Below are 55820 nucleotides of genomic sequence, written 5' to 3'. Positions count from 1 at the left end.
TTCGCCGCCCGCGACCAGCCGCTGAACTTTGCCGCCCTCGACCACGCCTGGTACGCCCGCTTCCGCGAGTTCTTCTACGAGGGCAAATGGGGCCACTCGGCCAACACCTTCGGCAAGCACGTGCGCCACCTCAAGTCCTTCCTGGCCTGGGCCGAGGACCGGGAGCTGCCCGTCAACCGCAAGTACCGCAAGTTCGAGGCCCCCGACGAGTACATCGGCGCCGACGCCCTCACCCAAGATGAGCCGCTGCGCCTGGCCGCCGTGGACTTTGCCACCGCCGAGGCCCGCGCCTACGTGCAGCAGCAGTTCGAGGCCCTCGACCCCGCCCTGCAGGCCCAGGCACCTGCCAAGGAGGGCATGCGCGTGAGCCAGGCCGACCCGCTGCGCGTGGCCGAGCGCCTGCGCCTGCTCGAGCGCGCCCGCGACAGCGCGCCCGCGACAAGGTGCTGCTCTGCTGCTACTTGGGCCTGCGCATCTCCGACGCCGACACGCTCAGCCCCCGCCAGATTCACGGCCAGCTCATCCGGCTCAAGGCCACCAAAACCCGCAAGGACTGCTTCATCCCCTTTTTCGACGACGATGTATTTCGCCCGGTGGCCCTCGTGGAGAAGTATGCCCCGCTGCACCTGCCCACCTGCCTGCCCGTCGTCTTCGGCCTGAGCGACTACCTGCCCCACGTGCAGCACCTGGCCGGCCTCACCCGCTTCAAGCTCACGAGCAAGGTGGGCCGCAAAACCTTCGTTACGCTCAAAATTGCCCAGGGCGTGCCCCGGGCCCAGGTCATGCAGGCCACCGGCCACCAGACCGAGGCCAGCTTCAACCGCTACCTGGGCGTGGTCGAGGAGGAGCCACTGGCCTCCTTCCGCAAAACGGCCCGCACGGTGGGGAAGCAAGCGCCGGGGGCAGTGTCGGATGCTGCTTGAGGCTGGCCGTTTTGGCACTTAATTGCGGCTCTACTTATCCCCCTTGATTCCATGTTCACCACACACGCTCCCAAACTCCTCGTCCTGCTCCTGGCCCTGCTCATCACTGGCGGCATCCTCGCAGCCAAAGCGCCGGCTGAGCCCAAGCAATACGAATACGTGTCTATTATTTACCAGGACGGCCAGTTGTACGTTACAACGGGGGCGGAGAAGTTTGAAATAAGTGAAGCCAAGCCCAACGGCAAGACCAGCGTTCGTAACCTGACGCCCGTCCTGGGCAAAATAGCCAGCCTTGAAGCCCAGGGCTACGAATTGGTTGAGAATACCCTAGCCTATCCCGCCTATTCCTATACACTGCTGAGAAAGCTCAAATAAGCCCGTTCTGTGGCAAAAACCTGTGGCACGGGCGTGCGCAATCTCGCCTACCGCTGCCACAGCTCACCACGCAAACCGGCGATTCCAGCCAATCAGGCCCGTTTTATCAAGCGTGAACAAGCCACGTTATGCGACTAGACGTCCCGTCCAGACCGCTAACATTTGCTAAAAAGGCCATTTCCAAGGAGGAAATGGCCTTTTTTATTGCTCAAACAAAAAGTGACATTTTAGTCTCGCTGTTTTCTGCACGCACAGAATGGTCGACATTCTTTTTACACAGTTACCTGTGCCACTGCACGATGCCCAAATGGCAGGTTTTGACTAAACTGCCATTAGGAAAAGACCTGCTTCAGCAAGTAGGGACAACTTCCTAGCCTTACTCCCCCGCCGACCCGGGTTGCTGATAATTTTCCCTACCCAATGCGGCGGCCTGTTGTACCAGCGCGCGGAATTCAGCACGGCCCCCATCCACATCCGGCCCGCCGGTGGTGCGCGCCAGCTCGTTGGTGCTGGCCCAGGTGGCCGCGCCGGCGTAGCGAGAGCCCCGTAACAGCAGCCCAAACTGTGCCACTGCGGCAGCCCAGCGCAGGTTTTCGGAAGCCTGCGCTATTGGTTCGCCCAGCCGGACGCCGCGCACGGGCAGCGTGAGCAGTTGGCTGGCGCTGCCTTGCGGCTCCTGGTAGCGCAGCTTCACGGTGAGCAGTTCGGGGCTGGCAGACGCGGCACGGGCGGGGACCTGGTATTTTAGGGCGTCAACGGAAGAGGTACCGGTGGCAGGCGCGCCCACGGGCACCACTTCGTAGAGGGCCGTCACCTGTTGGCCGGTGCCCAGTTCGCCGGCGTCTTTGCGGTCGTCGTTGAAGTCCTCGGCGGCCAGGAGGCGGTTTTCGTAGCCCAGCAGTCGGTATTCGCGCACCAGGGCGGGGTTGAATTCGACCTGAACTTTCACGTCTTTGGCCAGGGTGAAAAGCGTGCCGCCGAACTGCTGCACCAGCACGCGCCGGGCCTCGCTGAGTTGGTCGATGTAGGCGTAGTTGCCGTTGCCCTTGTCGGCCAGCAGCTCCATTTTACTGTCCTGCAGGTTGCCGGCCCCGAAGCCCAGCACCGACAGAAACACGCCCGATTCCCGCTCCTTCGTGATGAGCCGCTCCATGTCGGCATCGCTCTGCTCGCCCACGTTAAAATCGCCATCGGTGGCCAGAATAATGCGGTTGTTGCCGCCAGGGCGCTGATGCTGCCGGGCCAGCTGGTAGGCCAGGCGCAGGCCTTCACCGCCGGCCGTAGAGCCCCCCGCCTCCAGTCCATCGAGGGCGCGCAGGATGGTTTCGGGCTCGGCGCCTGAGGTCGGCGGCAGTACCACGCCGGCGGCCCCGGCATACACCACAAGGGCCACGTAGTCCTGGGGCCGTAGCGACTCGCGCACCAGCAGCCGCAACGATTCCTTCAGGAGCGGCAGCTTGTCCGGGTCGTTCATAGAGCCCGACACGTCGAGCAGAAACACCATATTGGCCGGCGGCAGGTTTTCGGTGGCGACTTGCTTGCCCTGCACGCCTACCAACACCAGCTGGTGGGCGGGGTTCCAGGGGCAGGCGGCCACTTCGGCGTTCAACGAGGCGGGGCCGGTGCGCGGCTGGGGGTAGTTGTAGGGGAAATAGTTGATAAGTTCCTCCAGCCGTACGGCGTCGGGCGGGGGCAGCTGGCGGTTTTGGGTCAGAAAGCGGCGCACATTGGCGTAGGAAGCCCGGTCGACATCGATGGCAAAGGTGCTGAGCGGGTTGCGCGCGGCAGCCAGAAAAGGATTTTCGTGGAGCACCGCGTAGTTCTCTCGGTTTCCGAAGGTTGAGTCGGCAGCCCTGGGGTCGGGGGTTGCGGGCGCTTCCGCGAGGTCCGCATCCGGGGCAGGTGGTACGGCGGCGCGTCTGGTGACGTCGGTTGCCTCCATCTTTTCGGTTGAATATTGCTGGCAGGCGGGCAATAGGCACGCGCCCCCCAGCAGCCCCCACAGGGGCAGCAAGCGGTTGAGCTTCATGAGGAAAGAAAATAAGGGGGATGAAAGGGCCCTCCGACGGGCGGGGCCTGTGCTGCGCCCCGCCGCAAGTCGCGACTTTGCAGGGGGGCGGGCTGGGGCGCACGTTTCTTCGCGACGAAACGCAGCGGCAGTCCGACAGGCCCGGCCGGCCGCAATAGGCCGGGTCCGGAGGAGGAAAACCCAGGCAGCGCTGCCTGTACCCTATATACCAGCACCTGGACCAAGGTAACCCATCGAATAACTAGCCGGGCCCAGCGCGTGAACAGCGCCGCCGCCTGAGGTCTGGCTCCGCTCTCTATTCCTTCTGTCTTCCAACTCATTTCAATCGATGGAATCTAACCATCCGGCTCAAACTCCAACGCCAAAACACGACAACAAATCTATCTTTCCCGTATATAGAAGCTCTACATTAACTATTCCAGACTATGCGCTACTCCCCTCTCCTTCCGCTGGCTTTTTTGCTGGGCTGCGCCACCGCCGACCAGCCGGCGACCGAAACGCCGGCCACCACGAGCACCACCACCGTGAACCGAGCCTTCGATGTGCCGGCCCTGCTGGGGCTGAACGCCAATGAAATTGCCCGACCCCTGGCCGGCCAGGGCATTCGGCCCGACCAGAATACCATGTCGCAAAACGGTACTTCCGGCACTTCCGAAACCGTGAATACTTATTGGCACGACTCCACGGGGCTGGATGTGAGCTACGACCCCGCGACGCTACGGGTCAACAGCTTTTTTGTGAAGCCCAAATCCGGTCACACGTCGAACTACGAAACGCTGCTGAAGCTGGCCAACGTGAGCCGCTACGACAAGCGCTGGAGCATCGAACCCATTGCTACCGTCGACAACCCGCAGCTTTACACCGGGGTAAAGCTGACCCCGCAAACGGCCCCCGCCGCCGCTCAATAAGCACAAAAAAAGGCCGCTTCGAACGAAGCGGCCTTTTTTTTGTAGGAGAGCCAACAGGTTAGGCGGCGATGTGCAGCCACTCTTTCTTCTCAAGCAGGCGCTCGCGGGTTTCGCGCATGTCGGGGTCATCCACGCAGCAGTCGACGGGGCACACGGCGGCGCACTGCGGCTCCTCGTGGAAGCCCACGCACTCGGTGCATTTGTCCGACACAATGTAGTAGTACTCATCCGAAACCGGCGTTTGGGGAGCGGTGCCCGATACCGTGGCGCCGTCGGCGGTGGTCACTTCTTTTAGCGTGGTGCCATCGGCCCAGCGCCACTGGGCGCCGCCTTCGTAAATCGCGTTGTTGGGGCATTCCGGCTCGCAGGCACCACAGTTGATGCACTCGTCGGTTATCATGATGGCCATGGGGCGTCGGGGGGTCTGGAAGTGATGGGGAAACCAAAGCGGTTCGGGCAGGCTTTACGTAAAATGGGCGGCCCGCGCCGGTCTTTGGCCCAACAAAATTAACCAACGACGGCGGGCTTTGCACGGTTTCGCCCAATTTTGCGGTCAATTCCTGCCTTTCGGCCCCAATGCGCCGCCGGGTTGCCATTTCTTCTTCATGAATCATTCCGAACGACTGGCCGCTTTTGTGGCCCTGGGCCACCACCTCGCTTCCATCTCCGCCGACGAGCTTACGTCGCTGGCGGCCCGCGCCCGCAACCAAAACGCCTGGTTCGACCGGCCCAACGTGACGGCCGCCGTGGCCGGCATCGCGCACCTGCTGGCCGAAGAACCTTTGCGCCGCTGGGCCGGCCGCTACCCCTCGGAGCCCACCACCGTGCACAAAATCGGGGTGGTGATGGCCGGCAATATCCCCATGGTGGGCTTCCACGATGTGCTGTGTGTGCTCCTCAGCGGCCACGTGCTGCTGGCCAAGCTCAGCGCCGATGATACCGTGCTGATGCTCTGGCTGCTGGAGGAGCTGACGAAGCTGGAACCACGCTTTCGCGAGTTCATTCAGGTGTTGCCGCGCCTTAATGCGGCCGACGCTTTCATCGCCACCGGCTCCGATAATACGGCCCGCTACTTTGAATATTACTTTGGCAAAAAGCCCCACCTCATCCGCCGCAACCGTACCAGCGTGGCCGTGCTCACGGGCCAGGAAAGCGCCGAGGAACTGGCCCGGCTGGGGCCCGATATTTTCCAGTACTATGGCCTGGGCTGCCGCAATGTAAGCAAGCTGTACGTGCCCACCGGCTATGATTTTGTGCCGCTTATGGATGCCCTGCAGCCCTTCGAAAACGTGCTGCACCACCACAAATACAACAACAACTACGACTACAACAAGAGCATCCTGCTGGTGAACCGGGAGCCGCATTTCGACAACGGCTTCTTCCTAATTCGGCCCAGCGAGGGATTGGTTTCGCCCATTTCGGTGGTGTTTTACGCCGCGTACAGCAGCGAAATCGACCTCGTCGACCAGCTCACCGACATCGCCGCCCAAACGCAGTGCGTGGTGTCGGCCGGGGCGCGGTTTGCGGGCAGTTTGCCATTTGGGCAGGCCCAGCAGCCCGGCGTGAGCGAATACGCTGACCGCGTGGACACCATGGAATTTCTGGCTGAATTGCCTTAGAATTTTCCGCCAAAAAATTAGACGGTTGCGGTTAAAACAACGTTTAGGTGGGTATTCGAAAGCACCCGATTTCGAATACCCACCTTTTTTTGCTCTTACCATGTCGTTTATCCCCACTGCCCCCACCGTTGAGCTTGTTGAGAAAGAAATTATCGGCACCCTGCACTTCGCCCCTGAAGACGTACTCTCCGACGAAGCCGCCCGCCAGCGCCGACGCGCTGATGCTGACCGCGCCGTAACCCTCGGCAATGCCTACCACGGCAAGCTCGACATCTACTTCCAAACTGCCGACGGCGAAACCAAGCGCGTAGCCACCACCGTGTGGGCCGCCGACGCCGACCACCTTACGCTGAAATCGGGGGCCTCGCTCCCATTGCGAGCGGTGTTGGGGTTTGATTTTTATTAGGTATAAAGCCCTCTAATGAAAAACCTCATGCTGAGCTTGTCGAAGCATCTCTACCGCGCGAGTTAATAATTGCGTTGTGCGGTAGAGATGCTTCGACAAGCTCAGCATGAGGTTCTTTTTTCCCCTAGGAACCAGCCTCAACCTACAGCCGCTGCAGTGTCTGCTCAATCATGGCATCGACCACGGCGCCGGCATTCTCCGCGAATTCGCCGGTAGCGCGGTTGGCCACGATGGCGTTCAGCGAAAGCACCTCGTGGCCCAGCAGACGGCCCAGCGAGTAGTAGCCGGCCGTTTCCATTTCGAAGTTGCTGAGGCGGAATTCGCCCTCGGCGCTCTGGTGGCGGAAATTTTGGAGGCGCGAAATGTAGTCGGGCGTGCGCAGGTCGAGGCGCAGGCGGCGGCCTTGCGGGCCGTAGAAACCGGGACAGGTGAGCGTATTGCCCATCACCATGCCAGCACCGAACTGCTCACGCAGGATATCGGAGCCGCGCACCACGTAGGGCGCGAAGGGCAGGCCCAGGGTGCGCTGCAGTTCGGTGGCAATTTCGGTTTCGAGGCCGGTTTCCATCAGCGGGTAGAACTGCATCAGGCTGTCGAGGCCCACGGCGTGCTCGGTGGCCAGCATCGCGCCAATCGGCACGTCGGCCTGCAGGCTGCCGCTGGTGCCCAGCCGGATGATGCGCAGGCTCATGCGCTCCTCAACGGGGCGCACGGTGCGGGCCATGAAGTCGATGTTCACCAGCGCATCCAGCTCGTTCATCACGATGTCGATGTTGTCGGTGCCCATGCCGGTGCTGAGCACCGTGATGCGTTTGCCGCGGTAGTAGCCCACGTGCGTCACGAATTCGCGATGCGTGGTTTCAAACTCCACCGAGTCGAAATGCCGGCTCACCTGGGCCACCCGGCCGGGGTCGCCCACGGTGAGGATGGTGTCGGAAATGTGGTCGGGCAGCAGGTTGAGGTGATAAATGCTGCCGTCGGGGTTCAGGATGAGCTCGGAGTTGGGAATCATAGTGGAGTAGGAAGCCTGCGCTTGCCGGGAAGAATTGGTGGTGGGAATCGGGGGCTCAAAGAACGGCAAGCGGATGCTTACTTCACGCTTTGTAGGAGGCCAAGCCCTGCGCCGGGTTGTAGTGGTTGCTGAGCTTGGGGTAGGCGCCGGTGCCGTCGTAGACGCGCTTGTCGGGGTGGACGGCGCAGGCGTCGGAGCAGGCGCCCTGCAGCTTTTCGCCGCAGGCCTCGCACAGCGGCAGATGGGCATTGCAGTGCGGGTTGGCGCAGTTGATGAGGCGGTTGCTGGGCGCCTGGCAGTGCTGGCAGCGCGAAATGACAGTCGGATTCACGCGGTTCACGTCCACGGCCACGCGGTTGTCGAACACGTAGCACTGGCCGTCGAAATCCTCGCCCCCGGCCTCAATGCCGTACTTTATGATGCCGCCGTGCAGCTGGTACACGTTTTCGAAACCCTGCTCCAGCAGAAAGGCGCTGGCTTTCTCGCACTTCACGCCGCCGGTGCAGTAAGTCAGGATTTTTTTGTCCTTGAATTCTTTCAGCCGCTCCACCCGCTCCGGGAAGTCGCGGAAGTTCTCAATGTCCAGCGTCACGGCGTTTTTGAAGCGGCCGAGGTTATACTCGTAGTCCGAACGCACGTCGACCACCACCACGTCGTCGCGGTCCTTCAACGCCTTAAACTCTTCGGGCGAAAGGTGCTGGCCGGTTTTTTCGTGGGGCCGCACGTGGCGCAGGCTGCTGTGCACAATTTCGGGCTTCACCCGCACGTGCAGCTTCTGGAAAGTGTGCGCGGCCACCTCGTCCACCTTAAACTCCAACGCATCGAAGCGCGGGTCGGCTTTCACGGCGGCCATGTAAGCGGCACAGCTTTCCACGGTGCCCGATACCGTGCCATTCAGCCCCTCGGCCGCTACAATGATGCGCCCGCGTAAGTCAAGCTCCAGGCACAGGCGATGGTGCTCGTCGCGGAATTGCTCGGGGTTTTCGAGGGGCGTATAGCAGTAATAAAGAAGAACTTGGTAGCTCATAGTTGTCAGTTGTTCGTTGTCAGTTGTCTGTCAGTTGAAGCGTATCCTAATCGAAATACTAACAACTGACAACGAGCAACTGACAACTAAAAGTTAAACTTTCACAGCCGGGTTGCCAAATACAGTTTGGCCGTTGGGTACATCGGCCACTACCACCGAGCCCGCGCCAACCCGGGCCTTGTCGCCGATTTTCACGCCGGCCACCACCACGGCGCCCGCGCCAATGAAGGCCAGCTCGCCCACCTGCACATCGGCCCCCAGCAGGGCGCCGCTGCCCAATTGGGCAAAGCTGCCCACCGAAGCGCGGGATTCCACCACGGCGTTGGCGCCCACCAGGCAACCGTCGCCAAGCGTAGCGGTAGCGGCTACCACGGCGTTGGGGCCCACGTAGTTGCCGTGGCCCAGGGTGGCGTGGTTTGAGACGCTGGCGCGCTCGTGAATGGCATTCACGGGCACTGCTTCGTACTCGTTGCGTAGCATTTCGGTGAGGCTGCGGCGGCTGGCGGTGTCCTCGGTGGCCACAAATACTTCGCACTTTTTGCCCAGCAGCTTCAGCAACTCGCCGTCGTCAGTGTTGCCCATCACGGGCACATCGAGCAGTTCGGTGCCCTGCAGTTTTTTATCGTCGTCGAGCAGGCAGTACACTACCACGTCGTTGGATAGAAAGGCATCGAGGGCGGCAGTGCCCACGGTTTGGGCACCAAGAATGATAACGGGATTTTCCATTTAGGGAGAGGCAGGCGTGGCACGGGGCGGGGAAAAATGTCCGGCCGCGGCAACGCCATGGTGCAAAGTTACGCGTTTGGCGTGCGTCCGGGCCGGGTCTGGATTAGCGAACCAACGCGCGCAAGCAAGCGGCGCAGGCCCTTGGCCGCGTAGTCGTTTTGCAGCAGCAGCAGCAACAAAAAGGGCAACAGGGTACTCCGGTAGCGGTGCAACGAGCCCAGATTGGGCGTGGTGATGCCAATAAGAAAGGCCAGCAACAAGCAAAACACGCTCAGCGCGAACACCACACCGAAGGGCAGGTGCCCCCCGCGCCCGCGCACCAGTGCCCACACCGCCAGCGCCAGCAGGAGTAGCAGCACCGCGTTTTCCAGCCCCGCCGCCAAATACAGCGGCTGGCGCGACTGCCCCGGCCACGGCTGGGTGAGGACGTTGGCCACTGCCTGCGGGGCGTGAGCCGCAATGCTGCTGGCCGTCGGCCGCAAATTGGGGTACTCAAAATGCGGACGGTCGGCCGACTGCACCACATCGAAGCTGTATACCTTAATAACCTGATAGACAAACTTATTGAGCCGAAACGCCACGCTGATTTCCGGCCCTATCCAGACTCCGGCGCCAAACACCGCCACTACTCCCAGCACCGCCGCCCACCGCCGCGGCAGCAGGCCCTCCAGCCCCCGCCCTACCGCCAGCCCTGCCAACACGGCCAGCAGCGGCAAGGCAAAAAAATAGCGCATCGCCACGTGCAAAACCGCCAGCGCGGCCGTGCCGGCCCACCAGCCGCCGCCCCGTGCCGAGCCGGCCGCCTTGCCGGCGTACAGCCAGGCCAGCACCCGAGCCGTGAGCCACGCGCCCGACCCCAACAGCACGGCTTCCTTGCTGATGCCCGTGGCCCAGAACCACACCGAGGGCCATACCAACAAAGCCACCACCCCGGCTCCGGCGGGCGTGCCCGGAAAGCAGGTGGCCAGGGCCCGTACCAACACCCAGCACCCAACGAATGCGAATACACTCAGGTACAGCGCGTTTACCTGAGCACAACCCAAAGAACCTAAGTTCAAAAGGGACAATATCTTAGCCATGTTCCAGGTATTGGAACTGCTTTGGTAAACGAATAAATACTTACCTGTCACGTTCGGCAATACCGTGACCGATTGGGTCAGCATTTGCACGAAATTCCACGGGTCCAGCCACAGCTGCTCCGTCACCACATCGCCCACCGAACTCATGTAGTTGGCATCCAGCTTCAGGTGCCAGTGTTTTGCCAGCCCGGTGCCCAGCCGCAGGCCCATGCCCAGCGCGAAAGCGCCACGCCACCAACCGGTGGCTTCGCCCCATTGCCGGGCCACCCACGGCAGCAGCCACAGCAGGAAAAGCGCATTCACCCCGACGGCTACCGCTAGTTTTATCAGCAGAAGGGCTAGTTCGTTTATCATCGAGCAATGCGGGGTTGCTGCACCAGCCGGCCGCCAATGGCGCAGTGCAGGCAACGACGCGGGACGCAGTACGTTTTGTGCAAGGCCAGCAAGCCCTGCGAGTCGGCCGCCGAGCGGTGCGTGAAGCCCAGGGCCTCGTATACATCCGTGAACTGGTTGTGCTCAGCGGGCAATTGGCCGAGCAGGGCCACGCTGCTTTCCACTACTTCGGGCTTATCCACGTAGCGGGCGTAGGCCACGCGCAGCGGCACCACCACGTTGGTAACGAGCAGGTCGATGCTGCTTTTGCCCAGGGCCGGCACCTTGCCCGGCCGCCCGGGCCGGAAGTGCGTGCGCCAATAGGCGGGCGCGGGCGCCTGAAAAAAGTCGGTGAGCGCCGCTACGCTTTGGGCCGTGAGCAGCGCATCGAACAGCGCGGGCCGGGCGTGTAGCAAGCCGGCCAGCTGGCCCAGCCGCACGGGCGGGAAGTTGGCCGGCCGCAGGCGCAGGTAATTCCACTCGTGCACCCGCAGCGCGGCCTCGCCTAAGCTGTATTTGTGCCGCAAAAACTCGTGTTCCTGCCTCAAGTCCCGAATGTAGTCGTCGCCGTTTGTCTCCTCATTTTCAACCAGAAACCCAGCCTGGCCAAACAGCAGCGCTTCGAGCTGGCGCTGGTCGTGCCGGTGCCGGCGGAGCACGGCCAGCGGCAGGGCCTTGGCCAGCCGGGCTAGCGGCTCACTGTTTTTCTGGAAGCCAAAAGCAGCCATCAGCGCGTGGTAGGCGGTGGCTTCCCAGTCCTGCCCCAGCGCCTGGTGCAGCTCCATAATGGTGTCGGCCTTGCGCTCCACGCGCTCGAGCAGGGCGCGCTCGGTCATCATCGTTTTCGTGATTTCGGGCACCAAGTCGAGCAGCGGAGCGCAGGGCAATGGCGCGGCGGCGGGAACTTCTACCAGGGCGGTATAGCGGGCCAGCAGCTCGGGCGCCAGCCGGGCCTGCAGGGGCAGCGCGGGGATGAGGCTGCCGTTGGTGCGGCGCACGTCGGCATCGGCGCTGCCTACCACGTGCAGTATTACCTGGTCGTACTTGAGGTCGGTTTGGTGGTTGTGGCGGGCCCAGTCGGAAGCGCGCAGGTGAATTTCCACGGCCCCGTTCCACTCCACCTCGCCAATGCGCAGGCGGGCGTTCAGGAAGTCGGGGCCGGCATCGGCGTTGCGGTGGCCGGGCCGCAGCACCTGGATTTCTTCTCCATCAGTGGTGCGCAAATCCAGCTTGTCGAAATACTGGTGCTGCCAAACGTAATGGAGAAAGTCTTCGCGCATGGGACAAATGTAAAACGGCCCGCCTCTTTCGAAGCGGGCCGTTTCTTAAATCAAGTTATTTGCGGAGCTTAACGTAGGTCCACCACTTTCACGCCTTTGTACTTGGCTTTGTCGAAGGCAAAGGTGCCAGCGTCGGTGGGGGGGTTGGGCTTGAAGTTTTTGATGAGGAAGGTGTACTGGTTGCCGTTCTTTTTGAACATCTGCCAGCTTTTCACCGACGCATCCTTCTTGCGCACCTTCAGGCGCACTTTAAACACGTCATTCTGGCGGTTTTCGGGCGCCAGCTCAATCACATCGAGGGGCTCGCCGCCTTCGGTCACCTGCTGCACGTAGGTGTACTTGTAGCCCTTTTTATACATCGTATAAATCTGGGAGGGCGACATATCCTGCGAGTCCGGGTCCGAATCCGAGATGTTCACCTCGTTCTCGTTCTTCAGATACGTCCAGGTGGTTTTGCCGTCGTTAATGACTTCCTGGCCGCTGATTTTGAGGCGGAATTTCTGGCCGCTCACCACAATGTCGCCGTTGATGTTTTGCTTCACCTTGGCACCGGGGTTTTCCAGTGTCTGGGTAAAAGTAGCCTGGAAAGCCTTCAATGCCTGATACTTGGCGCTCATCTGGTCGAGGATTTTGCCAGCTTTGGGGTCTTGCTGAGCCGCAGCGGGCAAAGCCAGCGAAACGGCGAGCAGCAAGAAGGAAATTGATTTTTTCATTAGAAGAGGAATGTTCAAAAGGCGCTGTGCGGGGTTTGAAAACCCTGATACGGATTCTGCTTAACAAACGTCCGGCCAAAAGGCGCGGGTGCCGCAAAATTTCGTTTTGCGGCACCCGCTCTACTTCATCGAATTGAGCAGTTGCTCCAACTGATATTCATCCGGAATGAGCACGTCGCGGGCCTTGCTGCCCTCGAACGGCCCCACGATGCCGGCGTGCTGAAGCTGGTCGATGAGGCGGCCGGCGCGGTTGTAGCCCAGCTTGAGCTTGCGCTGCAGCAGCGAGGTGCTGCCCTGCTGGTGCAGCACAATGCAGCGGGCGGCTTCCTCAAACATGGTGTCGCGCTCCGAAGGGTCCATTTCTTCGTTGCCGCTGCCCGCGTCGCCGTCGGCCCCGGCCACTTCGGGCAGTAGGTAGGCATCGGAGTAGCCCTGCTGCTCGCCAATGAAGTCGCAGACGCGGTCCACCTCGGGCGTGTCGATGAAGGCGCACTGCACGCGAATCAGGTCTGAGCCGGCCGAGAACAGCATGTCGCCCTGGCCGATGAGTTGGTCGGCCCCGCCGGTGTCGAGAATGGTGCGCGAGTCGATTTTGCTGGTCACCTTAAAGGAGATGCGGCAGGGGAAGTTGGCCTTGATGATGCCGGTAATTACGTTTACCGAGGGGCGCTGGGTAGCCACGATGAGGTGAATGCCGATGGCGCGGGCCAGCTGGGCCAAGCGGGCAATGGGCGTTTCCACTTCCTTACCGGCCGTCATCATCAGGTCGGCCAGCTCGTCAATCACCAGCACGATGAAAGGCAGGAAGCGGTGGCCCTTTTTGGGGTTCAGCCGGCGCTCGATGAACTTGGCGTTGTACTCCTTCAGGTTGCGGCAGCCGGCTTCCTTGAGGAGGTCGTAGCGCCGGTCCATCTCCATGCAGAGCGAGTTGAGCGTGTTCACCACCTTCTTGGTATCGGTGATGATGGCCTCGTCGGTGTCGGGCAGCTTGGCCAGGTAGTGGCGCTCAATCTTGTTGAAGATGCTCAGTTCTACCTTTTTGGGGTCGACGAGCACGAATTTTAGCGTGGCCGGGTGGCGCTTGTAGAGCAGCGAGGCCAGAATCACGTTCAGGCCTACCGACTTGCCCTGGCCCGTGGCGCCGGCCATGAGCAGGTGGGGCATCTTGGCCAAATCGGCCACGAACACCTCGTTGGTGATGGTGCGGCCGAAGGCGATGGGCAGGTCCATTTCGGTCTTGGCAAACTTCTCCGAGCCCAGCACCGAACGGATGCTCACCATTTCCTTCTTCGTGTTCGGCACCTCGATGCCGATGGTGCCTTTGCCCGGAATGGGCGCGATAATGCGGATGCCCAACGCGGCCAAACTCAAGGCAATATCATCTTCCAGGCTCTTGATTTTGGAGATGCGCACGCCCACTTCGGGCACAATCTCATAGAGCGTGACCGTGGGCCCGATGGTGGCCTTGATGCTAGCGATGCCGATGCCGTAGTGCCCCAGCGTCTCCACAATGCGGTCCTTGTTGGCTTCGAGTTCCTCCTTGGTTACCTGGGCTTTGGGGATGCCATAGTCGTTGAGCAGCTCCAGGGTGGGGAACTGGAAGCGCGCGAGGTCCAGCGTGGGGTCGTAGTTGCCGGGCGGCATGGCGTCCTCGTCCTCGTCGGCCACGGCGGCGATATCGGCCCCGGCGTTGGGGTCCAGGTCGTCGCGGCCCGGCACGGTGATTTCGAGCGGGCGCGGGGCGGCCGGCACTACGGGCAGCAATGGCGCCACGGCGGGCATGTCGCCATCGGCCAGGTCGGCCAGCGACAGCGGCGTGGGAATGGTGGATGCCGGCACGGCAGGAGCCACGGCGGGCTCCGGTTCGGCCACGGGCAATTCGAAGGAGAATGACGGGCCGCTCACGGCCAGCGGCAGGGCGGCCCCGGCAGTGGCTGACGTGGCAGTCGTAGCGGCCGAGGCCGCAGAAACACCCGCCGAAACGGCCGGCGCCACCACGGCGCCAGCCACGCTCAGCGGCAGGCCGGCGCCTATGCGGGGGGCCGGCTCGAACTCCTGCGGAACTGGGGTTTCTTCCGGCTCGTCGTCGTGGAGCTGCAGGGCCGGGCCGGCGGCCTGGGCACCACCGGCAGATACCGAGGCCGCCGAAGTGACCATGATTTCGGGGGCGGCGGGGCGCGTTTTCAGCGTCATTTGCGGCGCGGCTGGCGCGGCCACGGGGGCGGCAGCGGCGGCCTGTTCGGCGGCAATTTCAGCTTCCAGCTCGGCGTCCTCCTCGGCGTCGTCTTCGGTGCTGAGGCTTCGGAAACGGCCCAGGTTGAGGCTGGTGACGTTGAAGAAGAACACCACAAACGAAATCAGCGCGAAGGCCAGCAGCAGCACCGTGCCCCAGCCGATGAGGCTGTCGAGCCAGGAGGCGGCCTCAAAGCCCACGCCGCCGCACAGGAAATCGAGGCGGTGGGCCAGCACCGGGTCGGCACCGGGCGTGGCCAGCGTCACCACCACATAGCCCAGTAGCACGCTCAGCCAGGCCATCGTGAACAGGCCCAGCGCCATCACATAACTCACCGAAACCTTGGCGGTGCGAAACACAATCTTCGCCCCCAGAAAAAACACGATGGGAATGAGGGCATACGCCGCCACGCCAAACAGCTTGTAAATGAACAACTGCGCCGCCCAGGCTCCGAGCAGGCCCAGCCAGTTGCCCGATTCCTGCCCGGCTTCCTTCGTCGGAATGGTGCCCATGGCGGCCACCACGCTCTGGTCGGCGTGGCCGGTGAAGAGGAAGGAGGTGAAGGCAATGGTGAGGTACAAACTGCCCAGCAGCAGGCCAAAACCCACAAACAGGTGGAAACGGCGGTCGCGCAGCACGTCGAGCACCTTGCCCACGCCGGGCAGGGGGCCGCGCGGCTCGCGGGGTGGGCGGGCGGGCTTGGCGGGCGGCGCTTGGCGGGCGGCTTTGGGCACGTTGGCGGCAGCGGGCCGGGGCTCGGCGGCGCTGGCCGGGGCGGGCTCGGGGGCCGGGCCGTTGGCGCGCGCCTCGTTGCGCCGCGTGGGCCGGGGCTCGGCGGGGCGGTTAGCCGAGGGGCCGGCGGGGGTATTTTTATAGCGGTTATCGGCCATTCGGAAGAGGCATAAAGGCCAAATTTACACACGGCGGGCGGGATGCGGGCCGAACGTTTGCGGAATATAAAGCCTGTCCGTCATCCTGCGCGCCGCGAAGAGCCTTATCACCAATGAACGACGACGGGCAACCCCGAACAGGCATGCGTGACAAGGTTCTTCGCGGCACTCAGCACGACAGCCCAAACACCATCACCAACTCCTCCCCCACCCTAGCTGCGCGGGTGAAACTCGGTAATCACCTGCCGCAGGAAATCGCGGTCCAGGTGGGTGTAGATTTCGGTGGTGGTGATGCTGGCGTGGCCCAGCATTTCCTGCACAGCGCGCAGGTCGGCCCCGCCCTCAATCAAATGCGTGGCGAAGGAATGGCGCAGCGTGTGCGGGCTGATGGTTTTGCGCAAGCCCGCCTGCTCGGCCACTTTCTTGAGCGTGGTGAAGACGGTGATGCGCGAGAGCGGGCGGCCACGCTGGCTCAGGAAGGCAAAATCTTCGGCGCCGGGCTTGATGTCGAGGTGGCCGCGCACGCCGCTGAGGTAGAAGTTGAGGTGCTTGAGGGCTTCGCGGCCCACGGGCACGAGGCGCTCTTTATTGCCCTTGCCCACCACTTTCATGAAGCCTTCGTCGGTGTAAATGTTGCTCAGGCGCAGGTCGCACAGCTCGCTCACGCGCAGGCCCGACGAGTAGAGCACCTCCAGCAGGGCGCGGGTGCGCAGGCCCTCGTCGGTGCTCAGGTCGATGGCGGCCAGCAGCTGCTCCACCTCGGGGTAGCTGAGCGTGTCGGGCAGGTGGCGGCCGGTTTTGGGGGCTTCCAGCGTGTCGGTGGGGTCAAGCTTCAGCAGGTCTTCCATGATGAGGAAGTTGAAAAACGCCTTGAGGCCGGACAACGTGCGGGCCTGCGAGGTAGCGCCCAGCCCGAGCCCCTGCAACGTGCTCAGAAACTCGCGCAATACCTCGGTGCTGACTTGCAGCGGGCCGATGGGCAGCTTCTGGAACACGAGAAACTGCTGCAGCTTGGCGGCGTCGCGTACGTAGGCTTCCACCGAATTGGGCGAGAGGGATTTTTCGAGGCGCAGGTAGCCGTCGAACTGTTTGAGGGCCTGGGGCCAGGTCATGGGCTTGGACGTTTGAATCGGCAAAGAACGGAGGTAGAGACGCGACACTTCGCGTCTTTGCATGTGCGCTGTTCGAGCGTCGCTGGAAAATTTCCTGACGACATCGTTCAACGACGAGACGCGAAGTGTCGCATTGCTACCTCCGTTCTTTGGCCTTCAAAACCTCCAACATGGACATCTTAATTCTCAACGGCCCCAACCTCAACCTGCTCGGCCGCCGCGAGCCCGGCATCTACGGCAACCGCTCTTTTGAAGACTTTTTCCCCGAGCTCGAAGAAGCCTTCCCGCAACTAACGCTCACGCAGTTTCAGTCTAACCACGAGGGTGTGCTCATTGATAAGCTGCACGAGGTGGGCTTCTCGCACCACGGCATCGTGCTCAACGCCGGCGGCTACACCCACACCAGCGTGGCCCTGGCCGATGCCGTGGCTGCCATCAACACGCCCGTGGTGGAGGTGCACCTGAGCAACCTGCACGCCCGCGAAGACTTCCGCCAGAAGAGCCTGCTGGGCCGCCACTGCGCCGGCAGCATCAGCGGCTTCGGGCTGGAAAGCTACCGGCTGGCCGTGCAGTGGTTCGTGAACCAGCAGCCCAAGCGCGTCGGGTTTCGGGTGTAGCCGGCACCACAGCGGGCCGCGGATTTTTCGGATTTCCCGGATTTTGTCGGCGGAAGTCTGCGACCTTTGTGCCCAACAACTTTTCGGCTCGCTACACGCTTTCCCAAGCGCCCTCGTTAGAGCCGGGCAGGTGGCGGCTGGCAATACGCCGCCCTCAAAATCCGTGAAATCCGAAAAATCCGCGGCCCGCCGTGGTTCCGACAATGTATACTTTCAATCCCGGGCCTTCGGCCGTATATCCGGCCGTGCGCCAGTACCTTACCGATGCTTTTGACGAGAACTGGCTCTCGGCCGGGCACCGGTCCGAAAAAGTAATCGGCTTGGTGCGCCAAACCGTCACCGACCTCAAAACCAAGCTCAACGTGCCGCAGGACTACACCGTCCTGTTCACCGGCTCGGCCACCGAGTGCTGGGAAATTCTGGCCCAGAGCCTGACGCCGCGCCGCTCGTTTCACCTTTACAACGGCGATTTTGGCGAGAAGTGGTACAAGTACGCCAAAGCCCTGCGCCCGGCCAGCACGGGCATGAGCTTCGGGCTCGATGAGCTGCCCGACATTGCCAGCCTGCCCTTCGCCGCCGACGACACCGACTTGGTGTGCATCACGCAGAATGAAACCAGCACCGCCACCCAGCTGCGCGAAGGTTTCATTCTCAACCTCTACAACCGCCTCGGCGGCGCCCTGCTGGCCGTGGACGCCACCAGCTCGCTGGCCGGCCTGAACCTGAAGTACATCAAGGCCGACGTGTGGTTTGGCTCGGTGCAGAAGTGCTTCGGCCTGCCCGCCGGCCTGGGCGTGATGATTTTGTCGCCAAGAGCGGTGGCCCTGGCCAAAACCGTGAACGACCGGGCTCACTACAACGCCCTGCCCGCCATGCTCAGCCAGATGCTGAACTACCAGACCAACTACACGCCCAACGTGCTGGACATCTACCTGTTGAGCCGCGTGCTGGCCGACCGCGAGCCCATCAAAGCCGTGCACCAACACCTTGTGGACCGCGCCGAGAAGCTCTACGCCTTTTTCGAGCAGGCCACGCCGCTTTCGCCCCTCGTCCACAACTACGAAACTCGCTCCACTACCGTCATTGGCCTGCGTGGCGATGCGGCCCTCATCGAAGAAATCAAGAACAAAGCCAAGGAGGCCGGCCTGCAGCTCGGCAGCGGCTACGGCCCGCTGAAAAACACCACCATCCGCATCGCCAACTTCCCTGCCGTGCCCGATGCGGCGATGGAAGCCCTGGTGCAGTTTTTCGTGAAGGAATATCCGGGGTGATGGGGGCTTAAAACAGAAAAAGAACGTCATGCTGCGCGCAGCCGACGCATCTCGCTCGCTTCGTTGCAATAGCATTGAATTACTGCCGCACGCGAGATGCGTCGACTGCGCGCAGCATGACGTTCAAAAAGCACCATTACGCCCATGTTCAATTTCCAGCACATCCTTTCCGTTACGCTCACGCTGTTTGCGGTGATTGATATCATCGGCTCCATCCCGATTATCATCCAGATTCGGCAGCGCGAAGGGCAGATTAAAGCCGAGCTGGCCACCTGCGTGGCGGGCTGCCTCATGGTGGCCTTCCTCTTTTTGGGTCAGAGCATTCTGAGCTTGCTGGGCGTTGACAACGAAAGCTTTGCGCTGGCCGGGGCGGTCATCATCTTCCTCATCGGGCTCGAAATGATACTCGGCATCCAGCTTTTTCATTCCGACCTCACGGCCAGCACCGGCTCCATTGTGCCACTGGCGTTTCCACTCATCACCGGGGCGGGCACCATGACCACGCTGCTCTCGCTGCGCGCCGCTTATAGCCTGCCCAACATTCTAGTGGGCATTTTGCTCAACCTCGTGTTTGTGTACGCGGTGCTCAAAACCAGCCCCTGGATTGAGCGCAAGCTCGGCAAAGCCGGCGAGGACGTGCTGCGCCGCGTGTTCGGCGTGATACTGCTGGCCATCGCCATCAAGCTTTTCAAAGCAAATTTTTAATTAATTGCCAGATTGCTGAATGGCTGCGTTGTTGAACTGTTTCGATTAATTCGCACCAATTCAACCATTTAACAGTCCAGCAATTCAGCCATACCATCAATGATTCACCTGTTCACCGACGGCTCGGCCCGCGGCAACCCCGGTCCCGGCGGCTACGGCGCCATTCTGCGCTATGGCCCCCACGAGAAGGAGCTCACCCAGGGCTTCCGCCTCACCACCAACAACCGCATGGAGCTGCTGGCCGTGATTGTAGGCCTCGAAGCCGTGACGCGGCCCGAGCTGCCCATCCGCGTGGTATCCGATTCGAAGTACGTGGTCGATGCCGTGGAAAAAAAGTGGGTATTCGGCTGGGCCGTCAAGGCCGATTTCGGCAAAAAGGCCAACGAGGACCTGTGGCGCCGCTTCCTGCGCGTGTATAAGCAGCGCAAAGTCACTTTCCACTGGATAAAAGGCCACGCCGGCCACGCCGAAAACGAGCGTTGCGACGTGCTGGCGGTGCAAAGCGCCACCGGCAAAGGGCTGCTGGTGGACGAGGGGTATGAGGCAAAAATGGATGCGGCCAAAAATTCTTGAATAGCAGTGATTATTTATGAAACGATTTAACAGCAACGCACTTCCAAAACAGTAATGACAAAATTTTCAGGTACTGCGGATAAATTAAAACATATAATTGAAGCGCAGAATTTGCGTGGAACCTGGGAAGATTTTCCACAAGGCTTACGTTACCGCACACCCGACAAAGCAACAATAAGTTGGTATTCCTCGACAAAAACCATTCTGTTACAAGGCAATCAGGCCGCGAAAGATAAACTTTCCGCACTTATTCAAATTCTTGAAAGTCATGAGGCCACTCCGGCTTCCACGACGCCAAATAGAGGTATTTTAACAGCAGACACACCAATAAAAAAAATATTCCTGGTTCATGGCCATGACCATGCATCCCTTGAACAATTGGAATTAGTCATCCGCAAACTAGGGATTCAACCATTTGTCTTGGCCAATACAAGTGGAAAGGGACTAACTATTATGGAGGCTTTGGAGGCGGAAATTGGGACAAAGGGTAGCTCTGCCTGTGGAATTGTTTTGCTTACGCCCGATGATATGGGGTACGCAAAAGTTGATGGAGCCGAAAGTATCCAGCCGCGAGCCCGGCAGAACGTAATTCTTGAGATGGGGATGTTGATGGCGGCAGTGGGCCGTCCCAATACCATCATTTTAAAAAAAGGGAAACTGGAATTACCATCCGATGCAGGCAATCAGCTCTACATTCCTTTTCAGAACCACGTAAAGGAAACTGTCCCTAAACTAGTTTCCCGGTTGAAGGACGCGGGTTTTTCTATCGAAGCGCAACATATTATCGATGCGGCTTCCTGAATGGACTCATTAGTCGGCTGATTTACATGCCCAACGACTACTTCCAGTTCCAGCAGTTCCGCCTCGAACAAGGCGCGTGCGCCATGAAGGTGAGCACCGACGCCTGCCTGCTGGGCGCGGCGGCCGACCTGACCGGCGCCACCCACCTGCTCGATATCGGTACCGGCACCGGCCTGCTGGCCCTGATGGCCGCTCAGCGCCACCCCACCGTCGATATTCAGGCCATTGAGATTGACGAGGCAGCCGCGGCCCAGGCAGCCGCCAACGTGGCGGCCAGCCCGTGGGCCAACCGCCTGCGGGCACACGCGCTAAGCCTGGCCGACTATGCGGCCACCCAGCCCGCCGCATTCAGCCACATCATCTGCAACCCGCCGTTTTTCCGGCAGTCGCTCCGCTCGCCGGACGCGGCCCGTACTGCCGCCCGCCACGAAAATGCGAGCTCTCTCTCTTTCGAAGCTCTAGCTGCATTCGCAGATGAGCTGCTACTGCCCGAAGGCTTGCTCACCGTGTTGCTGCCACCGGCCGAGATGCAGGCTTTTGAGGCAGTGGCGGCGCAGGCTGGGCTTCGCCCCGCCACCCGGCTGGTGGTGCGGCATCGGCCCGGCAGCAAGCCGCTGCGGCACATCACCGGGTTTCGGCGGGAAGCGGACGCGGTGCAGGAAACGGAACTGACAATTCGGGCTGCGGGCGATGATACGCTGTACTCGGCGGATTTCCGGGCCCTGTTGGCCGGGTTCTATCTGGCACTGTAGCATTGTAGCGTGGACTCGGCGAGTCCGCGCCGGGGTGGAAACAACCGCGCGGACTTACGGCGTCCGCGCTACACCAGTCCCGCCAGCAGCCCCAGCTTCTCGCGGTGCAGGCTGTCGAGCAAATCGGTTTCCAGCGTGCCGAACTCGGCGGCGGTGTAGTGGCGCTGCACGTGTCCGCCCGCCAGCACCGAAATCTCATTGCAGGTTTCGGTAAGGGCGCCCAGCATGTGCGAGGTGAGCAAAATGCCCGTGCCCCGGTCGCGCAGCCGTTTCAGAATTTCCTTCAACAGCAGGTTGGCTTCGAGGTCGAGGCCGTTGAAGGGCTCGTCGAGGATGAGGTAGTCGAGGTTTTGCACCAGCAGGGCCAGCAGCGCCAGCTTCTTGCGCATGCCGGCTGAGTATTCGTCGGCATACTGGTCGAGGGGCAGTTCCAGCAGCTGGTTCCAGGTCTCGAAATTAACTACCGGCTGGCCCCGCGCCTGCAGGCAAAATTCCAGGTACTCGCGCCCGGTGAGGCGCGGGTAGAAGTACGGCTCGTAAGGCAGCAGGCCGGTGTGCTGGCGCACGGCGCGGCCAGCGGTGTCGTGGACTGTGCCGCCGAAGTCGCTTTCCAGCCCGTAGAGGCAATTGATAAGGGTGGTCTTGCCCGCGCCGTTGGCTCCCACCAGGCCGTGAATAGCGCCGGGCTGCAGGGTCAGGCTCACATCGTGCAGAACTACGTGGCTGCCGTAGGCCTTGCGCAGATTCAGGATTTCAAGCATGTTATTGAATGAATATTTGACGCTAAAACATCATGCTTCGCTGCGCGCTGCATGACGTTCTGGTGTCGGTCTATACTCCCCCAGCACCGCGCGCAGCCGGCGCTGGCTTTGCCAGACGAGCCCGCCCACGGCCACCAGCAGCAACACCGGGTACACCGGGTGGCCGGGCAACAGCAGCGCCACCCCCACCACGAGGGCCTGCGTAGTCCGGATGTGCACCGCATTGGGATAAAAAGCATATTTGGTCAAAATCAGCAGCGCCACCAGCCCCAGCCAGAAGACGCCTACCGCCAGCGTGCCCCCCACGCCAGCGGGCCCCGCCGCCAACAGCCAGAAAAATGGTGCCCCGGTCAGGGCGGCGTAGCCTGTGCCCAGTGCCAGGCGGCGGCGCAGAAACTGCTGCGGGGTGCGCGCAGCCACCGCCAGCATGGCCAGCGGCTCCGGCGTGCCGTAGCTACCTAGCAGCACCAGCAGCCATCCTAGCAGGGCTAGGCCCGGACCCAAGGGCGTCTCGTGCTGCCAAACGGCCCCGGCCAGCAGCGCTGGCCACGCCCAATGGCCACCCGCCCGCAAGCCACTCACCCACTCAAACGCCTCGCTCCGAAACAAGCTGTGCGCCCGCTGCCGGGTGCTGCGGCTTTCGCGGGCGGGGGGCAGGGCGGCCGCGGCCGGGGCCAGCCCCAGCGTGAGCGCGGCCGCACTCCAGCCGCCAAACGCCAGCAGCACCACCGCGGCCGGCAGCGCCACCAAGGCGTATTCTGCGGCCACCCACCAATGATAATCCGGCGCGCTGGTGGCCAGAAAACGTAAGTCGGCCCGCTGCCGGTGGGCCGAGGCCAGGGCCAGCGCCACCAGCACCGGCACAGCCCACTGGCCTATCGGGTGGGGCGCGGCCAGCACCAAAGCCCGTCCCAGCATCACCGCCAACACCGGCCCCAACAGCGCCAGCCGCACCACCCCCACTTCGCCGAGCAAGCGCAACAGCAGACGGCCGCGCAATAGTAAGTAAGCCCGGAGTGGTATCATGCCCGCAAGTAACGCCCATTGCCAGGCTACTATTGCAGTATCAGGAGCCGTTACACCACGGCTAGCCTGGCGAAAGACGGCCGCTACAGCCCCGAATGGTAAGCTGCCAGCATCGAATTCTACCGATTGGGAAAGCCCACTCGGCCGACATTCGCGGCAAGCCGCAGCGCCAGCACTTTCACTTCCCGGCCCGCCATCTGCCGGCTCGGCTTCGGGCGCGGCCCTTAGCCTTCCACTTCCTCGAACCGAATGCCGTACCCAGCGGCCAGCTCGTCCAGAATGGGCTCGTACAGCTCCGGCTGCACCGGAATCAGCACGCCGCGTTGGGGCACTTCGCCGCGCAGCAGGCGGCGCACGGCCATGCCCAGGGGCAGGCCCACGGTTTTGGCCATGCCGGTGTGGGTGGCGTCGTCGCCCTCCACGGCCAGCGATGAGGTGAGGCGGTGCGGGGCGCCGTCCAATTCAAATTCGAAGAGGTGCTGCATCACAATCAGGTCGTGGTCGTGGGGCTGGAGCTGCCACTTTTCGGCCAGCAGCCGTTCCAGCAGTTGGGCGGGCGTGGCATGGGCGTGACCCACGGGCCGGTCCGAAAACAGGCCCAGCCAGGTCAGCCGGCCCATTTCTTTGCCGGTGGGGTTGAGGCCGAGGTAGGTGGCCACGCGCGGCGCCAGGTCGAGGTGCGGACTGTGCGACGTGGGCAGATACGCCGCCACCAGCTCGGCCCAGGTCATGGTTTCGGGGTTGTCGAGGTTCACGCTGTCGTCCGTCAGGCCCAGGCGCACCAGCGCATGCCAAGCGGCGCAGTAGCCCGGCCGGCGCAGCGTGCCGCGCAGAATGGTCGGAATATCTTCCAGCCCATACGGCGCCCGGTAGCTGAGCGAGTCGCGGTTGGCGTAGCCCTCAAACTCGCCGTATCCGGGCACCGTCAGCGTCTCGGTGCGGGCAAATAATTGCTGGTACGGAATAAAGCGCGGGTGCCCGTTTTCCAGGAATTTGGCGGTGCTCTGGCCGGCCAGCACTACGTTGCGCGGGTTCCAGGTGAACTTGTATTTCCACGGATTGTCGCCCTCCGCCGCGGGGGCCAGCAAGCCGCCGCAGTAGCTCTTGAAGGTGGTGATGCGCCCGCCCCGCGCCCGAATGTGCGCAATGGCCCGCATCGCCGACATGTGGTCGAGGCCGGGGTCCAAGCCGCATTCCATGAGCAGCGTTACGCCGGCGGCCTGCGCCTCGTCGTGCAGCGCCCGAATCTCGGGGCTCACGTAGCTGGCCGTGGCCAGGTGCCGGCCGTGCCGCACGCAGGCCCGCGCCACCACCGGGTGCAGCAGGGCCGGCAGCATCGAAATCACCACGTCGGCCTGGGCCACCAGCTCGTCCAGCTGCGCTTCGTTCTCGGTTGAAAACGGCACGGCGCGGGCGTACTGCGAGTGCGCGGCCAGCACCGGCACCAGGTGGGCGGGGTTCACGTCGGCCACCGTCAGAAACCAGTTTTCGGTGGGCGCGTGGCGCAGCAGGTATTGAATGAGGGACGAGGCCGAGCGGCCAGCCCCGAGGAGCAACAGGCGGGAAGTCATGCGGCAAAAGTAGAGCGAGGGGGGTAATGAAACGAACGCCGTCTGTCGTCCTGAGCGCAGCGAAGGACCTTCTCACGTTAAAAAGATTTGTTCTGACGTGAGAAGGTCCTTCGCTGCGCTCAGGATGACAGGTGGTTTCCTTCCCGTTCACCCGCAGCGCCCTATCTTCGCCGCCCCTATTCCCATCCCTATGGCCCGCAATTCTCGCCAGCAGCTCATTACATTCGAAGAGCTGGACTCCGCCACCGAACTCACCCCCTCCGAGCAAGCTACCTGGCAGGCCGCCCGCGACGCCACCGACCAGGCCTACGCGCCTTACTCCGGCTTCCACGTCGGGGCCGCCCTGCTCCTCGCCGATGGCACCATTTTCAAAGGCACCAACCAGGAAAACGCCGCCTACCCCTCCGGCCTCTGCGCCGAGCGCACCGCCCTGTTCGGCCTCGCGGCCAGCCAGCCCGGCCACGCGCCCATTGTGGCCATGGCCGTGGCCGCCCGGCCCAGCCACGGCGAGTTTGGCGCGGCCTTTCCCTGCGGGGCCTGCCGCCAGGTGATGCTCGAATACGAAAGCCGGCAGAGCCAACCCATTCCACTGCTGCTGCCCAGCCGCAACGGCACCATCCTGCGTTTCAGCACCCTGGCCACCCTCATGCCCTTCAACTTCTCGGCCGACGACCTGCCGCCGGCCTAGCCGCATGGAGCGCCACCTCACCGTTGCCCGCACCGCGCGCTACCAGCAGCTGGGCGACCTTTCGGCCGCCACGCGCCGCGTATTGTTTGTGTGCCACGGCTACGGCCAGCTGGCCGCCTACTTCATCCGCCATTTCAGCTTTCTTGCCGAGGCCGACCCGCACACCGTCATCGTTGCGCCCGAAGGCCTCTCCCGTTTCTATCTCCGCGGCAACGGTGGCCGCGTGGGCGCCAGCTGGATGACCAGCGACGACCGCCAGCACGAAATTGCCGACCACATCGGCTTTCTGAATCAACTGGCCGAAAAGGTGTTGGCCGAGTGTCCTTCCAACGTTCAAATCACCGTGCTGGGTTTTTCGCAGGGCACCGCCACGGTGGGCCGGTGGCTGGCGCAGGCGTCGTTTCGGCCCGCACACCTCATCCTCTGGGCCGGTAGCTTCCCACCGGATATTGCCCCCGCCACCGCCCGCCAACTCCTGCAGGGCCTCCCGCTCACCTTCGTCATTGGCACCGAAGATGCATACATCTCCCTCGCCCAGGCGGAGCAACAACAAGTGCAGCTGCAGCAGTTCGGAGCCAATACGCAGTTGGTCACCTTTGCCGGCAAGCACGAGCTAAACCGTTCCATCCTGGAAAGGGTACTCCTTTCCGGCCAATAGCAAGCCCCGCCCGCAACGCGATAGCGCGGCCGGCGGGGCTTGCTCATCTGAAGCGAATTACTTGCGATTTATCGTGGTAGCCGCGCCTTGCGCCCCGGCCAGCACCAACACTTCCGCGATGGTTACATGCGGAGGCCGCGTCACCATAAACACAATGACGTCGGCAATATCTTCCGGCCGCAACGGTTCGAATCCTTCGTATACCTTTGCCGCCCGCGCCTCGTCGCCCTTGAAGCGCACCTGCGAAAACTCGGTTTCCACCGCGCCGGGGTTCACTTCGGCCACGCGCACGCCGGTGGGCAGCAGGTCGAGGCGCATGGTTTTGGTGAGCATCTGCACGGCCGCTTTGCTGGCACAATACACGTTGCCGTTGGCGTAGGCCTCCTGCCCGGCAATGGAGCCGATGTTCAGGATGAAGCCGGTTTGGCGGGCCGTCATGCCCGGCAGCAGCGCGTGCGTCACGTTCAGCAGGCCGCGCACGTTGGCATCCAGCATCTGGTCCCAGTCGTTGGGGTCGCCGGCCTGAATGGGGTTGAGCCCGTGGGCCCCGCCGGCGTTGTTCACCAGCACATCGGGGGCCCGCAGGGCAGCGGGCAGCGTGGCCACGGCAGCGGCCACCGCTGCCCGGTCGCGCACGTCAAAAGCCAGCACGTGCACCGGCACCGGGGCCAGTTCGGCCGCCAGCTCATCGAGGCGCTCCCGGCGCCGGCCCGTCACCACCAACTCAAATCCAGCCCCCGCCAGCGCCACAGCCGTGGCCCGGCCAATGCCCGACGAGGCGCCGGTAATAAATGCAGTCCGCATAGTTATTGTTGTCAGTTGCTGGTTGTTAGCTCTTTTGAACAGCTGTCGGATACAAACAACTGACAACCAGCAACTAACTTAGTTCTGGATATTGATGTACAGCGTAACCGAATTGGTGCTCAGGCTCTGCAAGCTGGTACTCAGCATGTCGTTGTGGGCCACCAGCAGATTGCGCAGGCCGTGCGAAAAGCGCAGTTCTGGCGCCAGCTTAAACAAAGGATAGAACAAATCCAGCCCCACGCCATATTCCAGGGTCAGGTCGCTGTTCAGGGTGCGCAGCTGGTTGCGTAGCGGGTCGCTGCGGCGGTTGCTGGCCGTCACGCTGGGGCTGATGCCCGCAATCATGTACATGCGCGCGTTGCGCCGCCGGTCCGACTGGTACTTGAGCAGCAGCGGAAACTGCACCACGGTAGCCGTCACATCCTGCGTCACAATGGAGTCAGATGGGGTGCCGCGCGGGATAAACTCCACCTTGCGCGTGAGAAAGCTCACCCCCGGCGCAAACCGGAAGATGAACGGCGAGCGAGGCCCGCCAATGCGCGCATCCCCAATAAAACCCACCCCCAGACTAGGGCTGTTGATGGCATTGGCCGTCATATTCTGCCGGGCCACGTACTGCGCCGACTGTTCGACGTTGAAGCGCGAATTGGTGAACGCCACGTACATGCCCGGATGAAACCACCGCTCGTCGTACGAAGGCAGGTTCTGCACCGTAATGGATTTCAGGGTGCCGTTCTTGCCGCGGTTTGCCCGCGACTGGGCCTTGCGCTGTGCCTGCGCCAGCGTGGGCAGCAACAGCAGCACGGCCCCCACCAAGGCGAGGCGCGTTACTTGTGCGCCGTGTAAATGGAGCTTATACCGAAAGTGAGGGGTTGCCATGCAGGTTCTTTAAAGCCGACTTTGGCCAGAATGGCCAGAAAATCGGAGCCGTCGGGGAATGCCTGCACCGAAGCAGGCAGATATGTGTAGGCCGACTGGTCTTTGGAAATAAGCTTGCCAAAAACCGGCAGCACCCGGCGGAAGTAAAAATTATATGCTTGCTTAAGCGGAAACGCCGTCGGCTTGCTGAATTCAAGTATCACCAGCTTGCCGCCCGGCCGCAGCACGCGCTGCATCTCGGCCAGACCCGCCTCCAGATGCGCAAAGTTGCGCACGCCAAAAGAGGCCGTCACGGCATCAAACTCGCCATCGGCAAACGGCAGGTTTTCCGAGTCGCCGAGTTCGAGTTGAATGCGGTTGCCGAGGCCTTTAGCGGCCAGCTTGCGGCGGCCCACCTCCAACATTCCTTCCGAAATGTCCACGCCGGTCACCTGCGCGTCGGGCGAAGCTGCGCGAAGGGTTTCAATGGCAAAATCGGCGGTGCCGGTGGCAATGTCCAGAATGCGTGCCGGCCGCAATGCTTTCAACTCGTCCACCGCCTTGCGCCGCCAATAAATATCGGTGCCCACGCTGAGGAAGTGGTTGAGGAAATCGTATTTGCCGGCGATGGAATTAAACATCTGGGCAACCTGCGATTTCTTGTCGGCGGAGTTGTCTTTGTAGGGTAATACGGCCATGAGCGGGCGCAAAGAACGGTAAGGATGCGGGAAAATTGCTTTCCCCAAACGCCCAACCGCACAGGTTTGTTAAAAAAAGCAATTACTATTTGAATAAACTGCCACCATAATGGCAAAAAAAGCGGGCCGGACATACTGCCCAGCCCGCTTCCCAACTTTTAACCTCAACCAGGATTAGTTCTTGGCTTTGATTTTGGTTTTCTCGCCATTGGCGTCCTTGGCTTTGCCTTCCAATTCACCATTTTTGGTGGTTGTTTTGGTGTCGCCAGCGGGGCCTTTGGTTTTCACTTTCACTTTGTCGGAATCTTCGTCCACCTTGGTTTTTACCTTGGTGCCGTCGGCCATTTTCACTTTGCTCTTGCCGGGAGACAGCGGAGTAGCCGTGGTGGTCGTCGTGGTCGAAGTGCCGGTGGTCGTGGTCGAGCCAGTGCCCATGCCGGTGCCGGTAGCACCCGAGTTGTCAATCATGCCGGCACCCGTGCCGCCCACCACTTTGAACTCGTCGCGGCGGTTAAGCTGCATGTTCTCGGGCGAATCGTTCGGCGCAGCCGGACGACGCTCGCCGTAGCTCACGGTGCTCATACGGGTTTCGGTGATGCCCTGCTTCTTCAGGTAGTTGTAGGCAGCCTGAGCGCGGTTCTGGCCGAGTACCATGTTGTACTCGTCGGTGTTGCGCGAGTCGCAGTGGCCTTCAATCGAGATGTTGATGCCCGAATTGGTGGTCAGGAACTGGGTGATTTCGTTCAGACGCGTAATCGACTCCGGACGCAGCTTGTACTTGTCGGTGTCGAAATAGATGTTCCGAGCGGCCAGGTAAGCGTTGTTGGTGGTATCGACGTAGTTGATGTAGAAGTTCTTGATGATGGTAGTCGAGTCATTCGTCGACACCGGCACCGGGAATTCCTGCGTCTCAATCGGCTTACCGTCCTTGCTCACCGCTACCTGATAGGTACGGCCCGAAAGCACGGCCACTTGGTACGAGCCATCCGTTTTCGAGATGTCGCGGAAGCTCAGAGCCGTTTTATCGGCTTGCTGACCACTGAACACCAGCTCCACACCCGGGATTACCGTGGTGCTATCCTTAGCCGAGAACACCTTGCCCTTGATGTTGGCGTTCTTGATGTAGTTGATGGTGTAGATGTCCTTCTCACCGTAGCCGCCGATGCGGTACGAACTGAGGTAGGCATACGAGCCATCGGGGCTCAGGCGGTAGTAGGAGTCATCGTCCGGGGTGTTTACGGGGTAGCCCATGTTCTGAGCAGCGCCCCACTTGCGGCCCACGCTGTCCCACTCCGACTTGAAGATATCGTAGCCGCCCATCGTGTTGTGACCACGCGACGAGAAGTACAGCGTCTTGCCGTCCTTGCTCAGGTACGGGCTGTCGTCGTCGTACTTGGTGTTGATGTTTGCACCAAGCGACTTGGCCGGGCCAAAGTCGCCGCCATCGGCGCGGGTGCTGTAGTAAAGGTCCAGTGTACCGTCCTCCGAGTACTTGCCCGTCGAGAAGTAGATGGTTTTGCCGTCAGGCGTGATGAAAGCATCCGACTCGAACGACTTCGAGTTGATGTTGCCATTCAACGGTTTGGGCGTCGACCAGTCGCCGCCGGTTTTATCCGAAACGAAGATGTCGCCGTTGTTATCGTTGCGGTACATCAACAGCTTGCTGTCGTTGTCGAACAGCTGGATGGAAGCATCGTGGCCTTTGCCGTTGAGCACGCCGCTCAGCGAGCGGGGCTTCTGCCAGTTTTCATCGTCTACGCGCGTGGTTTCGAATACGTCTTCGTAGTACTCGCCGTCGGCGGCAATGGCCTTGTTTTTCTTGTCGCTGGGCTTGCCCGAAGCACCCGTCACGTTTTCGCCGCGCGAGGTGAAGATGAGCAGCTTGTCATCCGACGAAATAACCGGGCTATGCTCCGAATACGGCGTGTTCACCGTCGGGCCCAGGTTTTTCACGAAGATGTCCTTCGGCGAGTTGAACTGCACCTTGGCGTTCTGGCTGTGCTTAATCAGCTGGGCGATTTCCTCCTTGCGCTGGTCGTTCTTCTTCAGCGTGGCGTTGTAGGCCTGGAAGTGGGCCACGGCCTCGTCGAAGTTGTAGTTGAGGTGGTCGACCCGGCCAAGCCAGTACTCCACGTCTTTCGACACTTTCGGCTTCAGCTTTTGGGCCTTGTAGATGTAGTCGCTGGCCTTCTCCTTGTCGAACGACATATAGGAAATACCAGCATTGAACAGCGCTTTGGCGTTGTTCGGGTCTTTGGCCAGTACCTTCTCGTAGTACGGGATGGCAGCGCGGTAATTTTCCTGCTCGAAGAACTTGTTGCCGGTTTTGAGGTCCTTACGCGTGCTTTGCGCCTCGGCCGGGGAGGCGATGGCGGCGGTGAGGGCAACGGCGCACGACGCTTGCAGTAACCTTCTGGATAAGTTGTCCATTGGAGGAGTGATTTAGAAAAAAAAGAATTTCTGAAGGGGTTGTAAGTAGAGATGCGCCGCTATTTGGGCAGGGGCAGGGAACTTTATTTGGGGCTTATACTGATTTTCTAAGCCAGGGTTAGGCTTTAATGCTGATTTGCCCGGAAGGTAACCGTATGAAAGCGCCCAGCCCCCATATTGAAGCTGCCGCAAAAGCCGCAGAAGTCGGGCAAAGGTAGGTCGTTTGCTTACGAAAAGCGGTTTTCAGCGAATAATCGGCCATTAATAAGGGTGGTCGAAGCCAGCAGCAGGGCCCGTTGAGTTGGAGGGCATGCCGCGCAAATATAGAGGCAGACCTGAAATAGCCATTCATTGGCCTGTTTTTATTTAGCGGGGATTCCCTGGTATTCAGGCGTAATTTTGGGCTTTCCCCCTGTTTTGTTACTTGCCGCTGCCCTATGATTATTCACGATGCCCGCTTCCTGACCAGTAATTCGCGCGCCGACCTTTGCCCCGCCCCCACGCTGCCCGAATATGCGTTTATTGGTCGTTCCAACGTCGGAAAATCATCCTTAATAAATATGCTCACCGGCCGCAATGGCTTGGCCAAAACCTCCGCGTCGCCGGGCAAGACGCAATTAATTAATCATTTCGTCATCAACGACAAATGGTTTTTGGTGGACTTGCCGGGCTACGGCTACGCCAAAGTGAGCAAAACATCGCGCGCTGAATGGGCCCGCATGATTAATTATTACCTGATGCACCGCGCCAACCTGATGTGCGTGTGCGTGCTCATCGACTCGCGCCACCCGCCGCTGGCGGTTGACTTAGAATTCATGGAAAAGCTCGGCGAGGAAGGCGTACCCTTCGTGATGGTCTTTACGAAGGCCGACAAGCAGTCGACGGCCCAGACCAAGGCCCTGCTTGCCGATTATCTGAAGAAGATGAGCGAAATCTGGGACGAATTGCCCCGCTACTTTCTTACCTCGGCCGAAACTGGCCTCGGGCGCGACGAGGTGCTCAACTTTATTGGCGAAGTGAACGAGCAGTGGGCGGCCGATGCCGCTACCAATGCGTAGATTGGCCCCTAAATTGCCAACTGCGGCTTGGTCCGTGGTGGGCCGTTTCCCCTTCTTCTTTATTTCCCCGCCCCCATTTTTTTTATCATGACGAAAATGCGTTCCGTTTCGCAGCTGGCCCTGGGCTTGCTGCTGGCCGCTGCCGCCCCGGCGCTGGCCCAAACCACCCCCAACACCACCCCCGCCGGCCAGGCCCCGGGCGAAAAAGGCACCGGCATTGGCGCGGTGGGCAAATCTATTCCAGTGGCCGAGTACTACGAAGGCGGCCAGGCGGCCATGTACGACTTCATCAGCAAGGAGCTGCACTACCCCGTGATGGCCAAGCGCAACCGCATTCAGGGCCAGTGCATTATCAGCTTCCAGCTGAATGCCGACGGCACGATGCAGGACATGCGCATTGTGAAGCAGCTGGGCGGCGGCACCGGCGAAGAAGCCCTGCGCGTGGTGCGCCTGCTGAAATTCAAGAAGCCCGAGCTGCCGGTGCGGGCCAGCCTGCCCATCGTGTTCAAACTGGGGCAGACGGCTTCGAACGCAACGGATGCGCAATAATCCGTAGTTTTGTACTTGTTGAACGTGGGATGAGGAACGAGGAATGAAGAATGGCTTTTTGGCCGGCATTCGTTTTTCGTTCCTCATTCTTCATTCCTCATTTTTCATTCCTTATTTAAGTTACAATGCCCTACGAATTGCAAGAGTTGGCCGCCATCAGCGGCATGCCCGGCCTGTACCGCCTGGTGCGCGCCGCCCGCCACGGCGTTCTGGTTGAAAGCCTCGATGAGAAAGCCACCCGGACGCTGGCCCCGGCTCGCAACAAAGTGTCGCTGCTGTCGGAAATCTCCATCTATACCCAGGACCCGGAGGAGACCGTGCCGCTGACGGAGGTATTTGAGCGGATTTACCAGAAGCACGGCGCGGCTTCGCCCGTGTCGGCCAAGTCGAGCGAAGGCGAGCTGACCGATTTCCTGGCCGGCGTGATTCCCGATTACGACCGCGACCGGGTATACCTGTCCGACATCAAGAAGCTGGCCAGCTGGTACGGCATTGTGAGCAAGCACCGCCCCTACCAAGCCGCCGAAACGCCGGCTACCGAAGCTGCGGAAGCAACTCCCGCAACCGAGGAAACCGCCGCTCCCAAAGCCAAGCGCAAATCGGCCAAAACGGCTGAAGAGCCTGCTGCCGACGAGCCGCTGAGCACGGGTGGCGTAATTGGCGCCGCCGACGAGGCCCCTGCCGCCGAAGGCAACCCGGAAGCAACAGCTCCCGCCAAAAAAAGCCGCAAGAAGGCCGAGTAGCATCCGCCTGGGCACCAACAAAAAAGCCGCTCCTGATGTAGGAGCGGCTTTTTTGTTGGTGCCCAGGCGTCCTTATTTGGCAGCCACGGCTTTCTTGGGAGTGGGTTCGGGGGCTGGGGTGTGGTCGCAGGCCTCTTTGTCGTTGGCGATGAAGCTTTCCGCTTTTTCGACCAACTCTTTGCTGCCGATGAAGAAGGGGCAGCGCTCGTGCGGGATTTGGGGCTCGATTTCCATGGTGCGGCGCGTGCCGTTGCTGCTTTTGCCGCCGGCTTGCTCCACAATGAATGCCAGTGGGTTGCACTCGTACATGAGGCGCAGCTTGCCGGATTTGTTTTTGGCCGTGGCGGGGTACACGTAGATGCCGCCCTTGAGCAGGTTGCGGTGGAAGTCGGCCACGAGTGAGCCGATGTAGCGGGCCGAGAACTGCTGGTCTTTGCAGTGCTGCACGAAGGCGGCCACGCCGGGTGAGAACGAGTCGGAGCTGCCCTCGTTGATGGAGTAGATGGCGCCGGTTTTGGGCGTGATGATGTCGGGGTGCGAGAGGAAGAATTCGCCCAGCGAGTGCTCGTAGGTGAAGCCGTTGACGCCGTTGCCGGTCGTGTACACGAGCATGGTGCTGGAGCCGTAGATGACGTAGCCGGCGGCCACCTGGTGGGTGCCGGGCTGCAGGCAGTCGGCGGCGGTGCCCTCGCGGCCGGTGGGCGACACGCGGCGGTAGATGCTGAAAATGGTGCCGATGCTCACGTTCACGTCGATGTTCGACGAGCCATCGAGCGGGTCGATTGCCACCACGTACTTGCCCTGGTTGTTGCCGGTCTGAATCATCTCATCGTCCTCTTCCGAGATGATGGTGCAGACTTCGCCGCCGTTGCGCAGGGCCCGGATGAACCGGATGTTGGCGATGACGTCGAGCTTCTGCTGGTCTTCGCCCTGCACGTTCTGGCTGCCGTAGGCCCCGGCGATGTCGATGAGGCCGGAGCGGTTGATTTCGCGGTTGACGATTTTGGCAGCCAGGGCGATATCGCGCAGCAGCTGCGAAAGCTCCCCGGTGGCGTAGGGGAAATCCTCCTGCTTGCGCATGATGAAGCGGTCGAGGGTCGTGCCGACGGGCAGGGCCAGCTTGTTGTGGTCCATATAAATAGCTAAATGAAGTGGCGGGAACGGACAACAAAGCTACTCCCGCAGGGCCGTAGTTTTTTGTAGGAAGTTGCCCTTTTTTAAGCGCATACGTTTGCTCAACGGGCCAGAAGTGGGTTTCTTATTGGCTTTTTGGATGAGCCAAAAGCTTTCGTTTAAGCTTGGTATCGCGCCTACCTTTGCCGCCCATGGAAAAGTTGCAGGTGTACAAATTCGGGGGCGCATCGGTGAAGGATGCGGCGGCTATTCTCAACCTCTGCCGCATCGTGCGCGACTTCGGGCCGCAGGGGCCGCTGGTGATTGTGGTGTCGGCGATGGGCAAGACGACCAATGCGCTGGAGGAGATTTACGATTTGGCGTACCGGGGCGCGGATTATTCGGCGCAGTTGATGGCGTTGGAAGACTACCATCGCCGAGAGTTTGTCGCAATTTGTGCACAACTCCCGCCCGGCCCCGCTCGGCCCCCTGAAGATGCTGAAACCACGGATTTAGAATCCGGTTTTGCTGATATGCGGCAGGCGTTTCAACGTGCTGCTGCGTTCAACGATTACGATGAGGGCTATGACCAACTAGTAAGCTACGGTGAGCGGTTGTCTTCTTATCTGGTCAGCTCAGCTTTGATGAGAATGTTCCCGGGAGGAAAGGTGCAGCCATTCGGAGCGTATGCGATGATAAAAACGGACAAAACGTGGCGAGAAGCAAAAGTTGACTGGCCGGTAACTGAGCGGCAAACCCAACACCTCGTTTCTATGCTTCTGGACGGTGCAGATATTGTCGTCACGGAGGGATTTGTCGGTAACGCGGCCAAATTTGGCGAGACAACCCCAGGTCAAGTAACTACCCTAGGCCGCGAGGGCTCCGACTATACGGCCGCCATCCTGGCCTATTGCCTGCGGGCCGAGTCGGTGACCATCTGGAAAGATGTGGCCGGCCTGCTGAATGCGGACCCCAAGATTTTCCCCGACACGGTGCGCTACCCCGAAATCAGCTACCGCGAAACCATTGAAATGGCTTATTACGGCGCCTCCGTCATTCACCCAAAAACGCTGAAGCCACTGGCCGACCGCAATATTCCGCTGCGCGTGAAGTCGTTTCTGGACCCGGCGGCCGAGGGCACGCTCATCCACGATTGCCAGCACCCGGCGCTGGCGCCCGCCTTCATCCGCAAGACCGACCAGTGCTTGCTGTCCTTCGCCAGCAAGGACTTTTCGTTTATCTCGGAGGAAAATCTGGCAGTGATTTTTGCGGCGCTGGCGCAGGCCAAGCTCAAGATTAACGTGATGCAGAACTCGGCCATCAGTTTTTCGGTGTGCACCGATTTTGTGGAGCGGCGCGTGCATCAGCTGCTCGATTTGCTACGCGAGCAGTTCACGCTGCACTACAACACCGGCGTGCAGCTGTTCACCATTAAAAATTACGACGCGGCGAGCATTGCACAGCTCACGGCGGGCAAGCGCCTGCTGCTGGAGCAGCGCACGCGCAGCACGTTTCAGTTTGTGTGCCAGGCGTAGTGTAGCGCGGACTTTCAGTCCGCGAATCCGGCCATTGGCTTTCAAAATCATTCTTTTTACTCGCGGACTAAAAGTCCGCGCTACATATGGATTTCCTCCTTGTAACGCCCCAGGCGCGGCCCAGCGTGGCGCTCGTTCAGCTCAATCGGCCCAAAGAATTGAATGCTCTGAACGGGCAATTAATCCGCGAAATCCGCGACGCGCTGCAGGCGCTGGATGACGATGAGGCGGTGCGCGTGGTTGTCATCACCGGTAATGAGCGGGCGTTTGCGGCCGGGGCCGACATCAAGGAAATGGCCGGCAAAACGGCCGTGGATATGTTTCTCGACGACCGGTTTGCCACGCTGGAGCAGATTCGGCGGTTTCGCAAGCCGCTGATTGGGGCCGTGTCGGGCTTCGCGCTGGGCGGCGGCTGCGAGCTGGCCATGACCTGCGACATGCTGGTGGCCTCGGAAACGGCGCAGTTCGGGCAGCCCGAAATCCGGCTGGGCACCATGCCCGGCGCGGGCGGCACCCAGCGCCTGGCCCGCGCCGTGGGCAAGGCCAAAGCCATGGAAATGGTGCTCACCGGCGAGTTCATTTCGGCCCACGAAGCTCACCGCGTGGGCCTCGTAAACCGGGTGGTGCCCGTGGGCCAGTACCTTGAGGAGGCCTTCCGCCTGGCGGCCGGTATTGCGGCCATGAGCCCGGTGGCGGCCCGCCTAGCCAAGGAATCCATCAACCGCGTGTTTGAAACGCACCTGGAAGAAGGGCTTCATTTCGAGCGCAAAAACTTCTACCTCACGTTCGCGTCAGATGACCAGAAAGAAGGCATGGCGGCCTTCGTGGAGAAACGCAAGCCGGATTTTAAAGGGCGTTAGAACGTGCGCGGAACGTCATGTTGCGCCCAGCATGACGTTCGGTTTGATTCTTCCGTACACACGGCCATTACCACCACCTATAAAACCAATACATGGCAGTTCTCGTGGGCAAGCGCGCCCCTTCCTTTAAAGCCACGGCCGTGATTGACGGCACCTTCGAAGAAGATTTTTCGCTGGACCGCTACCTGGGCAAAAAGCACGTGCTTTTCTATTTTTACCCCGCCGATTTCAGCCGGGTGTGCCCCACCGAAATCCTGGCTTTCCAGGACCGGCTGGCCGATTTTGAGAAGCGCAATGTGGCCGTGGTGGGCTGCTCCACTGATACGCAGTACGCCCATCTGGCGTGGCAGCTGACGCCGCGCGAGAAGGGCGGCATTTTCGGGGTGAAATACCCGCTGGTGGCCGACGCCACCAAAACCATTTCGGCCAACTACGACGTACTGGGCGGCCATTACGACTACACCGAACAAGGCGAAATGGTGTACCTGGGCTCGCCCCTGGCCTACCGCGGCCTGTTCCTCATCGACCGCGACGGCATTGTGCGTCATCAGCTTATCAACGACCGACCGCTGGGCCGCAGCCTCACCGAGGCCCTGCGCATGATTGATGCCTTGCAGCACTTCGAAAAAAACGGCGAGTCTTGCCCGGCCGACTGGCAGGAAACGTCGGAGGGTTAAGGCCGAACGTCATGCAGGGAGCAAGGAAGCATCTCGCGTGCGACCACTAATCGGAAGCTGTCGAATTGCTCACTGCCGACAAGGCGCTGCGCGCTGCATGGCTTTCCGAAATGCATTACCGGCACTGTTGCGTAATTTTGGGGCTTGCTATTCCTCTATAACATTGGCCTGGGCCTCTATGGCCTGCTGCTGCGCCTGCTGGCGCCGTTTGTGCCCAAGGCGGCCGCGTGGGTGGCGGGCCGACGCGGCCTGCTGGCCCACATTCGCCTCACGCTGAGCACCGATGCGGCGCCGCGGGTGTGGTTCCACTGCGCCTCGCTGGGCGAGTTTGAGCAGGGCCGGCCGCTGCTCGAAGCCTACCGCCAGGCTCACCCCGGCACGAAGCTGGTGCTCACGTTCTTCTCGCCTTCGGGCTACGAAATCCGCAAAAGCTGGCCGGGCGCCGACTATATTTTCTACCTACCGCTGGACACGCGCGGCAACGCCCGAGCATTTCTGGATGCGGTGCAGCCCCGGCTGGTGGTGTTTGTGAAGTACGAATTCTGGTACCACTTCCTCACCGAAGCGCACCGGCGCGGCATTCCGGCCGTGGTGGTGTCGGCTATTTTCCGGCCCGAGCAGGTGTTTTTCAAGCCCTGGGGCGGCTTTTTCCGTCGGATTCTCACGCGCTTTGCCCACATTTTTACCCAAAATGAAAGCTCGGCCGCGCTGCTGCGCCAGCACGGCATCAGCCAGGTAAGCGTGGCGGGCGATACCCGATTCGACACCGTGGTAGCCACGGCGGCTTCGGCGCACCGTCCGCTGCCGGTAGTCGATGCCTTTGTGGCCGATGGCGCGCCGGTGCTGGTGGTGGGCAGCAGCTGGCCCGAAGACCTGCCGGCCCTCACGCCCCTGCTGCAGAAATACCAGCAGCAGCTCCGCGTGCTGGTAGCCCCGCACGAAATCACTGAAACCAATCTGCGCCTGGTGGAAGCGGCACTGCCGGGCCAGGTGCTGCGCTACTCGCAGGCCACGGCGGACAACGCCGCCCAGGCCCGCGTGCTGCTTTTTGATAACGTAGGATTGCTAAGTCAGCTCTACCGCTTCGGCAAGTTTGCCTACATCGGCGGGGCGTTTGGCAAAGGCCTGCACAACACGCTAGAAGCGGCGGCTTTTGGCCTGCCACTGTTTTTTGGGCCGACGTATGGTAAATTTCAGGAAGCCGTGGAATTGGTGGCTCTAGGGGGGGCTTTTCCCATTCATAACGCGGCGGAGCTGGAAGCTGCTTTCGCGCCTTTATGGCGCAATGAGGAGCTTCGACTGCGCCTGCAGGACCAGTTGCTCGACTACGTGCACGGCCAAGCGGGCGCCACCCGTACCATCATGGCCGCACTGCCCGGCCTCACCCCTGCTGCCCAATGACCCCAGAAAATCCCCATTCCGCCCCGCCCCTGCTACACGGCATCGTTGTCAAATCGACGGGCTCGTGGTACGTGGTGCGCGCGGCCTCCGGCCAGCTGTATCGCTGCCGCCTGCGGGGCAAATTCAAGATGAAGGGCCTGAAAGCCAGCAACCCACTGGCCGTGGGCGACCAGGTTGATTTCACGGTGGAAGCCCAGGCCGAGGGCGCGGGCGTCATCTCGCACATCGCGCCGCGCCGCAACTATATCGTGCGCCGCTCGGTGCATAAAACCGGCCACGTGCACATCGTAGCCGCCAACCTCGACCAGGCCATGCTGGTGGTCACGTTGGTGTCGCCGGCCACCTCGTTTGGCTTTATCGACCGGTTTTTGGTCACGGCCGAAGCGTACCACATTCCGGTCACGCTGCTCTTCAACAAGACCGATTTGTACGACGAGGAAGGTTTTGCCTATCAGGCCGAAATCGCGGGCATGTACGCCAGCCTGGGCTACCCCAGCCGCACCTGCGCCGCCAGCCTGGGCGAGGGCGTGGCCGAAATCGACCAACTCCTGGATGGCAAAGTGAGCCTGCTGGCCGGCCACTCCGGGGTGGGCAAGAGCACGCTCATCAACGCCTTGGTGCCCGACCTCGACCTGAAAACCGCCGAAATCAGCGACTTTTCCGATAAGGGCGTGCATACCACCACCTTCGCCGAGATGTTGGAGGTACGCCCCGGCACCTTCATCATCGACACGCCCGGCATCAAAGAACTGGGCCTTGTCGACCTGCCGCCTGCCGAGCTGGCCGGCTACTTCCCCGAGTTCCGCGCTCTGCTGGGCCAGTGCCGCTACCACAACTGCCAGCACACCCACGAGCCCGGCTGCGCCGTGCGCGAGGCCGTAGACCAGGGCCGCATTGCCCTGCCCCGCTACGACAGCTACCTCAGCATGCTGGCCGGCGAAGACAACCGGCATTAAACGGCCGGGCATGTCATTGCGAGGCGGAGCCGAAGCAATTCGTCCTGTTCTCGCCGACCAGCCTAATACCGTGACAAAGCCCTATTCGAGGCGCAAAAAGCCCCGGCACTGCGCAGTGCCGGGGCTTTTCTGGTGAAAGAAGGTGTCTGGTTTTAACAGGAAGGATTGCCACGGGCTGCGCCCTCGCAATGACGATTATTTACTTCGCCAGCGGCAGCACTACACCGTCGATGACGTGGGTGATGCCGTTGCTGGAAATCACGTCGGCAATTTGCACGGTAGCGGGGGCATCCTTGCCGTTGCTCACCATCACCTTGCCGTCTTTCACCGAGATGTGCAGCTTTTCGCCGTTCACGGTGGTCAGCTCCTGGCCGTCTTTGAGGTCGGCGGCCACGAGGCGGCCGGGGATGACGTGGTAGGTAAGCACCCCTTTCAGATTCGCTTTGCTGGCCTCATCCATCAGGCCGGCCAGCGCGCCTTTGGGCAGTTTATCGAAGGCGGCATTGGTGGGAGCAAATACTGTGAAGGGGCCGGGGCCACTGAGGGTTTCCACCAAGCCGGCCTGCTTCACGGCCGACACCAGGGTGCTGACGCTCTTGGCAGCCGATGCATTCTCGACGATGTTTTTATCGGCCGTCATGGCCACGCCGTCCACCATCACGCCGCCGGGCTTGGCCATCCGGGCCGAATCGCCGGCCTGGGCTGCGATGGAATCGGCGGGGTTGACGGTGCTGGCGGTTTCGGTTGTGGCGGGCTTGTCGTTGCCACAGCTGGCCATCAGGAGCGAGGTAGCCAGAGCGGCCAGTAGCGGAGCGAAATGCTTTTTCATGTAAATAAACGCAGGTGTGAAAAATGTAGTAGGGTGTCTGCCAGTGCGGCGCTTGGGCTTACGAAGCAAATGGGCCGCAGGGTTGTTTCGAAGCTAGCGGGTTTTCTTACCTTCGCCCCCTCCCACGGGCGGCCCTGGCCGCACCATTTGTTTAATTAATTAAGTTTCAACCCATGAAAACCGCTGAAATCCACACCAAAAAAGGGGTGATGAAAGTCGAGTTTTACGAGCAGGACGCTCCGAACACCGTCAAGAATTTTACCGACTTAGCCCAGAAAGGCTATTACGACGGCCTGAAATTCCACCGCGTCATTCCGAACTTTGTGATTCAGGGTGGCTGCCCCAACACCCGGGCCGGCGCCAAGGGCCACCCCGGCACCGGCGGCCCCGGCTACAAAATCGACTGCGAAACCAGCGGCGGGCACCAGTACCACGAGCGTGGCGCCCTCAGCATGGCCCACGCCGGTAAAAACACCGGCGGCTCGCAGTTTTTCATCGTGCACTCGCGCGATAACACGGCCCACCTTGACCGCGTGCACACCGTATTCGGCAAAGTAGTGGACGGCTTGGACGTTATCGACCAGATTAAAGCCGACGACGAAATCGAGAAAATTGTGGTGAAGGAAGAGGCGTAAGCTTCTGTCCTGTCATCCTGAACGCAGTGAAGGACCTTATCACGCGAGAACAAGTCGTTCGGGCGTGATAAGGTCCTTCACTGCGTTCAGGATGACAGAACTTTACTTCTTCCCCTCCGTTGGGTTCTCGATTTCCTGCACCAGTTGGCCGTACCAGCCCTCGCCATATTTGCGAATCAGCGGCTCCTTTAGAAACTGGTAGATGCGCACGCCCAGCTTTTCGCCAAACGAACAGGCCGGGTTGCAGATGCCCCACCGGTCGTAGTTCAGTGCATCAAACCCCTCGTACTTCGTGATGCGAATGGGGTATAGATGGCAGCTGATGGGTTTTTTGAACGTGGTGGCGCCCGCCAGGTACGCCTGCTCAATGCCGCATTTCAGGATGCCGCGCTCGTCATATAGCGCATAGGCGCACTCCTTGTCGTCGATGGTGGTGGTGCTGTAGTCGCCTTCCCAATCCTTGATGTAGAGGCCCTGCGCCTTGATGGCCGCCTTGCCGGCCTCGTTCAGGAAAGGCTCGATGTTGGCGTATTCCTGCTCCAGAATCCGAAGCTCAGCTTCTTCCAGGGGCGCGCCGAGGTCGCCCTCCACGCAGCAGGCGCCTTTGCAGGCCTCAAGGTTGCAGACAAAAAAATGGTCGGCGATGTCGTCGGAAATAACCGTTTCTTGGATAATAATCATAATGCTGCGCTTAAGAGGACAGCAAAGATACTTCTTTGCCAACCCCTAGCGCCCGGCGTCAAGCCAAAATCAGCAGGCCCGGCCCCACCAATACCAACGCGCTGGCCACGATAAACCCCTTCAGGAAAGACGTCCGGTAGCCCACCAGAAACGCCAGCAGCGCAACGACCAGCCCAGCGGCGCCGAGCACCAGCGTCAGCAACCCGGTATAAAACGACAGCCCCGGATTGCACATATCCGCCACCGGCATGAAGTGGGCTAGGCCCAGCGTGCCGCCCAGCCCGAAGGCGTAGAAGAGCAAGGCACTGCAGAAACCGAGTTTCCAGGCATTGAGCGAACTGGGAAAGCGAAAAGCCATGTTACAAGTCACTAAAGCATCGGCCGCTGCCTAAGCTTTTTAGCAGCGGCGGGCGGGTTATTTCCGGCCTCTTTGCCAAATGTAGTACCTTTGCCAACACAGCTACGGGCTCGTTTTACCTGAATAATGGCACTCGATTATCTTTCCCTACTCAATCCGTCGCAAGGCGCCGCGGTGATGCAAACCGACGGCCCCTGCATGATTATCGCCGGCGCCGGCTCGGGCAAAACCCGGGTGCTCACCTACCGCATCGCCCACCTGCTCGAACAGGGCGTCGACCCGTTCAATATCCTGGCCCTCACCTTCACCAACAAGGCTGCCAAGGAGATGCGCGCCCGCGTAGAGAAAGTGGTCGGACCCGCCGCCCGCAGCCTCTGGATGGGCACCTTTCACTCGGTTTTTGCCAAAATCCTGCGTTCAGAAGCCGACAAAATCGGTTTCCCCCGCAGCTTCACCATCTACGACACGCAGGACTCGAAAACCCTGGTGGGTCAGATTGTGAAAGAGCTGGAGCTTGATGACAAGCTCTACAAGCCCAGCATGGTACTGGGCCGGATTTCGGCCGCCAAAAACAAGCTGATTTCGCACCACCAATACCTGAGCGACCCGGCCATCAAGGCCGACGACGAAGCGGCCCTGCGCCCCAAGATTGGCGTAATTTATAAGCAGTATCAGGAGCGCTGCTTCAAAGCCGGCGCGATGGATTTCGACGACCTGCTGTTCAATACCAACGTGCTGTTTCGCGACCACGCCGATGTGCTGAACAAGTATCAGAATATGTTCCGGTTTGTGATGGTGGACGAGTACCAGGACACCAACTATTCGCAATATTTAATTACGCGCAAGCTGGCGGCGAAAGAGCGAAATATCTGCGTGGTAGGTGATGACGCGCAAAGTATTTATGCCTTCCGCGGCGCCGATATTTCGAACATTCTCAACTTCGAGAAAGACTATCCCGAATTGCAGGTATTTAAATTGGAGCAGAATTACCGCTCCACAAAAAATATCGTGTGGGCCGCTAATTCCGTTATTAAAAACAACCAGGCGCAATTGCGAAAGGATGTTTTTTCGGAGAACGAAGACGGTACGCTCATCGAGGTAATTAAAGCCGCTTCCGACAACGAGGAAGGCAAATTGGTGGCAAATTCTATCTTCGAAGACAAGATGAATGGCCATTTGTCTTACGACAATTTTGCTATTCTCTACCGCACCAATGCGCAAAGCCGCGCAATGGAAGAATCGTTGCGGAAATTAAATATTAAATACAAGATTGTTGGTGGCCTGAGCTTTTACCAGCGCAAGGAAATCAAGGATTTGGTGGCCTATTTGCGTCTCACCGTTAATCAGAATGACGAGCAGGCCATTCGCCGCGTAATTAATTACCCCAAGCGCGGCATCGGCGACACCACCATTAGCAAACTCATTAGCACGGCCGACGAAGCCAACCACACGCTGTGGGAAGTGGTGGCCAACGCCGACCAGTTTATGCCGGCGCGGGTGAGCAACCCGGTGGTGGGCTTTGCCGAGAAAATCAAGAGCTACATCGTGGTAGCGGGCAAGGAAGACGCCTTCGAGGCGGCCAAATTCATCGCCAAAAACTCCGGAATGCTGGAGGAACTGTACGCCGACAAAAGCATCGAGGGCCTGTCGCGCTACGAAAACATCCAGGAATTGCTCAACGGCATCAAGGAATACGTGGACGACCCTGAACGGGAGGATAAAAGCCTCGGCGCCTTCCTGCAGGACATTGCGCTCGTGACTGATTCGGACCTGAAAGATGCCGCGCAGGAGGGCGAAGCTGTCACGCTGATGACCATTCACTCGGCCAAAGGCCTGGAATTCCGCAACGTGTACATCGTGGGCATGGAGGAAAACCTCTTTCCGAGCCAGATGATGATTACCTCGCGGGCCGATTTGGAGGAAGAGCGTCGGCTGTTTTACGTGGCCATCACGCGGGCCGAGAAGAAGCTCACGCTCAGCTACGCTACCTCGCGCTACCAGTGGGGCAATTTGCGCAGCTGCGAGAAAAGCCGTTTTCTGGACGAAATCGACCCGCAGTACCTCAACGTGAAGTTCTCGGCCGGGCCCGGGGCGGGCGAAGGCTCGCCGTTTCAGCACGTTTTTGAGCGCCGTTCGAACCTGATTCCGACCGCGCCCCGTAAAGTGCAGGCCACGAAGTACGTGGCCCCGGCCGATTTCACGCCCTCCGACACCTCCAAGCTGCAAACCGGCCAGCGCGTGGAGCACGCCAAGTTCGGCTTCGGCGTGGTGAACGCGCTCGAAAACCAGCAGGGCACCACCAAAGCCACCATTCTCTTCGAGGAAGTGGGCGAGAAAGTGCTGCTGCTGAGCTTTGCCAAGCTGCGCGTGCATTAACGTGCATTAAGCGGATTGAAGCCCGAAAATGAACGTCATGCAGAGCGCAGCGAAGCATCTTGCCCGCCATCACTAATCCGAACAAAAAGGATTACTTGCAGCTGGTAAGATGCTGCGCTCTGCATGACGTTCTACCAGGCACGCTGAGCCTTATCTTTGGCCTGGGCCTCGCCCGCGCGGCCTCCCCTATTCTTTTTTATGACTGACCTTACCAACCTGCCCTTCCACCTGCAACTGCTGGTGCGCGAATACGGGCAAAGTACTTACCAGCTCATCCAGGGCCTCAAAGACATTGAGGACCAAGCCGAGCGCACCAAACGGGCCGGCCAGATTGTGCAGCTCATGCTGCGCCTGCAGCCCGCGCTGCGCGAATTGCCGGAAGTGCAAACCCGCCTCTGGAACCACCTGCACGCTATGGCTGGCGAGGAAGTAACCCTCGACGCCCCCGTGCCCTTGCGCAGCCTCACCGTACGCACCGAGAGGCCGGCCCGCGTGCCCTATCCGCGCACCGCTCCCCGCCTGCGGGCCTACGGCGCAGGCATTGAAGCTCTGATTGCCAAAGCCCTAACCTTGGAAGATGCTGCCGAGCGTGAGCAGGCCACCGTGCAGATTGGCCGTACCATGAAGTTTCTCTACCGCCAGCACAACAAGGAGAACGCCAAGGACGTGACCATTCTGCGGCATCTGGGCGAGCTTTCGGGCGGGCAGCTTCGGCTCGACCCGGCCCTGGTGGATGCCGAGGGCTTGTTTGAAATGGCGGTTGGCCGCACACCGGCTTTCATTGTTCCCCAGCCCACGCAGCAGCGGGAGGGCCGCGACCGGCGCGAAGGCCGAGACAACCGGGGGGGCAACAGCTTCGGCGGCAAAAACGGCAAAAAGCGCAAAAAAGGCCGCAGCCAGGAGCCCCAGCAGCCCCCTCAATAATTTTTTAGTTAAACGTCATGTCGAGCGCAGCCGAGACATCTCGTGTGCCAGAGTAACCAATTACTACAGCACGCGAGATGTCTCGGCTGCGCTCGACATGACGTTCCAGTATTACCAGAACACCTAACACCTTCCCAAATGGCAGCATTTGAAGTAAGCGGCGGCAAACAACTGCGCGGCGAAATCACGCCCCAGGGCGCCAAAAACGAAGCCCTCCAGATTCTCTGCGCGGTATTGCTTACCCCCGAGCCCGTCACCATCAGCAATATTCCCGATATCCGCGACGTCAACAAGCTCATCGAGCTGCTGCGCGATATGGGCGTGAAAGTGGGTAAGCTGGCCACCGACACCTACATTTTCCAGGCCGCAAATGTCAACCTCGACTACCTCGATACGCCCGAATTTATCGCGCAAGCCGGCGCATTGCGCGGCTCGGTGATGATTCTCGGCCCCATGCTGGGACGTTACGGCCGCTGCCAGCTGCCCAAGCCGGGCGGCGATAAAATCGGCCGCCGGCCCATGGACACGCACTTTCTAGGCCTCGAAAAGCTGGGCGGCAAGCTTACGCTTGAAGGCAAAGACTTTTATAAAATCAAGGTCGACGGCAAACTAACGGGCACGCACATGCTGCTCGACGAAGCCTCCGTGACCGGCACCGCCAACATCCTGATGGCGGCCGTGCTGGCCGAAGGCACCACCACCATCTACAACGCCGCCTGCGAGCCTTACCTGCAGCAGCTCTGCCGCATGCTGGTGCGCATGGGCGCTAATATCCAAGGCATTGGCTCGAACCTGCTCACCATCGTGGGCGTAGACAGCCTGGGCGGCACCGACCACCGCATGCTGCCCGACATGATTGAAATCGGCTCCTTCATCGGCCTAGCAGCCATGACGGGTTCTGAAATCACCATCAAAGACTGCCAGATTCCGGAGCTCGGCCTCATCCCCGACACCTTTCGCAAGCTGGGCATTCAGCTCGAATTCCGGGGCGACGATATCTACATTCCGGCCCAGAAGCATTACGAAATCGCCACCTACCTCGACGGCTCCATCCTCACAGTCTCGGACCACACCTGGCCCGGCTTCACGCCTGATTTGCTGAGTATTGTGCTGGTGGTGGCCTGCCAGGCCAAGGGCACGGTGCTCATTCACCAGAAGATGTTCGAGTCGCGCCTGTTCTTCGTGGATAAGCTCATCGACATGGGCGCCCAAATTATTCTCTGCGACCCGCACCGCGCCACTGTTATCGGCCTCGACCAGCAGAAGCAGCTCCACGGCATTACCATGACCTCGCCCGATATCCGGGCCGGCGTGGCCCTGCTCATCGCTGCCCTCTCGGCCGAAGGCACCAGCACCATCCTCAACGTAGAGCAGATTGACCGCGGCTACCAGTTCATCGACCAGCGCCTGAACGCGCTGGGCGCCGATATCCGGCGGGTGTAGTTGATTTTTTCGTCGCAGCTTGGTGCGAGCGGCTACAAAAAAGGCCCTGACTCAAATGAGTCAGGGCCTTTTTTGTAGCCGCTGTTTTTTTGTTATTAATACCGGCTAGTCAATCACCAAATCCACGATGGCATTGACTACCGACAAAGCTAGGCTAAACAACAGCGCATTAAGCAACCCGTGCACATCAAAGCTGCTCATCAGGAAATCGGCCAGCTTCACGATGATGACGTTGATAACCAGCAGGAACAGGCCCAGTGTGAGCACCGTGATGGGAAAGCCCAGTATCTTGAGAATGGGCTTCACCACCGCATTCAGCAGGCCCAGCACCAGCACCAGAATGAGGGCGCTACTAAAGCCCCCGAGCGCCACGCCGGGCAGCACTATGCTCAGGCCATACACCAGGGCGGCCGTGAGAATGAATTTGAGAATAAAACCAAGCATGTCAACAAGGGTTGAGGTGAAAGAAGCTTACTCGGCCGCGACGCCTTTCGCCGTGAGCCGTCCCTGCGATACGGCCATCCAGTTGCAAAGTTGGTAAAGCAGCCGCGCGCCCACGATGGCGTTCCATTCGGTATCGCCGGGGGCCACTTCGTTCAGGTCGCAGCCAATGATGGTGATGCCCGCGCGCACGATGGCCCGCAGCAGGTACGTAGCCTCCTCATACTCCAGGCCGCCGGGCACGGGCGTGCCCGTGCCGGGGCACAGCTTGGGGTCGAGGCCGTCAATATCGAAGCTGATGTACACCTTCTTGGGCAGTTGCGCGATGATTTTGCCGCATACCTTCTTCCACGATTTCTTGCCAAACTTCTCGTCGCTCAGAAAGCGTTGCCCAAACAGCGCCACCCGGCCATTCGATTTATCAATCACTTCGGCCTCCTGCTGGCAATAGTCGCGGATGCCCACTTGCACCAGCTTCTTCACCTGCGGCAGTTCCAGCGCGTTGTGCATGATGCTGGCGTGCGAGTACTTGAATCCTTCGTAGGCCGGGCGCAGGTCGCAATGGGCATCAAACTGCAGTATGGCGAACTCCTCGTGGCGTTCGGCCAGGGCATGCAGGTAGCCCAGCGGCGTGCTGTGGTCGCCGCCGAGCACCACCACGCCCTTGCCCGCGTCGAGCAGGGCGCCGGTTTTGTCCTTGAGCCACTTTAGCATTTTCTCGCCCTCGGCCGTCACCTGGCCGGGCACGCCACTCAGCCGGGGATGGTCTGCCTCCGGCTCACCGGCTTCCAGCCAGCCGATGTAATCGGCGGCCTGGGGCCGTAGCGCGCGGCTGGCCTCGGCAATGGTTTCGTCGGCTTCTTCCATGGCCAGGCCCAATTTCCAGGCATCGGGCAAGTCCGGGTCGTAAAGGTCGACTTGGAGCGAGGCCTCGTGAACGGCGGCCGGGCCTTCGGCCGTGCCAGCGCGGTAGCTCACCGTTACCTCCCAGGGCACGGGCACTACCACCACCTGCGCCTCCTCGGACGTGAAAGGCAAGCCGAACAAGCCGCCCGCCGCATCGCCGGGGGCATTGGGGTCGAATGAAGCTATTTTGTTGGCTAGCGCCGCGTCGGTTTTAGACATGGAAAATCAAAGTTTAGGTGAATTTGAAGGGTAAAAAATAACGTCATGCTGAGCGAAGCCGAAGCACCTCAACCACGTTCGTAAATTCAGATTACTTGCGCGGTAAAGATGCTTCGGCTTCGCTCAGCATGACGTGCTACAAACTGCAGAAACCAAGCGCCTAGGCCGACATCTGGCTACCTAGGAAATCGTAGCTGCGAATGATTTCCAGGATTTTCGCAAAGGTGACGCGGTCGAAAAACAGCATGAGCGGCAGTTCCACCATGTTGTCTTTATCCGAGAACTGCGTAATCACGGAGAAAATGAGGGGCTGCAGCTGCTGCTGCGGCAGCAGCGCCTGCATGGCCGTCGCAATATCGCCGCGCGGGGCCGTGGGCGGCGCGCCGTAGATATTGGCTTTGAGAATGTTAGCCAGCTGCGTAACCAGTGCTCCGGTGATGATGTTGCTGATTTCCAGCAGCAAAGACTCCTGCAACTCGTTCACGTCCAGCGTGTCGGGGATTTGCATGCGCAAACACACCCGCGACAGCCGCTGAATGTGCTGGCCGGAGAAAAACATCAGCGTAGTGCCGTTGAAATCGCCGCGGATATCGGACTGAATCGCCACGTGCTTGGCTTGATACTCACGCACTTTGCGCATGATGTCGTCGCTCATCAGCAGGTCGATGTTCGGCACCTCCAGCAGCACCCGTTCCTGGGCAATGACGGCGAACGAATCGGCCGCCCGGGCAAGGCCGATGTTCAAAATCTCGCGGATTATATCTCGCTCTAAGTCAGTCATCGATAAATCCATAGCGGTGTAATTTGGGGGAAGTGCAGCTGCGCGGACTGGTGTGAAAGAAAGGAAAGGAAATTTAGGGGCGTTTATTGAGGAACAAACGGGTCAGGGCGGGCACGTCGAGCACCAGGCAGACCTGCCCACTGCCCAGCAGGGTCACGCCCCCAAACAGGTCAATGGTATCCAAGGGTTTACTCAGGGGCTTAATCACGATGTTCTGTTGCCGGATAAATCGGTCAACCACCAAGCCCAGGCGTCGGTTATTGTAGTTCACCACCAGCACCTGTTGGGGCCCGGTGATGTCGTCGCGGGTAGCAAAGGGCAGCGGCCCATCGCCTTCGTCGTACAAAAGCTGGCGCAACGGCACCAACGGCACCGATTGCTCCTGAAAATAAGTTACCAGCACGCCGCCCACCACCGATATCTGGCCGGGGTGCAGCGAAAGCACGGTATCGGTGTGCAGCAAAGGCACGGCGTAGGGCCGCTCTTCTACTTCGACCAGCAGGGCGCCCTTCACTGCAATGGATGTGGGCAGCACCAGCGTGAACGTGGTGCCCACGCCCAGCTCCGATTCCACCCGCAACTGCCCGCCCAGCGAGTCCAGCGCCAGCTTCACCACATCGAGGCCCACGCCGCGGCCCGAAATATCGGTCACTTTCTGAGCCATCGAGAAACCGGGCTCAAACAGGAAAGCCCACACGGCTTTCTCGTCCAGCGTGGCCGCGGTGTTGGCGGAAACCAGCCCGCGCTCCACCGCTTTGCGACGCACGGCTTCGGTATTGATGCCGCGGCCATCGTCACGCACTTGGATGAGCACGTCGTCGCGCTCGGTCAGGGCCGACAGGTTTAGTTTTCCAATGGCCGGCTTGCCAGCGGCGAGGCGCTGCTCGGTGGTTTCGAGGCCGTGGCTGACGGCATTGCGCACCAGGTGCAGCAGCGCATCGGTGATGATTTGCAGGATGTTGCGGTCAATCTGCACGTCCTGGCCACTCAGCGTTAGCTCAACTTCCTTGTTTTCAGCCGTAGCGACGTCGCGTACGACGCGGGGAAACTTGTTCAGCAGCACCCCCACGCCTACCAGACGGGCATCCATCACGCTGTACTGCAGGTCGTCGGAAATGCGGAACAGGTGCTGGGCCGTGGCCAGCAGCGCGGGGTTGTCCAGTTCCTGGGCCAGGGTCATTATCCGGTCGCGGTCAATTACTAGCTCCCCTACCAGGTTCAGGAGGTTATCAAGCTTTTTGACTTGGATATAGACCAAGTCGGAAAGTTCCATCTTCTTGTTGGACTCCTCTTCCGATTCAGCCTCCTCCTCGGCGTCCAGAATGGGTTCCTCGCCCCGTACCAAACGGTCGAGGTTGTCGAGCAGCGCCGTGGCATCGGGCAAGGGCTGGTCGGCCCCTACGGCCCGAATCATGTTGCCCAGCGCATCCACCCCGGCAAAAACCACCCGGGTGAGGGGGCCGCTAAACGTCCGCTCCTGGTCCCGAATCAAGCCGAACAGGGTTTCCAGGTGGTGTGCCACTTCGCCCAGGTCATTGAAGCCCATGGCTCGGGCATTGGCCTTGAGGTTGTGCATGAGCCGGAACAGCTCGTTGAGCGCCGGCCCGGCGTTGGGGTTGCGCTCCAGCTCGCTTAGGTGCCGGCTCATGGAGTCGTAATACTCCAGTGCTTCGGCCATAAACAGCTCCCGGTACTCCTGGTCGCGCGATTTCATTGGCCGAGATTAATGATGAATGAGCTACGCTTCACCGCACACGGACGCCGCCAGCCGTTTCCGGCCGGCAGACAAAGCACGACGAAGCGCTGACGCAACACTTTAGGCAGACTGTTCGGAAGCGTCGTTTTGCAACGCGGCCCCTACGATTTCCAACACTTTCTCTTCTGAGAATGGCTTCACAATGTAGGCCAAAGCTCCGTTTTCGATGGCTTCGGTCACGATGACCTCCTGGCCTACGGCGCTGCACATCACCACTTTAGCCGAAGGCTGAATCTGGCGCAGACTTTTCAGTACATCCAGGCCCGTGTTGTCGGGCAGAATCACGTCGAGGGTAATGAGATCGGGCGAGGTGGCAGTGGCCATCTCCAGGGCCTGCGCTCCGTTGGCTGCTTCGCCCACTACTTCGTAGCCGGCGTCGGTAAGCATGTTTTTAAGCATCGTACGCATGTAAAAAGAGTCGTCGACGATGAGGATGCGCTTGTTCATGGAATTGGGTGACATGAAATTATTACGGAAGAATGGCCCGGCTTATTGACGCCCAGCCGGGCATAGTACGGGCTGGCGCCTACGAAGATGCCCCTTTGCCCGGTAGCCGAAGTACTTCGCTGGGCGTGAGCAGCTTGCGCATGTCCAGCACGATGATGATACCGCCCTCGGGCAGCTTGGCAATGCCTTCGAGGTATTTGTCGCGGGTGCCGGCGTCCTGCACGAATTCCGGGGCCGGCTCAATCTGGCTCAGCGGCAGCGTGAAGGGGCGCGGTACTTCGCGCACCATCAGGCCCAGCGTGTAATCGGCCGCTTCCACGGCCACGGTGTAGCTGCGCTCGGGCAGGGGCCGGCCGGCCGGCCGCAGCCGGAACCGCTCTTCCAAATCCAGAATGGCGATGATGTCGCCGCGCAGGTTGGCAATGCCTTTGATGAAAGGCGGCGTTTTGGGCATGCGCGCAACTTCCGGCGTCACGGTCACCTCTTTTACCTGCTCGATGCGAATGCCATAATCCTCATCGCCAAGCCGAAACACGATGAGCTGGACCAGCTCGGCAGGTTTGGCGCGCTCGGCTTTGGGTACGGCGGCTAATTCAATCTCGGCCATGCGATAGACGAAAAAAAGCTATGCGGTTAGATTGATACTTATTTCTTGGCCTTGGCCTTCGGAGCGGCTTTGGCAGCTTGCCCGTTGCCATTTTCCTGCCCGTTTTTTGGCTGGTCGTCGGCCTGCTTGGCGCTGGACCGCGCTTGGCGTCGGGCAGCTGGCACCGGGCTGGCAGCAACAGCAGATTCCGCCGGAGCCGAACGTGGAGCCCGGCGAGTGGCCTGAGTCGCAACCGGAGCTTCGGCCTCAGGACGGGCTACCCGGCGAGTCATGCCATTGGGCCGTCCATTGCCAGGAGCCGGAGCCGGCTCGGGAGCCGACTGACCACGGCGAGCAGCCATGCCGTTTTGCGGAGCGGGCGCGTACGCTTGGTTCCGGTAAGCATCGCGGGCCACGGGGCGCCGCACGGGCACGGGCTCCGGCTCCGGCTCATAGGTGTAGGAGCTGAGCTGGAAGGTTTCGAGACCGGCCTGCAGGTCGTCGGCAATATCGGTGAGGCGTTGTGAGCTGGTGGTCAGCTCCTGCATGGCCGTCGACAACTGCTTGGCGGTGCCAGCCACTTGCTGAGTGCCCGTAGCCGTTTGCTCGGCAATGGCTACCACTTCTTCCACGTACTTCACCACGTCGCCAATCGACGTTTTCTGTACCTCGGTAGCCGTGAGAATGTCGCGCGAGGTGCGCAAGGTTTCGCCGCTGCTGGTGGCAATGTTTTTAAAGGCCGAGCTGGCTTCAAACGTGGCGTTTTTGCCCTTGAGCACTCGGTTTTCCATGGTCGAAATAGCGGTTGCGGCCGAGGTGGTGTCCTTGCGAACGTCCTCGACCAGCGTGGCAATTTCGTTGGCCGACTTGCGGGAGCCTTCGGCCAGCTTGCGGATTTCCTCGGCTACCACGGCGAAGCCACGGCCGGCTTCCCCGGCGCGGGCGGCTTCAATGGCGGCGTTCAGAGCCAGCAGGTTGGTTTGCGAGGCGATGTCGGTAATCACACCCAGCGACTTGCTGATTTCACCCGACCGGGTGCTCAGTACTTCGATAGTGCGCGAGGTTTGCGAGGCGGCGCTGGATATTTCTTCCATGTTTTTCACCACCTCGGCCACCGTTTTCAGACCGAGCTGCGAGGTTTGCTCACCTAGGATTGCCGATTTGTTCACGACGTCGGCTTTGTTGGCCGTTTCCTTGGTGGCCTGCATGATTTCTTCAATCAGCTTGAAGGCCTGGTCGGTTTTCAAAGCCTGATTCTGAGCGCCTTCTGCCATTTGCTGCATAGCCAGGGCCACGTCAACCGTTACGCGGCTCATTTCCTGACCTTTGCCAGCCATTTCTTCCGAAGACGTCCCCACAATCTGCGACGAGTCGTTGATTTCGCCGAGCAGCTCGTTGAGGTTTTCCACGGCCAGGTTCAAGGCGTTGGCCATGGCGAGGATGTCGCCCGTGGTGGGCACTTCCACGCGCTGGGTCAGGTCGCCTTCCGAGATGGCGCGCACCACGCGGCTCACTTCCAGCACCGGCGAGGCGATGGATTCGAGCAGGGCGTTGAGCGTGTCCACCAGTTCTTTCCAGGAGCCCGACACGCCGGTTACGGTGGCGCGCTCAGTCAGCTTGCCTTCTACCCCGGCTACTTTGGCCACGCGGCTTACTTCCGAGGCCAGGCGGTTCAGGTCGTCCACCATGCTGTTGATGGTGTCGGCCAGGTCAGCCACTTCACCCTTGGCTTGCAATGTCAGCTTCTGCGTCAAGTCGCCTTTCGATACGGCGGTTACTACTTTCACCAGGCCCCGCACTTGCGTGGTGAGGTTGGAGGCCATGTAGTTTACGTTGTCGGTCAGTTCTTTCCACACGCCGGCCACGCCGGGCACGGAAGCCTGGCCGCCCAGTTTGCCTTCGGTGCCCACTTCCTGCGCCACGCGGGTTACCTCGCCGGCGAAGATGTTGAGTGAGTCCACCATTCGGTTCAGGTTGTCCTTCAGGTCGAGCAGCTCGCCGTTGACGTTTACCGATACTTTCTGCGACAAATCGCCGCGCGATACGGCGGTGGCCACGTTGGCAATGTCCCGCACCTGCGAAGTCAGGTTCGAGGCCATCGTGTTTACGTTGTCCGTCAGGTCTTTCCAGGTGCCGCGCACGTTGGGCACTTTGGCCTGGCCGCCGAGCTTGCCTTCGGTACCTACTTCGCGGGCTACCCGGGTTACTTCGTCGCCGAAGGTGTTCAGGGAGTCCACCATTTCGTTGAGGTTTTCCTTCAACTGGAGGAGTTCACCGCGCACATTCACCGTGATTTTCTGGCTCAAGTCGCCTTTGGCTACGGCCGTGGCCACGTTGGCAATGTCGCGCATCTGCGAGGTAAGGTTCGAGGCCATCGTGTTCACGTTGTCCGTCAAATCCTTCCAAGTGCCCGACACTTTCGGCACGTTGGCCTGGCCGCCGAGGATACCTTCGGTACCTACCTCGCGGGCCACGCGGGTTACCTCGCCGGCGAAGATGTTGAGCGAGTCCACCATCTGGTTGAGGTTGTCCTTCAGGTCAAGCAGCTCGCCTTTTACGTCTACCGTAATCTTCTGCGAAAGGTCACCTTTCGATACGGCGGTGGCCACGTTGGCAATGTCCCGCACCTGCGAAGTCAGGTTCGAGGCCATCGTGTTTACGTTGTCCGTCAGCTCCTTCCAGGTGCCACCGACGCGGGGCACCACGGCCTGACCACCGAGCTTGCCTTCGGTACCTACTTCGCGGGCCACGCGGGTTACTTCGTCACCGAAGATGTTGAGCGAGTCCACCATCTGGTTAAGGATGTTCTTCAGCTCCAGGATTTCGCCCTTCACGTTCACCGTCATCTTCTGGCTCAAGTCGCCGCGGGCTACGGCCGTGGCCACGTTGGCAATGTCGCGTACCTGCGAGGTGAGAGCCGCGGCCATGTCGTTTACGTTGTCCGTCAGGGCTTTCCACACACCGGCTACGTTTGGCACGCTGGCCTGGCCGCCGAGTTTACCTTCGGTACCTACTTCCTGCGCCACGCGGGTTACCTCGCCGGCGAACAGGTTCAGCGAGGCCACCATCTGGTTCAGGTTCTGCTTCAGCTGCAGGAACTCCCCTTTTACATCGACGGTCACCGTCTGCGTCAGGTCACCTTTGGCTACGGCGGTGGCCACGTTGGCAATGTCACGTACCTGAGAAGTCAGGTTGCTCGCCATGTAGTTTACGTTATCCGTCAGGTCCTTCCACACGCCGGCTACGTTGGGCACTACGGCCTGACCACCAAGGCGGCCTTCGGTGCCTACTTCCTGCGCCACGCGGGTTACCTCGCCGGCAAACAGGTTCAGCGAGTCCACCATCTGGTTCAGGTTCTGCTTCAGTTGGAGCAGTTCGCCTTTTACGTCTACCGTTACCTTTTGCGACAAGTCGCCTTTGGCTACGGCGGTGGCCACGTTGGCAATGTCTCGCACCTGAGAGGTCAGGTTCGAGGCCATGTTGTTTACGTTGTCCGTCAGGTCTTTCCACACGCCGGCCACGTTGGGCACGCTGGCTTGGCCGCCGAGTTTACCTTCGGTGCCTACTTCCTGCGCCACGCGGGTTACCTCGCCGGCAAACAGGTTCAGCGAGTCCACCATCTGGTTCAG

Annotated in this window: 54 protein-coding genes (1 of these 54 running past the window's edge); 26 read left to right on the top strand and 28 right to left on the bottom strand. The window is 60.6% G+C overall.

The genetic code is table 11. From position 1 onward, the window contains the following. The 3 genes in view from Q4S41_RS11920 to Q4S41_RS11910 are tightly spaced (at most 51 nt apart) and all read left to right on the top strand, a layout consistent with a single transcriptional unit that may run on beyond the window. On the top strand, nucleotides 1–660 hold the 3' portion of the coding sequence (locus Q4S41_RS11920; protein ID WP_305031349.1) for a phage integrase SAM-like domain-containing protein. Its footprint begins 507 nt before the window's first position; only the last 660 of its 1167 coding nucleotides appear in the window; its start codon lies off the left edge, out of view; it ends in the stop codon at nucleotides 658–660. Then, nucleotides 603–923 carry a hypothetical protein gene (locus Q4S41_RS11915; protein WP_305031348.1) on the top strand — a complete coding sequence of 107 codons (321 nt, stop codon included), beginning with the start codon at nucleotides 603–605 and terminating at the stop codon, nucleotides 921–923. Before Q4S41_RS11920 ends, Q4S41_RS11915 begins: the two co-directional genes overlap by 58 nt. 51 nt (nucleotides 924–974) lie before the next feature. Continuing rightward, entirely contained in the window at nucleotides 975–1298 is a 324-nt protein-coding gene (locus Q4S41_RS11910; protein WP_305031347.1) for a hypothetical protein, read from the top strand. A gap of 376 nt (nucleotides 1299–1674) precedes the next feature. Here the strand turns inward: Q4S41_RS11910 and Q4S41_RS11905 are convergent, their stop codons facing one another. Further along, a complete protein-coding gene (locus Q4S41_RS11905) occupies nucleotides 1675–3327 on the bottom strand; it encodes a vWA domain-containing protein (protein ID WP_305031346.1) in 1653 nt (550 codons plus the stop codon). A gap of 425 nt (nucleotides 3328–3752) precedes the next feature. Between Q4S41_RS11905 and Q4S41_RS11900 the strand changes: the two genes are divergently transcribed. Next, a complete protein-coding gene (locus Q4S41_RS11900) occupies nucleotides 3753–4235 on the top strand; it encodes a hypothetical protein (RefSeq protein ID WP_305031345.1) in 483 nt (160 codons plus the stop codon). Between the two features lie 58 nt (nucleotides 4236–4293). Here the strand turns inward: Q4S41_RS11900 and Q4S41_RS11895 are convergent, their stop codons facing one another. Next, nucleotides 4294–4644: a 4Fe-4S dicluster domain-containing protein gene (locus tag Q4S41_RS11895; RefSeq protein WP_196288402.1), complete on the bottom strand. Its 351-nt coding sequence runs from the start codon at nucleotides 4642–4644 to the stop codon at nucleotides 4294–4296. A gap of 196 nt (nucleotides 4645–4840) precedes the next feature. Here Q4S41_RS11895 and Q4S41_RS11890 point away from each other — a divergent pair, with 196 nt between their 5' ends. Both Q4S41_RS11890 and Q4S41_RS11885 read left to right on the top strand, forming a co-directional pair. Further along, on the top strand, nucleotides 4841–5854 hold the full coding sequence (locus Q4S41_RS11890; protein WP_305031344.1) for an acyl-CoA reductase: 1014 nt from the start codon (nucleotides 4841–4843) through the stop codon (nucleotides 5852–5854). A 100-nt stretch (nucleotides 5855–5954) separates the two neighbouring features. Beyond that, entirely contained in the window at nucleotides 5955–6260 is a 306-nt protein-coding gene (locus Q4S41_RS11885; protein ID WP_305031343.1) for a hypothetical protein, read from the top strand. 142 nt (nucleotides 6261–6402) lie between these two features. On the opposite strand, the gene Q4S41_RS11880 is transcribed toward Q4S41_RS11885, so the two are convergent. The 8 genes from Q4S41_RS11880 to xerD all read right to left on the bottom strand — a co-directional run bounded on the left by Q4S41_RS11880 (nucleotide 6403) and on the right by xerD (nucleotide 16704). After that, nucleotides 6403–7272, bottom strand: a complete 870-nt coding sequence (locus Q4S41_RS11880) for a nucleoside phosphorylase (RefSeq protein ID WP_305031342.1) — start codon at nucleotides 7270–7272, stop codon at nucleotides 6403–6405. Nucleotides 7273–7354: 82 nt separating this feature from the next. Further along, on the bottom strand, nucleotides 7355–8299 hold the full coding sequence (gene trhO, locus Q4S41_RS11875) for an oxygen-dependent tRNA uridine(34) hydroxylase TrhO (RefSeq protein WP_305031341.1): 945 nt from the start codon (nucleotides 8297–8299) through the stop codon (nucleotides 7355–7357). Nucleotides 8300–8392: 93 nt separating this feature from the next. Then, entirely contained in the window at nucleotides 8393–9025 is a 633-nt protein-coding gene (locus Q4S41_RS11870; RefSeq protein WP_305031340.1) for a NeuD/PglB/VioB family sugar acetyltransferase, read from the bottom strand. A 68-nt stretch (nucleotides 9026–9093) separates the two neighbouring features. Further along, nucleotides 9094–10458, bottom strand: a complete 1365-nt coding sequence (locus Q4S41_RS11865) for a hypothetical protein (protein ID WP_305031339.1) — start codon at nucleotides 10456–10458, stop codon at nucleotides 9094–9096. Further along, nucleotides 10455–11756, bottom strand: coding sequence for a DUF2851 family protein (locus Q4S41_RS11860; protein ID WP_305031338.1), 1302 nt, complete (start codon nucleotides 11754–11756; stop codon nucleotides 10455–10457). The genes Q4S41_RS11865 and Q4S41_RS11860 overlap by 4 nt, the downstream gene beginning before the upstream one ends. 68 nt (nucleotides 11757–11824) lie before the next feature. After that, a complete protein-coding gene (locus Q4S41_RS11855) occupies nucleotides 11825–12469 on the bottom strand; it encodes a LolA family protein (RefSeq protein ID WP_305031337.1) in 645 nt (214 codons plus the stop codon). A 120-nt stretch (nucleotides 12470–12589) separates the two neighbouring features. Then, nucleotides 12590–15592 carry an FtsK/SpoIIIE family DNA translocase gene (locus tag Q4S41_RS11850; RefSeq protein WP_305031336.1) on the bottom strand — a complete coding sequence of 1001 codons (3003 nt, stop codon included), beginning with the start codon at nucleotides 15590–15592 and terminating at the stop codon, nucleotides 12590–12592. Nucleotides 15593–15804: 212 nt separating this feature from the next. After that, entirely contained in the window at nucleotides 15805–16704 is a 900-nt protein-coding gene (xerD, locus tag Q4S41_RS11845; RefSeq protein ID WP_305031696.1) for a site-specific tyrosine recombinase XerD, read from the bottom strand. Nucleotides 16705–16874: 170 nt separating this feature from the next. Here xerD and aroQ point away from each other — a divergent pair, with 170 nt between their 5' ends. The 6 genes from aroQ to Q4S41_RS11815 all read left to right on the top strand — a co-directional run bounded on the left by aroQ (nucleotide 16875) and on the right by Q4S41_RS11815 (nucleotide 21423). Next, the gene (aroQ, locus tag Q4S41_RS11840; RefSeq protein ID WP_305031335.1) at nucleotides 16875–17321 is read left to right on the top strand and encodes a type II 3-dehydroquinate dehydratase; all 447 of its coding nucleotides are present in this window, start codon (nucleotides 16875–16877) and stop codon (nucleotides 17319–17321) included. Between the two features lie 203 nt (nucleotides 17322–17524). Beyond that, a complete protein-coding gene (locus Q4S41_RS11835; RefSeq protein WP_305031334.1) occupies nucleotides 17525–18592 on the top strand; it encodes an aminotransferase class V-fold PLP-dependent enzyme in 1068 nt (355 codons plus the stop codon). A 144-nt stretch (nucleotides 18593–18736) separates the two neighbouring features. Next, nucleotides 18737–19297 carry a MarC family protein gene (locus Q4S41_RS11830; protein WP_305031333.1) on the top strand — a complete coding sequence of 187 codons (561 nt, stop codon included), beginning with the start codon at nucleotides 18737–18739 and terminating at the stop codon, nucleotides 19295–19297. 99 nt (nucleotides 19298–19396) lie between these two features. Then, complete coding sequence (rnhA, locus tag Q4S41_RS11825) at nucleotides 19397–19870, top strand: ribonuclease HI (protein WP_305031332.1); 474 nt, start codon at nucleotides 19397–19399, stop codon at nucleotides 19868–19870. Between the two features lie 54 nt (nucleotides 19871–19924). Beyond that, on the top strand, nucleotides 19925–20671 hold the full coding sequence (locus tag Q4S41_RS11820) for a nucleotide-binding protein (RefSeq protein WP_305031331.1): 747 nt from the start codon (nucleotides 19925–19927) through the stop codon (nucleotides 20669–20671). Between the two features lie 26 nt (nucleotides 20672–20697). Continuing rightward, nucleotides 20698–21423: a tRNA1(Val) (adenine(37)-N6)-methyltransferase gene (locus tag Q4S41_RS11815; RefSeq protein WP_305031330.1), complete on the top strand. Its 726-nt coding sequence runs from the start codon at nucleotides 20698–20700 to the stop codon at nucleotides 21421–21423. A 68-nt stretch (nucleotides 21424–21491) separates the two neighbouring features. Here Q4S41_RS11815 and Q4S41_RS11810 read toward each other — a convergent pair whose 3' ends face one another. The 3 genes from Q4S41_RS11810 to Q4S41_RS11800 form a co-directional block, all read right to left on the bottom strand. Continuing rightward, nucleotides 21492–22184 (bottom strand): ABC transporter ATP-binding protein, encoded by a 693-nt coding sequence (locus Q4S41_RS11810; RefSeq protein ID WP_305031329.1) that lies wholly within the window; start codon nucleotides 22182–22184, stop codon nucleotides 21492–21494. 30 nt (nucleotides 22185–22214) lie between these two features. Continuing rightward, nucleotides 22215–23210: a hypothetical protein gene (locus Q4S41_RS11805; protein WP_305031328.1), complete on the bottom strand. Its 996-nt coding sequence runs from the start codon at nucleotides 23208–23210 to the stop codon at nucleotides 22215–22217. 224 nt (nucleotides 23211–23434) lie between these two features. Further along, entirely contained in the window at nucleotides 23435–24781 is a 1347-nt protein-coding gene (locus Q4S41_RS11800; protein ID WP_305031327.1) for a saccharopine dehydrogenase family protein, read from the bottom strand. A 190-nt stretch (nucleotides 24782–24971) separates the two neighbouring features. On the opposite strand from Q4S41_RS11800, the gene cdd reads away from it, so the two are divergent. After that, nucleotides 24972–25469, top strand: coding sequence for a cytidine deaminase (gene cdd, locus Q4S41_RS11795; protein ID WP_305031326.1), 498 nt, complete (start codon nucleotides 24972–24974; stop codon nucleotides 25467–25469). A 4-nt stretch (nucleotides 25470–25473) separates the two neighbouring features. Continuing rightward, nucleotides 25474–26127 (top strand): alpha/beta hydrolase, encoded by a 654-nt coding sequence (locus tag Q4S41_RS11790; protein ID WP_305031325.1) that lies wholly within the window; start codon nucleotides 25474–25476, stop codon nucleotides 26125–26127. 57 nt (nucleotides 26128–26184) lie between these two features. Here the strand turns inward: Q4S41_RS11790 and Q4S41_RS11785 are convergent, their stop codons facing one another. The 4 genes from Q4S41_RS11785 to Q4S41_RS11770 all read right to left on the bottom strand — a co-directional run bounded on the left by Q4S41_RS11785 (nucleotide 26185) and on the right by Q4S41_RS11770 (nucleotide 30917). Further along, a complete protein-coding gene (locus Q4S41_RS11785; protein WP_305031324.1) occupies nucleotides 26185–26931 on the bottom strand; it encodes an SDR family NAD(P)-dependent oxidoreductase in 747 nt (248 codons plus the stop codon). A gap of 78 nt (nucleotides 26932–27009) precedes the next feature. Then, complete coding sequence (gene porT / locus Q4S41_RS11780; RefSeq protein ID WP_305031323.1) at nucleotides 27010–27810, bottom strand: type IX secretion/gliding motility protein PorT/SprT; 801 nt, start codon at nucleotides 27808–27810, stop codon at nucleotides 27010–27012. Next, nucleotides 27759–28487: a bifunctional demethylmenaquinone methyltransferase/2-methoxy-6-polyprenyl-1,4-benzoquinol methylase UbiE gene (ubiE, locus tag Q4S41_RS11775; protein WP_305031322.1), complete on the bottom strand. Its 729-nt coding sequence runs from the start codon at nucleotides 28485–28487 to the stop codon at nucleotides 27759–27761. Before ubiE ends, porT begins: the two co-directional genes overlap by 52 nt. Before the next feature lie 174 nt (nucleotides 28488–28661). Next, nucleotides 28662–30917: an OmpA family protein gene (locus Q4S41_RS11770; RefSeq protein ID WP_305031321.1), complete on the bottom strand. Its 2256-nt coding sequence runs from the start codon at nucleotides 30915–30917 to the stop codon at nucleotides 28662–28664. Nucleotides 30918–31354: 437 nt separating this feature from the next. Between Q4S41_RS11770 and yihA the strand changes: the two genes are divergently transcribed. The 3 genes from yihA to Q4S41_RS11755 all read left to right on the top strand — a co-directional run bounded on the left by yihA (nucleotide 31355) and on the right by Q4S41_RS11755 (nucleotide 33267). Further along, complete coding sequence (yihA, locus tag Q4S41_RS11765) at nucleotides 31355–31975, top strand: ribosome biogenesis GTP-binding protein YihA/YsxC (RefSeq protein ID WP_305031320.1); 621 nt, start codon at nucleotides 31355–31357, stop codon at nucleotides 31973–31975. A 96-nt stretch (nucleotides 31976–32071) separates the two neighbouring features. Then, nucleotides 32072–32524: an energy transducer TonB gene (locus Q4S41_RS11760; RefSeq protein WP_305031319.1), complete on the top strand. Its 453-nt coding sequence runs from the start codon at nucleotides 32072–32074 to the stop codon at nucleotides 32522–32524. 125 nt (nucleotides 32525–32649) lie between these two features. After that, nucleotides 32650–33267, top strand: a complete 618-nt coding sequence (locus Q4S41_RS11755) for a DUF5606 family protein (RefSeq protein WP_305031318.1) — start codon at nucleotides 32650–32652, stop codon at nucleotides 33265–33267. 72 nt (nucleotides 33268–33339) lie between these two features. Here Q4S41_RS11755 and fbp read toward each other — a convergent pair whose 3' ends face one another. Then, a complete protein-coding gene (fbp, locus tag Q4S41_RS11750) occupies nucleotides 33340–34401 on the bottom strand; it encodes a class 1 fructose-bisphosphatase (protein ID WP_305031317.1) in 1062 nt (353 codons plus the stop codon). 191 nt (nucleotides 34402–34592) lie between these two features. Between fbp and Q4S41_RS11745 the strand changes: the two genes are divergently transcribed. From Q4S41_RS11745 to rsgA, 5 genes are all read left to right on the top strand, one after another. Further along, nucleotides 34593–35915 carry an aspartate kinase gene (locus Q4S41_RS11745; protein WP_305031316.1) on the top strand — a complete coding sequence of 441 codons (1323 nt, stop codon included), beginning with the start codon at nucleotides 34593–34595 and terminating at the stop codon, nucleotides 35913–35915. A gap of 86 nt (nucleotides 35916–36001) precedes the next feature. Continuing rightward, nucleotides 36002–36775 (top strand): enoyl-CoA hydratase-related protein, encoded by a 774-nt coding sequence (locus tag Q4S41_RS11740; protein ID WP_305031315.1) that lies wholly within the window; start codon nucleotides 36002–36004, stop codon nucleotides 36773–36775. A 92-nt stretch (nucleotides 36776–36867) separates the two neighbouring features. Then, complete coding sequence (locus Q4S41_RS11735; RefSeq protein ID WP_305031314.1) at nucleotides 36868–37452, top strand: peroxiredoxin; 585 nt, start codon at nucleotides 36868–36870, stop codon at nucleotides 37450–37452. Between the two features lie 144 nt (nucleotides 37453–37596). Beyond that, nucleotides 37597–38853, top strand: coding sequence for a 3-deoxy-D-manno-octulosonic acid transferase (locus tag Q4S41_RS11730; protein ID WP_305031313.1), 1257 nt, complete (start codon nucleotides 37597–37599; stop codon nucleotides 38851–38853). Continuing rightward, nucleotides 38850–39809: a ribosome small subunit-dependent GTPase A gene (gene rsgA, locus Q4S41_RS11725; RefSeq protein WP_305031312.1), complete on the top strand. Its 960-nt coding sequence runs from the start codon at nucleotides 38850–38852 to the stop codon at nucleotides 39807–39809. The genes Q4S41_RS11730 and rsgA overlap by 4 nt, the downstream gene beginning before the upstream one ends. Nucleotides 39810–40008: 199 nt before the next feature. Here the strand turns inward: rsgA and Q4S41_RS11720 are convergent, their stop codons facing one another. Continuing rightward, entirely contained in the window at nucleotides 40009–40638 is a 630-nt protein-coding gene (locus Q4S41_RS11720) for a fasciclin domain-containing protein (RefSeq protein WP_305031311.1), read from the bottom strand. Nucleotides 40639–40811: 173 nt separating this feature from the next. Here Q4S41_RS11720 and Q4S41_RS11715 point away from each other — a divergent pair, with 173 nt between their 5' ends. After that, nucleotides 40812–41273, top strand: coding sequence for a peptidylprolyl isomerase (locus tag Q4S41_RS11715; protein ID WP_305031310.1), 462 nt, complete (start codon nucleotides 40812–40814; stop codon nucleotides 41271–41273). A 102-nt stretch (nucleotides 41274–41375) separates the two neighbouring features. Here the strand turns inward: Q4S41_RS11715 and Q4S41_RS11710 are convergent, their stop codons facing one another. Both Q4S41_RS11710 and Q4S41_RS11705 read right to left on the bottom strand, forming a co-directional pair. Beyond that, the gene (locus Q4S41_RS11710; RefSeq protein WP_305031309.1) at nucleotides 41376–41954 is read right to left on the bottom strand and encodes a DUF3109 family protein; all 579 of its coding nucleotides are present in this window, start codon (nucleotides 41952–41954) and stop codon (nucleotides 41376–41378) included. A 58-nt stretch (nucleotides 41955–42012) separates the two neighbouring features. Then, complete coding sequence (locus Q4S41_RS11705; RefSeq protein WP_305031308.1) at nucleotides 42013–42312, bottom strand: hypothetical protein; 300 nt, start codon at nucleotides 42310–42312, stop codon at nucleotides 42013–42015. Nucleotides 42313–42438: 126 nt separating this feature from the next. Between Q4S41_RS11705 and Q4S41_RS11700 the strand changes: the two genes are divergently transcribed. The 3 genes from Q4S41_RS11700 (at nucleotide 42439) to murA (ending at nucleotide 47055) form a co-directional block, all read left to right on the top strand. Next, the gene (locus Q4S41_RS11700) at nucleotides 42439–44688 is read left to right on the top strand and encodes an ATP-dependent helicase (RefSeq protein ID WP_305031307.1); all 2250 of its coding nucleotides are present in this window, start codon (nucleotides 42439–42441) and stop codon (nucleotides 44686–44688) included. Nucleotides 44689–44886: 198 nt separating this feature from the next. Further along, on the top strand, nucleotides 44887–45612 hold the full coding sequence (locus Q4S41_RS11695; protein ID WP_305031306.1) for a DUF4290 domain-containing protein: 726 nt from the start codon (nucleotides 44887–44889) through the stop codon (nucleotides 45610–45612). Nucleotides 45613–45750: 138 nt separating this feature from the next. Next, nucleotides 45751–47055, top strand: coding sequence for a UDP-N-acetylglucosamine 1-carboxyvinyltransferase (gene murA / locus Q4S41_RS11690; protein WP_305031305.1), 1305 nt, complete (start codon nucleotides 45751–45753; stop codon nucleotides 47053–47055). A 105-nt stretch (nucleotides 47056–47160) separates the two neighbouring features. Here the strand turns inward: murA and Q4S41_RS11685 are convergent, their stop codons facing one another. The 7 genes from Q4S41_RS11685 to Q4S41_RS11655 all read right to left on the bottom strand — a co-directional run. Then, nucleotides 47161–47499, bottom strand: a complete 339-nt coding sequence (locus Q4S41_RS11685) for a phage holin family protein (RefSeq protein WP_305031304.1) — start codon at nucleotides 47497–47499, stop codon at nucleotides 47161–47163. Between the two features lie 27 nt (nucleotides 47500–47526). Beyond that, nucleotides 47527–48621: an agmatinase family protein gene (locus Q4S41_RS11680; RefSeq protein ID WP_305031303.1), complete on the bottom strand. Its 1095-nt coding sequence runs from the start codon at nucleotides 48619–48621 to the stop codon at nucleotides 47527–47529. 160 nt (nucleotides 48622–48781) lie between these two features. Continuing rightward, on the bottom strand, nucleotides 48782–49414 hold the full coding sequence (locus Q4S41_RS11675; protein ID WP_305031302.1) for a chemotaxis protein CheC: 633 nt from the start codon (nucleotides 49412–49414) through the stop codon (nucleotides 48782–48784). 61 nt (nucleotides 49415–49475) lie between these two features. After that, complete coding sequence (locus Q4S41_RS11670; protein WP_305031301.1) at nucleotides 49476–51116, bottom strand: chemotaxis protein CheA; 1641 nt, start codon at nucleotides 51114–51116, stop codon at nucleotides 49476–49478. Between the two features lie 102 nt (nucleotides 51117–51218). Further along, nucleotides 51219–51620 carry a response regulator gene (locus Q4S41_RS11665; protein WP_305031300.1) on the bottom strand — a complete coding sequence of 134 codons (402 nt, stop codon included), beginning with the start codon at nucleotides 51618–51620 and terminating at the stop codon, nucleotides 51219–51221. 64 nt (nucleotides 51621–51684) lie between these two features. Then, entirely contained in the window at nucleotides 51685–52212 is a 528-nt protein-coding gene (locus Q4S41_RS11660) for a chemotaxis protein CheW (RefSeq protein WP_305031299.1), read from the bottom strand. Nucleotides 52213–52250: 38 nt separating this feature from the next. After that, nucleotides 52251–55820 (bottom strand): HAMP domain-containing protein (locus Q4S41_RS11655; protein WP_305031298.1); only part of this gene is annotated, 3570 nt, incomplete at its 5' end.

The sequence above is a fragment of the Hymenobacter convexus genome, assembly GCF_030580955.1.
Taxonomy (GTDB): domain Bacteria; phylum Bacteroidota; class Bacteroidia; order Cytophagales; family Hymenobacteraceae; genus Hymenobacter.
This window is presented reverse-complemented; position numbering and strand designations above follow the sequence as displayed.

Bases quoted from the DNA above. Each gene is read 5' to 3' on its own strand.
- Q4S41_RS11910 (WP_305031347.1), top strand. From the start codon at position 975: ATGTTCACCACACACGCTCCCAAACTCCTCGTCCTGCTCCTGGCCCTG.
- Q4S41_RS11905 (WP_305031346.1), bottom strand. From the start codon at position 3,327: ATGAAGCTCAACCGCTTGCTGCCCCTGTGGGGGCTGCTGGGGGGCGCG.
- Q4S41_RS11900 (WP_305031345.1), top strand. From the start codon at position 3,753: ATGCGCTACTCCCCTCTCCTTCCGCTGGCTTTTTTGCTGGGCTGCGCC.
- Q4S41_RS11895 (WP_196288402.1), bottom strand. From the start codon at position 4,644: ATGGCCATCATGATAACCGACGAGTGCATCAACTGTGGTGCCTGCGAG.
- Q4S41_RS11890 (WP_305031344.1), top strand. From the start codon at position 4,841: ATGAATCATTCCGAACGACTGGCCGCTTTTGTGGCCCTGGGCCACCAC.
- Q4S41_RS11885 (WP_305031343.1), top strand. From the start codon at position 5,955: ATGTCGTTTATCCCCACTGCCCCCACCGTTGAGCTTGTTGAGAAAGAA.
- Q4S41_RS11880 (WP_305031342.1), bottom strand. From the start codon at position 7,272: ATGATTCCCAACTCCGAGCTCATCCTGAACCCCGACGGCAGCATTTAT.
- trhO (WP_305031341.1), bottom strand. From the start codon at position 8,299: ATGAGCTACCAAGTTCTTCTTTATTACTGCTATACGCCCCTCGAAAAC.
- Q4S41_RS11870 (WP_305031340.1), bottom strand. From the start codon at position 9,025: ATGGAAAATCCCGTTATCATTCTTGGTGCCCAAACCGTGGGCACTGCC.
- Q4S41_RS11865 (WP_305031339.1), bottom strand. From the start codon at position 10,458: ATGATAAACGAACTAGCCCTTCTGCTGATAAAACTAGCGGTAGCCGTC.
- Q4S41_RS11860 (WP_305031338.1), bottom strand. From the start codon at position 11,756: ATGCGCGAAGACTTTCTCCATTACGTTTGGCAGCACCAGTATTTCGAC.
- Q4S41_RS11855 (WP_305031337.1), bottom strand. From the start codon at position 12,469: ATGAAAAAATCAATTTCCTTCTTGCTGCTCGCCGTTTCGCTGGCTTTG.
- Q4S41_RS11850 (WP_305031336.1), bottom strand. From the start codon at position 15,592: ATGGCCGATAACCGCTATAAAAATACCCCCGCCGGCCCCTCGGCTAAC.
- xerD (WP_305031696.1), bottom strand. From the start codon at position 16,704: ATGACCTGGCCCCAGGCCCTCAAACAGTTCGACGGCTACCTGCGCCTC.
- aroQ (WP_305031335.1), top strand. From the start codon at position 16,875: ATGGACATCTTAATTCTCAACGGCCCCAACCTCAACCTGCTCGGCCGC.
- Q4S41_RS11835 (WP_305031334.1), top strand. From the start codon at position 17,525: ATGTATACTTTCAATCCCGGGCCTTCGGCCGTATATCCGGCCGTGCGC.
- Q4S41_RS11830 (WP_305031333.1), top strand. From the start codon at position 18,737: ATGTTCAATTTCCAGCACATCCTTTCCGTTACGCTCACGCTGTTTGCG.
- rnhA (WP_305031332.1), top strand. From the start codon at position 19,397: ATGATTCACCTGTTCACCGACGGCTCGGCCCGCGGCAACCCCGGTCCC.
- Q4S41_RS11820 (WP_305031331.1), top strand. From the start codon at position 19,925: ATGACAAAATTTTCAGGTACTGCGGATAAATTAAAACATATAATTGAA.
- Q4S41_RS11815 (WP_305031330.1), top strand. From the start codon at position 20,698: ATGCCCAACGACTACTTCCAGTTCCAGCAGTTCCGCCTCGAACAAGGC.
- Q4S41_RS11810 (WP_305031329.1), bottom strand. From the start codon at position 22,184: ATGCTTGAAATCCTGAATCTGCGCAAGGCCTACGGCAGCCACGTAGTT.
- Q4S41_RS11805 (WP_305031328.1), bottom strand. From the start codon at position 23,210: ATGATACCACTCCGGGCTTACTTACTATTGCGCGGCCGTCTGCTGTTG.
- Q4S41_RS11800 (WP_305031327.1), bottom strand. From the start codon at position 24,781: ATGACTTCCCGCCTGTTGCTCCTCGGGGCTGGCCGCTCGGCCTCGTCC.
- cdd (WP_305031326.1), top strand. From the start codon at position 24,972: ATGGCCCGCAATTCTCGCCAGCAGCTCATTACATTCGAAGAGCTGGAC.
- Q4S41_RS11790 (WP_305031325.1), top strand. From the start codon at position 25,474: ATGGAGCGCCACCTCACCGTTGCCCGCACCGCGCGCTACCAGCAGCTG.
- Q4S41_RS11785 (WP_305031324.1), bottom strand. From the start codon at position 26,931: ATGCGGACTGCATTTATTACCGGCGCCTCGTCGGGCATTGGCCGGGCC.
- porT (WP_305031323.1), bottom strand. From the start codon at position 27,810: ATGGCAACCCCTCACTTTCGGTATAAGCTCCATTTACACGGCGCACAA.
- ubiE (WP_305031322.1), bottom strand. From the start codon at position 28,487: ATGGCCGTATTACCCTACAAAGACAACTCCGCCGACAAGAAATCGCAG.
- Q4S41_RS11770 (WP_305031321.1), bottom strand. From the start codon at position 30,917: ATGGACAACTTATCCAGAAGGTTACTGCAAGCGTCGTGCGCCGTTGCC.
- yihA (WP_305031320.1), top strand. From the start codon at position 31,355: ATGATTATTCACGATGCCCGCTTCCTGACCAGTAATTCGCGCGCCGAC.
- Q4S41_RS11760 (WP_305031319.1), top strand. From the start codon at position 32,072: ATGCGTTCCGTTTCGCAGCTGGCCCTGGGCTTGCTGCTGGCCGCTGCC.
- Q4S41_RS11755 (WP_305031318.1), top strand. From the start codon at position 32,650: ATGCCCTACGAATTGCAAGAGTTGGCCGCCATCAGCGGCATGCCCGGC.
- fbp (WP_305031317.1), bottom strand. From the start codon at position 34,401: ATGGACCACAACAAGCTGGCCCTGCCCGTCGGCACGACCCTCGACCGC.
- Q4S41_RS11745 (WP_305031316.1), top strand. From the start codon at position 34,593: ATGGAAAAGTTGCAGGTGTACAAATTCGGGGGCGCATCGGTGAAGGAT.
- Q4S41_RS11740 (WP_305031315.1), top strand. From the start codon at position 36,002: ATGGATTTCCTCCTTGTAACGCCCCAGGCGCGGCCCAGCGTGGCGCTC.
- Q4S41_RS11735 (WP_305031314.1), top strand. From the start codon at position 36,868: ATGGCAGTTCTCGTGGGCAAGCGCGCCCCTTCCTTTAAAGCCACGGCC.
- rsgA (WP_305031312.1), top strand. From the start codon at position 38,850: ATGACCCCAGAAAATCCCCATTCCGCCCCGCCCCTGCTACACGGCATC.
- Q4S41_RS11720 (WP_305031311.1), bottom strand. From the start codon at position 40,638: ATGAAAAAGCATTTCGCTCCGCTACTGGCCGCTCTGGCTACCTCGCTC.
- Q4S41_RS11715 (WP_305031310.1), top strand. From the start codon at position 40,812: ATGAAAACCGCTGAAATCCACACCAAAAAAGGGGTGATGAAAGTCGAG.
- Q4S41_RS11710 (WP_305031309.1), bottom strand. From the start codon at position 41,954: ATGATTATTATCCAAGAAACGGTTATTTCCGACGACATCGCCGACCAT.
- Q4S41_RS11705 (WP_305031308.1), bottom strand. From the start codon at position 42,312: ATGGCTTTTCGCTTTCCCAGTTCGCTCAATGCCTGGAAACTCGGTTTC.
- Q4S41_RS11700 (WP_305031307.1), top strand. From the start codon at position 42,439: ATGGCACTCGATTATCTTTCCCTACTCAATCCGTCGCAAGGCGCCGCG.
- Q4S41_RS11695 (WP_305031306.1), top strand. From the start codon at position 44,887: ATGACTGACCTTACCAACCTGCCCTTCCACCTGCAACTGCTGGTGCGC.
- murA (WP_305031305.1), top strand. From the start codon at position 45,751: ATGGCAGCATTTGAAGTAAGCGGCGGCAAACAACTGCGCGGCGAAATC.
- Q4S41_RS11685 (WP_305031304.1), bottom strand. From the start codon at position 47,499: ATGCTTGGTTTTATTCTCAAATTCATTCTCACGGCCGCCCTGGTGTAT.
- Q4S41_RS11680 (WP_305031303.1), bottom strand. From the start codon at position 48,621: ATGTCTAAAACCGACGCGGCGCTAGCCAACAAAATAGCTTCATTCGAC.
- Q4S41_RS11675 (WP_305031302.1), bottom strand. From the start codon at position 49,414: ATGGATTTATCGATGACTGACTTAGAGCGAGATATAATCCGCGAGATT.
- Q4S41_RS11670 (WP_305031301.1), bottom strand. From the start codon at position 51,116: ATGAAATCGCGCGACCAGGAGTACCGGGAGCTGTTTATGGCCGAAGCA.
- Q4S41_RS11665 (WP_305031300.1), bottom strand. From the start codon at position 51,620: ATGTCACCCAATTCCATGAACAAGCGCATCCTCATCGTCGACGACTCT.
- Q4S41_RS11660 (WP_305031299.1), bottom strand. From the start codon at position 52,212: ATGGCCGAGATTGAATTAGCCGCCGTACCCAAAGCCGAGCGCGCCAAA.